The organism is Symbiobacterium terraclitae (assembly GCF_017874315.1).
Lineage (GTDB): Bacteria > Bacillota > Sulfobacillia > Symbiobacteriales > Symbiobacteriaceae > Symbiobacterium > Symbiobacterium terraclitae.
Genome location: NZ_JAGGLG010000031.1, coordinates 1 through 50,958, shown reverse-complemented (window position 1 = coordinate 50,958; position 50,958 = coordinate 1). Strand labels below are relative to the sequence as shown.

Genomic DNA, 50,958 nt, shown 5'->3' with positions numbered 1-50,958 from the left:
CCGGGCCTGGATCCCGTCGCAGAACCCGGGCCTGGATCCCGTCGCAGAACCCGGGCCTGGATCCCGTCGCAGAACCCGGGCCTGGATCCCGTCGCAGAACCCGGGCCTGGATCCCGTCGCGGAGCCGTGGCCTAGATGCACAGCCGCATCCCGTCGTAAGCCACCAGGAACCCCTCGGGTCCGAGCCGCGCCTCCAGGTCGGCGTGCAGCAGCCCCCCGTTGTGGGAGAAGTGGGTGGCCACGAACCGCGTCTCCGCGGTGGCCATGCCCTCGGCCAACATCCGCCGCCGGACATCCACCAGCTCGCCGATCCCCATGTGGCCGCCGCGGAAGGTGAGCGGCCCGTTGGTGGCGTCCAGCACCACGGCGTGGAGAGGAGGCTGGGCGCCCAGGTAGGCCCAGGTCTCCTCCGGGAACAGATCGGTATCATGCCCCCAGAGGAGGCGGCGGCCCTCCCGCTCGATCAGGTAGATGTAGCACGTCTCAAGCGGGTTGTGGTCGGCCAGGAGCGGCGTGACGCGGAACTCGCCCGCCGCGAAGGGCTCGAAGGGCCGCACCCGGCGCAGGTTCACGCCGGTGGTACGCCCCTCGGCCAGCACCCGCCTGGCCATGGCGAGGGCCCGGTCGCCGCCCCAGACGGTGAGGTCGTGCGCCAGGCCGTGGGCGTAGACGGCGCCGCGCAGGGCCAGGTCGTCGGGCGCGAAGTGGTCCTGGTGGGTGTGGGTGACGATCAGGTGCTCCAGCCGGCTCAGGTCGACGCCCTGCTGCAGCGCCTGCATGTACGTGTCGGGGCCGAAGTCGATCTTCAGGACCCCGTCCACCACGGCGCCGGCGCGGGTCCGGATGTCCTTGCCCCCGCGCCGGCGCGCCTCCTGGCAGTGGTCGCAGCGGCACCAGACGGCCGGCCACCCCTCGGCGGCCGCGGTGCCCATGATCAGCAGCTCCACGGGCTTCCCTCCCTAGAGCGTCGGGCGGGCCGCCGCGCGCATCGCCTGCACGTACCAGGCGGTCACCGTCTGCGGCCGCGTGATCGCGGTGCCCACCACCACGGCGTGGGCGCCGAGCTCCAGCGCCCGGGCGCAGTCCCGCGGGTCCCAGAAGCGGCCCTCCGCCACCACGGGCACGGAGACCGACCGGGCCAGCTCGCCGATCAGCTGCAGGTCGGGCCCGTCCATCTGCCGGCTGTAGGGGGTGTACCCGCTCAGGGTCGTGGAGACCAGGTCCACGCCCAGTGCGGCGGCCGCCTGCCCCTCGGCGAGGGTGGAGATGTCCGCCATCACCCGCAGCCCGGGGCAGGCGCGGCGGATCTGGGCGATGAACTCGGCGTTGGAGAGGCCGTCGGGCCGCGGCTGGTCGGTGAGCTCCACCGCCACGATGTCGGCGCCGGCCTCGGCGATGGCGCACACCTCCGCCATGGTGGGCGTGATGTAGACGGGCGAGTTTGGATAGTGTTTCTTGTAGATTCCGATCACAGGCAGCGGAACCGCCTGCCTGATGGCGCTCACGTGTTGGGGGTAGTTGGTCCGAATGGCCACGGCCCCGCCCACCGCTGCTGCCCGGGCGAGCGCGACCATGTGATCGACACCCCAGAGTGGGTCGCCCGGCTCCGCCTGGCAGGAGACGATCAGCCCTCCCCTGAGTGTCGCGATGACATCATGCATTCGATCCACTCTTTTCCAATGAGTATAGCTGCGAATGGTATCCGTTACACAAGCCTGTCGACAACGGCACTCGCCGTCTTCTCCGTCAACCGCAGGGAGCGCTCGCGATCGCGCTGGACCAGCGAGACGAAGAGCACGTCGAGGGCGTGTATCTGCGCGATCTTGGCCGCGAAGGAGCTGCCCTCCAGGGGCGCCTCCCGCGGCGCCGTGAGCAGGACGATGTCCGCCTCCGCCGTGATCGGCGAGCGGGCGTGCGCCGTGAGGCAAATGGTCGTCGCACCCGCCTGCCGGGCCCCCCTCAGGGCCGCGAGCGTGTCCTTGGTGGAGCCGGAGTGGCTGACGCCGATGGCGACGTCCTCCGGTCCGAGTAGGGCCGCGGACATCGCGGCGTAGTGCGGGTCGGGGATGGCGGTGATGTTAAAGCCGATGCGCCGGAAGCGGTACATCGCGTCCAGGGCGGTGATCCCCGAGGTCCCGACGCCATACACCTCCACCCGCCGGGCCCGCAGGAGCGCCTCGACGGCCCTGTCCACGGCCGCAGGGCTGAGCAGCGCGCCCGTCTGGGAGACCGCCTGCATGTTGTGCTGCGTGACCTTGGTGAGGATGGCGCCGGGGTCGTCCGACTCCTCCAGGTCCTCGCCCAGGCCGCGGGCGCCCAGCGACTCGTCGCGGGCGAGCATCAGCTTGAACTCCTGGTAGCCCCGGCAGCCAAGGGTCCTGCAGAAGCGCAGGACCGTGGTCTCGCCCACCCCGGCCTTCTCGGCCAGGTCCGTCACCGAGTCGAAGATGGCCGCCTTGGGGTCGCTCAGCACCGCGTCGGCCACGCGCCGCTCAGCGCGGGTCAGCGATGCGAGGATCGACTGGATGCGCAGGAGGAGACCCGTTTGCGGTTCTGCATTTCCCATCGTCATACGACCTCCAATCGGCTGGCGAGGCGCACCTAGCCCTTCACGGCACCGGCGACGCCGTTGATGAAGTACTTCTGCAGCAGCAGGAAGAGGATGATCATCGGCGTGATGGAGATGACCGTTCCGGCCGCCAGGTAGAGGAAGTTGTAGGAGAACTGCCCCTGCAGGTAGAGCAGCCCGGCTGCCAGCGGATAGTTGTCGGGACTCTTCATCACGACCACGGGCCAGATGAAGGAGTTCCAGTGCGCCATGAAGTCGAAAATGACCACGGTGAGGAGCGTCGGTCGGATCAATGGTACCATAATTCGCCACCAGATGAAGAGATCACCCGCTCCGTCAATTCGGGCGGCCTCCTCCAGCTCCTTGGGGATGGTGGTGTAGGCCTGCCGCAGGAGGAAGATGGAGAAGATGGTGGCGGCGCTGGGCAGGACGACGCCCAGGAAGGTGTCGGTGAGGCGCAGGGTGCGCAGGGTCATGTAGTTGACGATCATGCCCGCGCCGTTGGGGATGATCATGGTGCTGAGCAGGGCGCCGAATATGATGTCCCGACCGGGGAAGCGCATCCGGGCCAGGGGGTATGCGGCCAGGGTGCTGAAGAGCACGTTCAGCCCCACGCCCAGGGCGGTGATGATCGCCGTGTTCTTCAGGTACCGCCAGATGGGCACCATCTTGGTCACGCCGACGTAATTGTCCAGCGTTGCCGGGTTGGGGATCATCTGCGGCGGGAAGGCGTACACGTTGGAGGCCGTCTTGAACGAGGTCGAGAGCAGCCAGAGGAACGGGAAGACCATCAGCAGCGCGATGGCGGTCATCACGAGGTACAGGAGCGTGTTCTTCACCAGGGTGCGGACCTTGCCGGCCCGCTTCACGGCGTGGGCGGTCATTCTGGCTTGAACCCTCCCTTGTTGAGCCGGAAGGTGACCAGCGAGAAGGCGAAGATGATGAGGGCCATCACCCAGCCCAGGGCGGCACCGTAGCCGAACTCAAAGTGCTGGAAGGCGGTCTGGTAGCTGTAGAGCGCCACGACGTTGGTGTCGGCCCCGCCGCCGGTCATGGCCAGCACCTCCTCCATCACCCGGAGGGCGCCCATCACGGACATCAGCGTGGCGATCAGGGCGAAGGGCCTGAGCAGCGGGATCGTGACGTGCCGCAGCACGCCGAGCCTGCCTGCGCCGTCGATCTGGGCGGCCTCCTCCAGCTCCTTGGGGATGGACTGCAGGCCGGCCAGGTAGATGACCATGTAGTAGCCGAACCCCTTCCAGGCCGTCATAGCCATGACCGCCCAGAGCGCGATCCGGTTGTCGCTCAGGAAGTAGATCGGCTTGTCGATGATGCCCCACTCGAGCAGCGGGGCGTTGATGATCCCCTTGTAATCGTAGAGCCACTTCCAGGCGATGCCCGCCGCGATGGACGAGGTGACGACGGGGAGGTAGTAGGCGGTGCGGAAGATTCCCACGCCCTTGAGCGGGCGGTTCACCAGGACGGCCAGGATGATGGAGCCGATCTGGATCACCGGCACCACCGCCACGTACAGCACGCTGTTCTTCAGCGCATCCCAGAAGTAGGGGTCGTGCATCAACCTGCGGAAGTTGGCGAGGCCCACCCAGCGGGTCTCCCCCACCACGGAGTAGTTGGTGAAGGCGAGGGGCAGACCGTAGATGATGGGCCAGAAGACGAACAGCGCGATGATGACCAGGGCCGGCAGCATAAACAGGTAGGCCACGGCGGTGGTGCGCCAGTTGATTCCCGACCACCACTTGCGCAGGCGGCCGGCAGGTCTGGCGGGAGCCTGTGTGCGCATATCGACCCTCCTTGCAGGAAGGCCGGCGGCTGCTCAGAAGCCGCCGGCCTCTATGCGTGCAGTGAGCCTTAGTCGGGCTGGGCCAGAATGGCGTTCACCTGCTCCTCCAGCCAGTCCACGCCCTCCTGGGCCGTGATCTCGCCGAGCATGACCCGCTCGAGGGCCTTCAGGTAGGCCTCGTGGACCTTGCCCTGCTTGCCGCCGATGCCCAGGGTGAAGTCGTAGGAGATGGCCATCTGGTCGACGGTGATCTTCTTGGCCTTGTCCTCCAGCGGGTTGCCGGTGTCCTGGCTGAAGAACGGATCCTTCGCCGCCTCCTTGGTGGAGGGCAGGATGTTGACGATCTTGGCGAACTCCAGCTGGCTCTCGTCGTTGGTGATGAAGTTGGCGAACTTGATGGCCGCCTCGCGGTTCTCCGCCTTGGAGGCCGCCGGGACGACGACGTTCATCAGCGAGGTCTGCAGCTTCTTGCCCTTGTCGAGGATGTACGGGGCGACGTCGGTCACCGCGTAGATCTCAGGGGCGTTGTCGCGGACCCGGGTGAGGAACTGCGGGCCGGTCAGCAGGAAGGCCAGTTCGCCGGCCATGTAGCGGTTCAGGGCTTCGTTGTAGTTCTTGGTGATGGAGTCGTGCGGGATCAGGTCCTGCTCGATCCAGTCACGCATCCGCTGGTAGACGGCGACGGCCTCGGGGGTGTTCAGCGTGGCCTGGGTCTTGTCCTCGTTCAGCCACTGCACGCCCGCCATGTTGAACTGGACCATGTTCCGGTCCGGCATGAAGGCGTACTTGCCGGTCTTCTCCTTAATGGTCCGGGCCCACTCGGTCATCTCTTCCCAGGTCTTGGGGGCGTTGGCCGGGTCGAGGCCCGCCGCCTTGATGATGTCGGTGTTCATGATCAGCAGGGCGGACGTGGCGTACCAGGGGTAGGCGTAAATGCCGCCCTTATAGGAGGCGCCCTGCAGCAGGCTCTCCTGGTAGATCGCCAGCGTCTCGGGGGCCTCGGCCTTCAGGTCGACCAGGGCGCCCTTCTGGGCCATGGTCAGGGCCATGCCGGTGTTCAGGTTCACCACGTCAGGCGCCTCGCCGGAGCCGATGGCGGTCAGCAGCTTCTGCTCGATGGCGTCGTACGGCAGGTCGGTCCACTCGACGGTGACGCCCTCGTTCTCGCTCTCGAACTTGGCGATGCGGCCGTTGATGTAGTCATCGAAGGTCGGCTTCAGGGAGATGGTCCAGAACTGGATCTTGACCGGCTTCTTCGGCGTCTGCTCGCCCGAGCTCTGCTGGCCCGACGTCTGCCCGCCGGTGGACGGCGCGGGATCCTGCGCCTTGCTGCCGCCACAGCCTGCGAGCACGCCCATGGCCACCACCGTGGCGATGGAGAGTGCGATGCCTTTGCGAACCTTTGGCAACATGAATGGGCACCTCCTCGAGATGTCTGGAACGCTTCGCCTGGCGGCCAAGGTGCGCCGGGCCGATCACGGCACTCCTCCTCCAGGTCTGCTAGAAGGATTCTCCGCCAATCGGCGGATTCCTCCTTCTTAAGGACGAATCTTGGAGGAATCCTCCTCTTTATTTTCGCGGCGATCTTCCGGGCGAATCGCCGGCCTCATTCCTACCCGAGTTGGCGGGCTCCCGTGCGGCTCGCCCCCGTGGACGTGCCCCGCTGGCGGTGCACCCGCTCGCCAGGACCCGTGCTCCCCTACCGCAGGGCGGCCCGTGTGGCCTCCCACCAGTCGTAGCCGTCCACGTAGCAGAGGTCGAACAGCATTACCCCGGCCGTGCGGGTCCGGCAGGCTGCGACCGCCTTCTGGTACTGCGCCACGTCGCCCTCGTACTGCTGCAGGAAGAGCGAGCCGATCAGCGGCGTGTCGCCCATCACCGCCCCGACCGCCAGGTCGGCGGCGCCCTCCACGCTGTACCAGTCCGCCGGCGCCCCCTTCGCCCGGGCCTCCGCCACGGTGACCTCGGGGTAGTAGCAGCCGCTGCAGAGGTAGTCCAGCTGCTCGGCGTACCCGGTCTCCTGGTAGGTCGGCGGCAGGAAGGGCAGGCCCGGGTCGTACCGCCGGCTGGCCCAGTTCACGCCCACCTGGTAGTAGAGCGGGTACCAGGAGCCGGTGTAGTCGCCGAACAGCACGTCGGGACGGACGGCCTTCACCCGTTGCCGGGCCGCCACGAAGAACGAGCGGACCGCAGCTGCCCGGTACTCCAGCCAGGCCCCGAAGAGCGGCCCCGGCGCGCACCGGGTCCCGGGTATCACGGTCCCGCCCTCCGCTGCGGCGTAGCCGGTCACGCCGCCGTGGCGGTCCGGCGCGGGTGCCGCCGCGGGGCCTTCCTCCTCCCCCGGGCGGAGGATGCGGTAGACCCGCTCTGGCCAGTCGTCCCCCGCCAGCGGCTCGCCCGTCCGCTCGGCCAGCGCCCGGCGGGTGTGCTCGCTGAAGTCCACGTGCAGGCCGTCGTACCGGCCCCGGTCCAGGCAGAAGCCGTCGACGGGGTACTCCCGGGCCAGCTCCTCCAGCACGGCCAGCAGGTGCTCCTGCACCTCGGGGTGGCCGGGGTTGAGGAAGCCCACGCCCTCGTTGTTGATGGGCACTGCCGTCACCAGCCCCTTGGGCACCTTCGTGTAGGGAAAGCAGGCAGGCCGGAGGCTGGCGGGGTCGAGGCCGTAGACCACCGACTGCCAGTCGGGGTGCCGGCTGGCGGCATAGGCCGGGTGGTGATACGACCAGCGGCCTCCGCTGAAGACGTCGGGGGCGGCGTGGACGCGCAGGCCGCGCCGGTGCCCCTCCTCCAGGACCAGGGCCAGCAGGTCGTAGTCCGCCGGGTAATCGGCGTGGACCAGCGAGCGGTGGGGCACCAGCCGGCTGCGGTACAGGGCCAGGCCGTCCGGGCTGCGCACGTTCACCAGCAGGTCGGTGATGCCCGCCTCGGCGCACCGCTCCACCATGCGGGCCACCCCCTCCGGGGTGCTCAGCCGCCCGGCGTTCGCCGACTGATCGAACCAGATCATCTTCGGCTCAGGATGCATGGTCCGGATCTCGGCCATCGCGCTTCGTCCTCCTCAAGGTCATCTTCCGGCGCTGCTCCACCAGCAGCCGCCCCCAGGTCCGCGCCTCCCGGGCGAACCCGTCCCACAGTCGGTCCAGCGGGTGGGTGGAGTGGGAGCAGGGGTACGAGAGCAGCCTTTTGGCCGGGCTGCCGAGGGCGTGGTAGATCGCGGCTACCGTCTCGCCGGGCACCACGTCGTCAAGCACACCCAGCCCGATCAGGGCGGGCACCCGGATCAGCGGGGCGATGTTGACCACGTCGTAGTAGCGCAGGTTCTCCACCAGGGCGCTCCGCTCGGCGGGCGGGGCCTCCGCCAGGCGCCGGTTCACCTCGGCGCCCGACCCCCGCTTCACCAGGCGCTCCCGCAGGCGGTAGGCGCCGAAGGTGGGAACGGAGGCCACCACACCCAGCAGGTTGTCCACCCATGGTGCAGCCAGCAGGGCCAGCCCGCCGGCCATGGAACCGCCGGTCAGCAGCGTCAGGTCCGAGTCGGCGCCGGGGAGCGCCCGGGCCACCTCGACGCAGCGGATCCAGTCGGCCACCGCGCCCCGCAGGATGTACCCCCGCCGGTCGGCGATGCCGTGCACCGCCCAGCCCGGGATGCCCGGGTCGCCCTCTGTCCGGCTCCGCCCATAGCCGCGCACGTCCACCGTGACGGCGATCCACTCCGGGTCGCCCTCCACCGCGAAGGGATCGCTCCCCTGCGGGAACCCGTACCCGTGGCCCCGGATCCACTGCGGCCGGGCGCGCCAGGGCCCGGGCGGGGCCGTGAAGGTCCCGCCGATCCGCCGGCCGCCCAGGGAGGTGGCGTACCACTCCCCCCGGCCCGCGTCGGGGTCCAGCACCCGCAGCTCCAGGTCCGGCGGCGTCGCGGCCAGTTCGGCCAGCACCTCGCCCCAGAAGGCTGCGAGGTCGGCGGGCGGGTCGGGCTTCACGCGCACGGCCCGCACCCGCTCGTGGTCCTGGGGCAGCACCTCGTGCGGGCTCTGCGGGGCCGTCCTCATGGCGCGCCCACCCCCGTCAGCGCCCGGGCCAGGGCCTCGCACGACGGCCGGAAGCGCCCGTGGCTGCAGACGGCGACCGGGTATCCGGCCACGGGGTAGGGGCTGCCCAGCGAGACCAGGATGCGGCCGGGGTGGCCGGCGAGCCGGTCGGCCAGCATCCGGATGCCGCCGGGCAGCTCCGCCTTCTCCGTGCAGCAGACCAGCACGGCGTCGTAGGCCGCCGCTCCCCTGACCAGTGCGGCCGCCCGCTGCGGGTCGGGGTCCATCCCGGTATCCCGCCCGTCGGCCCGCACGCCGCAGCTGCGCAGGGCCTCCACCAGGTCGGCCAGTGGGGCCGAGAAGTCCAGCGACATCGGCCGCTCCACCCGCTCGGGGGCCAGCACCAGCACCCGCTCGCCGGGCTTCAGCCGGGGCAGCTCCCCGCACACCGGCCGCACGGCCGCCAGGCAGAGGTCTGCCACCACCGCCCGGTGCTCTGGTGAGTCGCAGACCGCCACGTCGCCGGGTTGAACCCAGCCCGCCGCATTCCGGTGCGGCTCCGCCCCGGCGCCCGGCTGAGCAGCGTCACCGGCCGGCGGCCTCGGGCGCAGGAACCGGTCCTTGGCCGCCAGCACCCGCCTGACCGACGCCTCTGCCCGCTCCCGGGGGATGGTACCGTGGGCAATGGCCGCGGCCAAGGCCTCCAGCGTGGTCGCCGCCCGGTCCAGGTCGCCCAGGGCCATCACCATGTCGGCGCCGGCCAGGACGGCCCGCACCGCCGCCTCGGCGGTGCCGTAGTGCTCCTTGATCGCGTTCATCACCATCGAGTCCGTGATCAGGAGCCCATCGTAGCCCATCTCGTCCCGCAGCAGGTCGGTCAGCACCCGGCGGCTCAGGGTGGCGGGCACGCCCTCCGGCTCGATGGCCGGGAAGACCACGTGGGCGGTCATCAGCGAGCCCAGGCCGGCCTCGATGGCCATGCGGAACGGCTTCAGTTCCACGGCCTCCAGCCGCTCCCGCCCGTGGGGCAGGCTGGGGAGGTCGAGGTGCGAGTCCAGGCTGGTGTCGCCGTGGCCCGGGAAGTGCTTGCCGCAGGCCAGGACGCCCTCCGCCTGCACCGCCCGGACAAAGGCAGCGCCCATGCGACCCACCAGGTCGGGGTCGCTGCCGAAGGAGCGCGGGCCGATCACCGGGTTGGCCGGGTTGCAGTTCACGTCCAGCACCGGGGCGAAGAGCCAATGGAAGCCCATCGCCCGCACCTCGCGGGCCAGCACCCGGCCGGCGGCGGCGGCGCTCCGGGCATCGCCGGTCGCCCCTATGCCCATGAGGAACGGCGGGTGCGAGACGCCCTGCTGCACCACCGAGGCGGCGCCGCCCTCCTGGTCGATGGCCAGCAGCAGCGGCGGCAGGCCCGCCGCGGCGGCGGCCTCCTGCAGCCCGCGGGTGAAGGCGGCGGCCTGCGCCGGCGTGGCCACGTTGCCGCTGAACAGGATCACGGAGCCCACCCGGTACCGGGCCAGGAACGCGGCGGTCTCCGGCGTGCAGGCCCGGCCGGGAACCTGAATCTGCACCATCTGCCCCGCCAGCTGCTCCGGGGTCATCTCTGCGGGATCGGGAACCCGCCATTCTCGGGCGAAGCCGGCAGGGTGAGCCGTGGTTTGCATTGCAAGTGACCTCCAGTTGTCATCGCTCCTGCGGGACCGACCAGCAGGGCGCGCCTCGGAAGGGTTCGGGTGGTGACGCCGCCGGAGGCCCCTAGCGGGGGATGACCTCCAGGTCGAGCCCCACCTCGAAGGAGCGCTTCCACGGCAGGTAGATCTGCTTCAGCTTCAGCTCGCCGGCCCGGGCGAAGTGCCGGGCGTGGAAGGCCCGCAGACCGGGCTCCAGCCGCCGGGCCGTCTCGGCCAGCAGCTCGTCGGGCGGCAGGCGGTCGACGCCGTGAGCTTCCCGGACCTCGGTGCGCACCTGGAACTGGTAGAGGTAGTCGTCGGCGAACCGCTTGAGGAGGAAGGAGAGGTGCGCCCCCTGGTTCAGGCGACCGGTGCGGCGGCCCAGGTGGCGCATGGCGGCGTGGGCCGCGACGGTGCCCATGGAGTTGCCCGCCGTGTTCCAGCCGGCGTAGGCCTCCAGGTCGGGCAGGGCGACGGTCTCCCCCAGCAGGGAGATGAGGGCGTCGTCGGCGCCGTTGGCGTAGGCCAGGTCGGCCACGGCCACGGGGCGCCCCTCCCGGATGTAGTGCGCGATGCGGGCGACGAACTCGGGCAGGTTGCGGCCGGCCGTGTCCACCAGCCGCCGGTGCGCCTGCTCCGGCGCCTCGCCCTGCTCGTCGCCGGGGGTGTTGACGGCCAGGAGGATGTCCGCCTCCGCCGGGGAGTCGACCAGCAGGCCGCCGCAGGCGAAGATCTGGCCCTTGACCGTCTCGCCCAGGGGCCTGTCCTCGTAGCGGGCGTGGATCAGCGGGCCCTTTGTGGAGGAATAGAAGGGATAGAACTTCGGGGTGACGCCCGCCGCGCGGTTCACCGCCCGGGCCACCAGCGCGAGGCCGACCTCGTCGGCGCCGGGGTAGATCAGGGCCTTCATGCCCAGCCCCCGCCGGTTGATCTCGGCCCGGAGCTGCCGCTGCTCGGCGATGTTCCAGCCGAACTCGCTGGTGTCGTCCTGCGGGAAGACGATCAGGTCCAGCAGCCCCTGCTCCGCCATGTCGAGCGCGTGCAGGTTCACGGCGAAGTTGCGGGCGCGCCGGGCCCGGAACTCGGCCACCAGCTCAGCCGGAACCCGGGCCGCGGCGGCCTCCGCCTCCGCCCGGGCCGCCTCGTCGCCGGTGACCTGGTACTTGTCGTCGCAGTAGGAGAGCCGCCACAGGTCGTAGCCGTAGGTCGCCCAGTACTCGGGCTCTTCGGCGTCGCTATTGTAGGCGGGGATCCGCATGGTTGCGCTGAAGGCGTAGACCGGCAGATCGGGCCGCTCCGCCTTCAGCCGGAAGACGGGCGCCAGCCGCTCCTTCACCTGTGCGGCGGTGACGCCGCCGAACCGGGAGGGGCAGAGGCCGCCGTAGCCGAGCAGGTCCAGGCTGACGACCACGGCGTCGGCCAGGGGCAGGTGCTCCGCCATCCAGGCCCCTATGGCGGCCAGGTCGGCGGGTTCTTTCAGGAAGCCGAGGATCTCCTTGGGCGGGACCATCACCTCGATGCCGGCCACGGCGGCGACCTCGACGGCGATGTCGCGGGTGACCGGACGGGCGTCGACCGGAATCAGGAGAATGCGCATCTGTCTCTGCTCCTTCCTACAGGCTCGCCCCGTGCGCCCGCAGCACCCGGCGCAGCTCGGCGCCGTCCAGCTGCCGCGGGGTGATGCCCCGGGCGAGCGACAGCGCCGCCGCCACGCCGGCGGCCTCGCCCATCGCCTGGCAGTTGGGCTGGATCCGCACCGAGGACTGGGCCACGAACGTGGCCGAGAGGCAGCGCCCGGCAGCCAGGAGGTTGTCCACCTTCAGCGGGACCAGGCAGCGGTAGGGGATCTCGTGGTACTCGCCCGGCGGCAGGTAGACGAGGTTCCGCTTCTCCTCGTTGATCGACTTCCGGGCGCCGTGCACGTCAACGGGGTACCGGTTCCGGGCGATCCCGTCGGGGAACTTGCGGCACTCGAGGATGTCATCCAAGTCCAGCACGTACTCCCCGGTGATCCGCCGGCTCTCCCGCACCCCCACCTGCGAGGCGACCGAGGCCACGTACGCCTCCTCGAAGCCGGGCAGGTACCGGTGGAAGAAGCGCATGAGCCGCCGGATGCGCCGCCGCCCCTCGGTGAAGGCCCAGGTCAGGTCGTCGGCGTCGGTGCCGTTCGCCCGCAGGGGGATCTCCGGGCAGTTGAAGGCCAGGGCGCGGGGGCGGCCCGGGATGGCGAAGCACTGAAAGTAGTTTCCGTCGGTCTCGTCCAGCACGCCCTCCTCCACCGCCCTGCGGAAGACGGGCTCCAGGGGCCAGCCCTTGCCCCAGACCATCGCGGTGTGGACCATCGGCGGCCGGGGCTGCTGGTCCTCCCGCCCGCCGAGGGTCAGGTGGAACTGATAGAAGCGCTCCAGATCGATGCCGTCGGCGGTGAAGCGGAGCGACATGGCCTGGTGCGCCCCGTCCGACTCCTGCCCCTCCATCATCGGCACGCCGGCGAGCGCCGCCACGTCCGCGTCGCCGGTGCAGTCGATCACCCGCCGGGCGAGGATGGCCTGGCGGCCTGACTTGTTCTCGACGATCACGCCCCGGATCGCCCCGTCCTCCACGATGGCGCCCACCGTCAGCGTCTGCAGGAGCACCTCCGCCCCCGCCTCCAGCACCATCTCGTCCAGCACGGCCTTGAGCATTTCCGGGTCGAACCACGGCTGGCCGGTGTGGGTCCAGCCGCAGCCCTCCGCCTCGGCCCGGCGCATGATCTCCAGGCCGATGCCGCCGTTGAGCGGCTCCCCGTCCACGTGGTTGGGCATCGTGGGGCAGACCTGAGCGCCGGTCTGGCTCCCCCCGAGGAAGCCGGCCGCCTCCACCAGCAGCGTCCTCGCCCCCTGCCGGGCCGCGGCGATGGCGGCGCAGACGCCGGCGGTGCCGCCGCCCACGACCAGCACGTCGACATCCCGGGCGACGGGAAGGTCACGGGCGGGCTCGCGATAAGTCCTTGGCATGATCAGTCCTCCCGATTGTGGTAGAGAAACACCTGAGCCGCGGCGCCGATCACGCCGGCGGCGGGACCCAGGGCGGCGGGGCGCACCGCGCAGCGGCCCCGCACGAAGGGGTTGGCCTCCAGGTGGCGCCGCAGCGGGGCGAAGAGCAGGTCCCCGGCCTGGGAGACCCCGCCGCCGATCAGCACCGCCTGGGGGTCGAAGGCCGCCACCATGGCCACGATGCCCTGCGCAAGGTACCGGGCCGCCCGCTCGGTGACGGCCAGCGCGGCCGCGTCGCCCCCGGCCGCCAGGGCGTAGACCTCCCGGGCAGATCCGGCCTCGACGCCGGACTCCCTGGCCATGCGCAGGATGCCGGTGGCGGAGGCGTAGGCCTCCAGGCAGCCGCTGGAGCCACAGGCGCAGGGGGCCCCGCCGGGCTCGACGGGGATATGGCCAAGCTCGCCGCCGGCGCCGTGCGCCCCCCGGACCAGCCTGCCGCCGGCGATGGCGCCGCCGCCGATGCCGGTGCCCAGGGTGAGGCAGATGAGGTCGCTGAGCCCCCGGCCCGCGCCGTACCGGTGCTCGGCCAGGGCGGCGGCGTTGGCATCGTTCTCCACCCAGACCGGCAGGCCGAAGGCCGCCCGGAAGCGGTCGGCAATCGGCATGCCCGTCCAGCCCGGCAGGGCCTCGGTGGCGTACCGGCAGGTGCCCGTGGCGAAGTCGATTTGCCCCGCCGAGCCGATGCCGATGCCCAGCATGCCGGCGCCTTCCGCCAGGACCCGCCCGGCGGCCTCGATCAGTCGGGCGATGAGCGCCTCGCCGCCCTCGTGCGCGCGGGTCGGAATGTCAAACGTTTTTCGAAGCCGTCCGGCTTCGTCCATGAGCGCAAGGCTGCACGACGTGCCGCCGATGTCGATGCCGAGCGCCAGACGATCGGTCACGGGAACCCCTCCACCCGTATCAAGGTTCGTAGGTTCGTGCCTCCAACATTCTCGTTCGATGTGGAATTCTCCTCCTTTCTGTTAACGGAATGCGGAGATTCCCTCCATACCCGGCCAGATGAAGGGCTGTCCCAACGCGCGTTTCACACCGCTGGGACAGCCCGCTGCCTGTCCGCGGGGCCCCGCTGGCTTGATGCGACCGACCAGACCCGCTCACGGACCCCCAGCAAGCTGGATTCCGTAGACCACCCGCACGCTGCGGGAGACCGTCACCTGCCCCGGAAGCACCGGCACCGCCTCCGCGAACGTGCGTGCGAGGAAGGGCTCCGGCACCGCGCCGGGGAGGCTTTCCACCTGCAGGACCGGCCCCAGGACCACCCCCAGGGACTGCGCCAGCACCACGGCCTGCCGCTGCGCGTCCTGCACCGCCTGCGCCAGGGCCGCGCCCTCGGCCGGCTGCCGGTTGCGGAGCGTGAACTGCACGCCCAGTACCCGGTTGGCCCCGGCCGATACGGCCAGGTCGATCATGGCCCCCACCCGGGCCAGGTCGCGCAGGGTGACGGCCAGGGTGGCAGAGGCCTCGTATCCCGACAGCTCGCCTGCGCCCCCGTCCTCGGGCGGGCGGTAGACCGGGTTCAGGGCGACCTCCTGCGTCTGCATCATCTCCGTGGGGACGCCGGCCTGGACCAGGGCCCGCACCACCTGGTTCAGCGCCGCGGCCGCCTGCTCGTAGGCTGCCGCCGCCTGCGGCGCCCGCGCGGAGAAGCCCAGCGAGATCCGGGCCGTGTCGGGGGCCACCGGCACCTCCCCCGTCCCGGTCACCTGAAGCGACGGGGGCTCCGCGGCCGCCGGCGGCGCGAAGCCCGCCGCATAACCCGCCAGCGTGCTCAATGCGCGTTCCTCCTTTCGTTGTGCGGAGATCGGGCAGATCATCTTCAATAGTCTATCGACTCACCCGCTCGGGTAGGTCGGCGCCTTGTTTCGCCGGCCGCAAAATCCGCCCGATAGGGTGATACCGTCACCTGCGCTCCCTCCGTTATTGTGAAACTAGCCGCAAGGGGGGAGATCACGGATGGTCGAACTCGACCGGCTGGCCGATGCCCTGGCGGAGATCCGGACGGTGCAGATCGACCGTCAGCGCTGCCTGCGATGCCGCTCGCCCCGTTCCATCTGCTCCGCCTGCGCAGTGGTCTGCCCCGAGGGCGCCATCTCCCCGGAGCGGCTGCCGGAGGCGGCCGAGTGCTCCGGCTGCGGCCTCTGCGCCGCTGCATGCCCGGCCGACGCCATCGTGCTGGACAACCCGTCGGACCAGGAGCTGCTGCGCCGCTTCGCCCGGGCCGCCCGCGGGAGGCAGACGCTCACCGTCGCGTGCGCCCGAGCGACGCCGCCGGCCGGGTCCGACCCCGTGACCGTGCGCTGCCTCGGCCGGCTGGGCCCCGAGCTGCTGCTGGCGGCTGCCGCATGCGGCGCCGGGCGGATCCGGCTGTGGGTTCCGGACGGGGGCTGCGGCCCGTGCCCCAGCAAGGCGGGCGCCGCCATGCTGCAGTCCGCTGCGGCCGAGGCCCGGCGGGTGCTCGCCGGCCTGCTCCACCCCTGCGAAATCGAGGTGGCTGACGCTTCCGCAGTCGCCGAACACACGGTATCCGGCCCAAACTTCGGCCTGCACCGGCATCCAAATTCTGGCCCGGACCAGCGCCCGGAACGGCCGCGGGTGGACCTGCCCCCGAACAGCGAGCGCCGCGCCTTCCTCCGCTCCGCCCTGGGGCTTCTGCGGCAGGCGCTGCCTGCACCCGCGGCTGCCCAGGCGCCCGAACCCTTCACGCCCAGCGCCTCCCGCCGGCGGGAACTCCTCCTCTGGGCCCTGGAGCGCCTTGAAGGCGAGGCGGGTGCGCCGCCGGACGGCCTCGCCTGGGGCCCGGCCGCCGTCTACCTGACGGGCACGTGCCACCGCTGCGACGTCTGCGTCCGGCTCTGCCCGAACGGCGCCATGCGGCTGGACGAGGGCGGCCTGGCGCTCTTCCACCGGCGCTGCCACGCCTGCGGCCTCTGCACCCAGGTCTGCCCCACCGGGGCGCTCTCGCTGGGCGCGCCCAGGCCCCTCTCCTTCCTGCGCAGCGCCGCCCCCGACCCGCTGGGCGCGCCACAGGTGCTCCGCTGCACCGCCTGCGGCCGGGAGGAGCAGGTGGTGGTCGCCTCAGCCACCGCCAAGGCCGCCGGCCGCCGCTGCCTCGCCTGCACCCTGCGCCGCCCCCAACCTGCGAACCCGGAGGTGACCGGACCGTGAGCCAGGCGCACATCACCCTCGCCGAGGTCCGCCTCGCCCTCTTCCAGCTCCTGCAGGCCGCCTATGCGGTCCCGGCCACCCCCGAGCTGGCCGGGGCGCTGGCCGAGGTGGCCGCCGCCTACGGCGAGGCGCTCGGCTGCGCACTCCCGCAGCTGGCGCCCCTGGAGCCGGGCCCCGACCTGGCTGAGTTCCACCGCCTCTTCGTCGGCCCGGAGCGGCTGGTCGCCCCGCCTTACGAGTCGGTCTACGTGAGTCCCGAGCCCGCGCTGATGCAGGAGGCGACCTTCGCCGTCCGGTCCTTCTACCGGAGACACGGGCTCACCCTCGGGCCGGAGCGGAACGAGCCCGACGACCACATCGCCTTCGAGCTGGAGTTCTACGCCCGCCTGCAGGCCGGAGCGCTTGCGGGCGCCGGCGAGGATCTGATCGAGCCCCAGCGCCGGTTCCTGACGGAGCATCTGGCCCGGTGGGTTCCCGCGTTCTGCGGCCGCATCGCGGAGGGCTCCCGGTCCCCCTTCTACCGGTCGCTGGCTGCCCTCACCCGAGCCGTCATCCAGCTGGATGCCGAGCATCTCAACCCCGCCGCCCACGCAAAGGAGGAGAGCACCGCATGAAGGTATCCCGCCGCACCCTGATCAAGGCGGGGGCCCTGGCCGGAGCCGCCGCCGCCCTGAGCGGCTGCACGGCGCAGCCCATGAGCTCCACCACCGCCGGCCAGGCGCCGGACACCAGGACCTTCCGCACCGCCTGCCCCCGCAACTGCTTCGACACCTGCGGCCAGATCGCCACCGTGCAGAACGGCGTGCTCCGCAAGGTGGATGGCGACCCGCTGCACGGCTACACCCAGGGGCGGCTCTGTCTGAAGGGCTACACCTACGTGCACCGCAACTACTCGCCCGACCGCATCAAGTACCCGATGATCCAGGAGCCCCGGGGCTCGGGCAACTGGCGCCGCATTTCCTGGGACGAGGCGCTGACCATCATCGCCAGCAAGATCCTGGAGCTGAAGCAGCGTTACGGCTCCACGCTGCCGGTGGCGCTCAACAAGTACTCGGGCAACTTCGGCATCCTCCACTACGCCGTGGAGGGGATGTTCCAGTCGATCGGTTACCACACTTACGCCCTGGGCACCCCCTGCTGGCCGGCCGGCATCGACGCGACCAACTACGACTTCGGCGCCTTCGTGATGGACGACCCCGAGACCATGGCGCAGTCCCGGTACATCATCATCTGGGGCGCCAACCCGGCCTGGAACGGCGTCCACCAGATGGACTTCATCCGGCAGGCCAAGGAGAGCGGCGCCAAGGTCGTCGTGATCGACCCGATCAACACCGCCACCGCCTCCCAGGCCGACCTCTTCATCCAGATCAAGCCTGCCACCGACGGCGCCCTGGCCCTGGGCATGGCCCGGTGGATCATCGACAACAACCTGCACGACAAGGCGTACCTGAACAGCTACGTCAAGGGCTGGCCCGAGTTCGAGGCCTACCTGAAGAAGGAGGTCACCCTCGAGTGGGCGTCCGAGGTGACCGGCGTCCCGGTGGAGGCCATCGTGGAGCTGGCCAGCGGTTACGCCACCATCCGCCCCTCCATGATCTGGATCGGCTACGGCATGCAGCGGCACACCAACGGCGGCCAGAACGTGCGGGCGATCGACGCCCTGGGGGCGATCACCGGCCAGATCGGCACGGTGGGCGGCGGCGTGCTCTACGGCCACCTGGCCACCTGGGGCTTCAACTACCACGTGCAGTCCTACGGGCCGCCCGCGGGCTCGGTGGGCCTGCCTGACGGCAAGGGCGGCTACACCAACCGCACGGTCAACATGAACAACTTCGCGGCCGAGATCCAGGCCCTCACGGACCCGCCGGTCAAGATGCTCTGGATCGCCTGCCGCAACCCGGGCTCCCAGGACCCCGACGCGGGCGACATCCGCCGGGCGTTCGCCGGCATGGAGCTCGTCGTCGTGGCCGACCAGTTCATGAACCACTCGGCGCAGATGGCCGACATCGTGCTGCCGGTCACCACCCACTTCGAGAACTGGGACGTGAACGTCTCGTACTGGCACCGCTGGGTCTCCATCAACGAGAAGGCCGTCGAGCCGCTCTTCGAGGCCAGGAGCGACCTGCAGATCGCCTGGGCCCTCTCCAGGAAGCTGAACGAGCTCTCCCCCGGCTCCTGCACCTTCCCCACCGAGGGCGACGAGGAGGAGTGGGTCGGCAAGGAGTTCAACGACGGGATTTACCAGCTCTTCGGCATCCGCGACTGGCGCGAGCTGAAGGAGCGGCCCGCCAAGGCGCTCATGCCCGCCGCCATCTGGGAGGAGAAGAAGTTCAGCACGCCTTCGGGCAAGTTCGAGATCTGGTCCGACCTGGCGGCCGGCAACGGCCTGCCCCCCATGCCCACCTACGTGCCCGAGATGCAGCCGCCGGCAGGCTACCCGATCCGGTTCCTGACGCCCCACGCCCAGCACTCGCTGCACTCGCAGTTCCAGAACCTCGACTACATGATGCAGACCAACCCCGAGCCCCTGCTGGAGATCCACCCCCGGCTGGCCGAGCAGCGGGGCATCAAGGACGGCGACATGGTCCGGGTCTACAACGACCTGGGCGAGGTGCGGCTGAAGGCCCGGCTCACCCGCACGGTACCGGTCGACACGGTGGTGGCCTACGAGGCCTGGTTCAAGGACTCGGACTTCAACGTGAACAACACCGTCCACCCGATCCCGGCCGACATGGGCAAGGTGATGACGGGCAACGACGGCATCGCCTTCCACGACAACTTCGTCGAGATCGAGCGGGTGTAAAGGAGGGAGCAGCCCGTGCCCAAGAGACAGCTGGGTTTCCACCACAACATGGACCTCTGCATCGGCTGCAAGGCCTGCCAGATGGCGTGCAAGAACGAGTACGGCCTGGAGGCGGAGGTCAACTGGCGCCGGGTCTACCCCTTCCGTGAGGACCCCGCCCAGCCCGAGCGCAACTTCATCTCGGTGGCATGCAACCACTGCGAGGACCCCGAGTGTGCGCGGGTCTGCCCCGTGGGCGCCTACACCAAGCGGGAGGACGGCATCGTGGTCCAGGACCACGACAAGTGCATCGGCTGCCGCCTCTGCACGATGGCCTGCCCCTACGGCGCCGCCCGCTACTCGCCCACCGAGCGGAAGGCCTCCAAGTGCCAGCTCTGCAAGGACCGGCTCGATGCGGCGCAGCAGCCCGCCTGCGTGGCCGCCTGCCCGATGTCGGCGCTGAAGCTGATCGACCTCAGCACCTTCGACGAGCCCCGGGCGGTCCGCTCGGTGCCGGGGTTCCCCAACAGCGACATCACCAACCCCTCGATCCGCTTCACCCCGCCGGTGGCCAGCCGGCAGTACAGGAGGGAGAGCTAAGCCATGGAGATGGAGTGGACCTCGCTCACCCTGTTCACGGTTCTCTCGGAGACGGCGGTCGGGCTGGCAGTGCTCTACACGCTCTTCGGGTTCACGCCCTCCGCTCGCCAGAAGCCCGATGCCTACAATCGGCTCGCCCGGCCGGCCATGCTCACCGCCTGGCTCGCCACCGGCGCCGCCATGCTCCTCTCGCTCACGCACCTCGGCCATCCCCAGTTCGCCTTCCGGGCCCTGGGCGGCCTTCCCTCCTCGTGGCTGAGCTGGGAGGTGCTGCTGACCAGCCTCTTCGCCCTGGGCGCGCTGCTGCTCTGGTGGCAGTCCCGCACCGGGCAGGCGCCCCGCTGGGCGCCGGTCCTCGTGAGCGCCGTCGGGCTGGCGTCGGTCATCGCCTCGGGCATGATCTACGTCCTGCCCTCCCTGCCGGCCAATGCGGGCGGCTTCCCGGTCCTCCTCTTCCTGGCCACCACGCTCACCACCGGCGGCGCCGCCCTGCTGGCCCTGCTCTCCGTCACCGAGGCGGGCCGCGCCTTCGCCCCCGAGTGGCTGGTTGAGCTGGCCCTCTTCACCGCAGGGGCGGTCCTGCTCACCGGGCTCCTCACCTTCGCCCACACCGGCGCCGCGGCCACGGGACTTCCCGAGGCCCGCGCCCAGGCCGGGGCCATGACGGGCTCCGCCTGGTACCTCGTCCGCCTGCTGGTGGGCCTGGCCATGCCGGCCATCCTGCTCCTCTGGCAGGCCTGGCGCCCACGGCTGAGCCGGGCGGCGCTGCTCCTGCCCGTCGCCCTGCTGGTGGCCGGCGAGCTCACCGGGCGGCTGCTCTTCTTCGCCAGCTCGACGTTCACCGGCATCAACACCGGGCTCTAGGGCAAATCAACCGGGGAGGGGGCACGGCCCCCTCCCCGTCGCTTGCTGAGTTCAGTCCGCGCGCCGGGCGCTCGCCGCGAACCCGTCTGCATCCGCTGGCTCATCACCCTCGCCGTCCCTTTGGGCTACGCATTAGTTAGAGGTTACAACTGATTGTACGTTTATGCGGCTTTGTGTCATGGTAACAGAAACTCGGGTTCGCGGGCCGGGAGGTGAGCGGATGGAGATGCGCCGCATGCGGCCGGCGGTGACCGCCATCTCCGCGGGCGCCGTGTTGATCGTCGAGGTGCTGCGCCGGTCCGGGCATCTGCAGGAGAGCTGGATCTGGACGGCCGTCCTGGTCGCCGGCGTCGTGCTCTTCACGCACATGGTCTTCAACCGGCTGGAGGCCCTCGGCCGCACCCTGGACCTGCAGCAGCAGCGCATGGAGCGGCTCTTCTCTTCCACGGCGGTTGGCATCGTGCTGGTGGGGCAGGGCTGCCGGATCCTGCGCGCCAATCCGGCGGCCTGCCGGCTCACCGAATACGCTGCGGCCGATCTCGAGGGGAAGAAGGTCTGCTCCGACCTGTTCACCCGCGACAGCGCCGGCCAGCCGATCTGCTTCTCCCAGTGCCTCGGCATGGTGGCCCGGGGCGACACCAGCCAGATGCGCAACATGAGCCTGCGCACCCGCAGCGGCCGCGAGGTGGCCGTTGCGGTCTCGGTGACGGCGCTCTCGGCCGACGAGTTCTACCTGCTGTTCTGGGACGTCAGCGAGCGCACCCGCCTGGAGCGGGAGCTGGCCCTCCGGCGGCGCCAGGTGGAGTCGCTCTACCAGGTGGGCCGGGAGCTGGCCGCGGTGGGCGACCTGGACCGGAACCTGGAGCGCCTGCTGGAGAAGGCCCGGGGCGTCATGGAGGCCGATGTGGCCGGCTGGGGCACCCTGCACGAGGGGACGCTGGAGCTCACCTGGCAGGTGGTCGTCGGGCCGGATGCCGCCGGCGCCCTCCCGCCGCTGCCGCTGGCGGGCAGCGTAGTCGGGCGGCTCCTGGTCGCCGGGCGTCCCTACGTCACCCAGGACATCCGGGCCGACGTGGCGGCCAACGGGGAGGCAGCGGCCGCGGTGGGGCGGCTGGGGCTCAAGGCGGCCCTGGCGGTGCCGATGCGGGTGCACGACCGGCAGTACGGCGTGCTCTTCGTGGGCCACCGGCGCCGGGTGCGGATGAATGACGAGGACCTGATGCTGCTCTCCAACCTGGCCAGCCACCTCTCCATCGCGGTGGAGAACGTAGACCTGCTGGCCCGCATGCGGCACCTGGCCGCGCTGGAGGAGCGGCAGCGGCTGGCCCGGGAGATGCACGACTCCTTCGGCCAGACCCTCACCCTCTTCGGCGTGCGCCTCCACCTGATGGAGGGCATGGCCAGGGTGGGCCAGACCGAGGAGCTGCTCAGCGAGATCGTCGACCTGCGGGCGGTGCTGAAGGAGTCGCACCAGGACGTGCGGCGGTCGATCTTCCAGCTCAAGGAGAGCGGCCCGCCGCTCGCCCCGCTCTGGGAGCGCTGGGCCGAGCATCTGCGCCTCTTCCAGGAGCAGACCGGCATCCGGGTGGAGATGACGGGCCGGGATGCGGTGCCCGCCCACCTGCCTGACCGCGTGGAGTCGCAGCTGACCCGGGTGGTGCAGGAGGCCCTGAACAACGTGCGGAACCACTCCGGCGCCCGTACGGTCTCGTTCAACGCCTGGCGCGACGGCCACTCCCTGGTGCTGGCCATCCGGGACGACGGCTGCGGGTTCGAGCTGGAGAAGACCCCGGGGCCGGCGCAGTTCCACTTCGGGCTGGGCATCATGCGGGAACGGATGGAGTCGGTGCAGGGGCGGCTCGAGATCACGTCGGAGCTCGGCAGGGGGACGACGGTGAAGTTCGCCGTGCCGGTGGCGGAAGGAGGGAGCAACCATGTCGCAGATCAAGGTGCTGTTGGCCGATGACCACACCCTGGTCCGGAAGGGTATCGCCCGGCTCCTGGCCACACAGCCGGACATCGCCGTGGTCGGTGAGGCGGCCGACGGCCTCGAGGCCGAGGCGCTGGCGGGGGAGCTCAGGCCGGACGTGATCCTGCTGGACCTGGAGATGCCCCGCTGCTCCGGCCTGGAGGCGATCCCGCGCATCCACCAGCGGATGCCGGATGCGGCGATCGTCGTGCTCACCTACTCCGACGACGGTGACGACCTGCTGGAGGCGCTGAAGCGCGGCGCCCAGGGCTACCTGCTGAAGGACCTGGAGCCCGAGGCGCTCTTCGGAGCCGTGCGGGGCGCCGCCCGGGGCGAGGCCCCCATCGCCGGCGCCATGGCGACCAAGGTCCTGCAGGAGCTCCGCCCGCGTCCGGAGGAGGATCCCTCCCCCTCCGCAGCCGACGAGGGCCCGAAGCTCTCGGCCCGGGAGCTGGAGGTGCTGGAGCGCTGTGCCGCCGGCGCGACCAACCGGGAGATCGCCGAGGCGCTGTTCATCTCCGAGAACACGGTGAAGCACCATCTGAAATCGATCCTGGCGAAGCTGCAGATGCAGAACCGGGCGCAGGCGGTGGCCTGGGCCGTGCGGGAGGGGCTCATCCGCCCCTGACAGCGGCCTTCACACTTTCTCCACACTCTCCGGTGAGAATGGAGAGCGACAGATCAGCGAAACGGGGGATGCAGATGGCCACGGAGCAGCGGAAGTTGCGACGGAAGTGGAAGGGGTGGCACCTGGCGGCGCTGCTCCTGATGCTGGTGGCGCTTGCGGGCCTGGCCGCCGGCTGCGGCGGCGGCGGATCCGGCAAGGGTTCGACCACCCAGGTGGCCGACAAGCTGCCGGAGGACTTCCCGGCGGAGCCGGCGTGGTTCAAGGGGATGCCGAAGCAGTACAGGGAGGCCTACATCTGGGCCGCGTACCACCACGAGGAGCTGCAGTACATCCCCTGCTACTGCGGCTGCGGCGAGATGCACGGCGGCAACTCGGCCTGCTACTACCAGCGGGACGCCCAGGGCAAGGTCATCGCCTTCGACCGCCACGCGTCTGCCTGACAGATCTGCGTTGACATCACGCGTGACGTGATGGCGGGGCTCGAGGACGGCAAGTCGCTGTACGAGATTCGGCTGGAGATCGACAGGAAGTACCAGGCACAGGGGTTGGAGCCCACGCCCACCCCCATGCCGCCCAAGGATCGGTAGCAGAACAGCGCACCCTCGCCGGGTGCGCTGTTTCGTCTGTCCGCGGTGTTTGCGCGTCTCACCGGGTACGCCCCCTCACACCGCTCGTTGCGCGTGCTCGTGGCGGCCGGGGCGCTGGCTCCGACCGCGTCGCGCGCTCCGGCCGTGACGCTCGCCCGCTGCCGCCGCCTATCCCGTCCGCAGGTACTGCCACAGCTGCTTCAGGGTGGGCCGGGTGCCGAAGGTGAGCAGGGCGGCCCGGTAGATCCTGCCGCTGGCCCAGGCCAGCAGGCCGGTGGTGGCAACGAGCACCGCCAGGGAGATCACGACCTGCACGGCGGGCACCTCGGCCAGCATCACCCGGAGCAGCATGACGGTCGGCGTCCAGATCGGGACGAGGGAGAGCACCGTGGCCAGGGTGCCGTTGGGCGCGCTCATCACCGGGGTGATGAAGAACATCGGCAGCATCATCAGGAGCAGCACCGGGGAGACCACGGTCTGGCTGTCCTCCATGCGGCTGACGGTGGCGCCCAGGGCCGCCAGCACCGAGGAGCTCATGGCGTAGCTCAGCACGATGAAGGCCATGATCAGCAATGCCACCTGAGGCGTGATGGACCCCACCGGCACATCCATGGCCCTGGCGCTCAGGATGTTGCCGGCCAGCCAGGCGGCCATCATGCCCGCGTACTGGACGACGCCCAGCAGGCCGAGGCCGAGGATCTTGCCCACCATCATCTCGGTGGGCCGCACCGCCGCGGCCATCACCTCCACCACCCGGGAGACCTTCTCCTCCAGCACCCCCTGGAAGACGAACTGGCTGTTGATGACGGTGATCAGGTAGACCGACATGACGGCGCCCATGGCCAGGAAGATGCTGCCCATGAACTCGTTGGCGGTGCGCTCCTCCCGCGCCGTGAGCTGGCGCGTCTCGATTGTCAGCGGCTGCAGCACCTCCACGGCCACCTCGGGAGGCAGTCCCCGCTCGTTCAGGCGGGCCGCCCGGACATGCTGCTGCAGCAGTTCGAGGACCAGGTGGGCGTCGCTCAGGTCGCCCATGCTGGTGTAGAGGTACCGCGCGTGCAGGCCGCCGGGATAGGTGCCCTCGATGATCAGCACGGCCGCGTTCTGGGCGCGTGCCTCCGCCATGATGCGCTCCTCGTCCCCTTCGCCCGGCATGAGCGATACGTTCCGGCTGCCGCCCCGCAGCCGGGCCACCGCGTCTTCGAGGGGCGGGTACACCTTGCCCGTGCGGTCCAGCACGATGACCGTCAGGGGCTCGGAGGAGCCCTGCATCAGGACCGGGATCAGGGTCGCGCCCAGAAGGGCGACCATCATGATGAGGGTGGAGAAGATGAAGGCCCCGGACCTGATCCGGCTCAGGAACTCCCGCCGGGTGACGAGCCAGAGGTTACGCATCCGCCCCACCTACCTTTTCAATGTAGATCTCCCGCAGCGACGGCTCGCCCAGCGACCACTCGGTCACCGTGCCGGCCGCCATCGCCCGGGCCAGCAGGCGGTTGGGGTCAAGCCCGTCGGGGATGGAGATCTCGATCGCCCCGGCGGCGGCCGACTGGGTGCGCAATCCGGGGAACTCCCGCAGGAAGCCGTAGTCCCCCGACTCGAGCCGGAGCCGGACCGTCTGCCGCCGGGCGGCCCGCTTCACGTCGCGCAGGGAGCCGGACAGCACCACCCGCGAGCGGTGCATGAGCACCACGTCGTCGCACAGGGCCTCCACCTGGTCCATGTTGTGGGACGAGAAGAGGATGGTCGTGCCCTCGCCGGCCAGGGTCCGGAAGGCCTGCTCCATGACCATGGTGTTCACGGGGTCGAGGCCGGTGAAGGGCTCGTCGAGGATGCACAGCTCAGGGCCGCTGGCTGCGGCCGCCGCAAACTGGACCTTCTGCTGATTGCCCTTGGAGAGCTGCTCCACCTTCCGCAGGGCGTACTCGCCCAGATCCAGCCTGTCTATCCACAGGTCCGCCCGCCGGGCGGCCTCGGACCGGGTGAGCCCCTTCAGCTGCGTGAGGTAGATGAGCTGCTCCCGCACCTGCATCTTGGGGTAGAGCCCCCGCTCCTCCGGCAGGTAGCCGAAGCCGGCCCGCACCGCGTCCGTGACGGGCCTGCCCTGCCACCGGATCTCTCCCTGGTCGGGCAGGAAGATGCGCATGATCATCCGCATCGTGGTCGTCTTGCCGGCGCCGTTGGAGCCCAGCAGCCCACAGACCCGCCCCGCCGGAACCGTGAAGGAGACGTCCTGCACCGCCTTCACCGGACCGAACGCCTTGGATACGCGCTGTACCGCGAGCGTCACGGTATCCCCCCAATGACTTGAAGTTGAATCCCAATAGAAGACGGAACAGCGGGCCGAGTATGTTCACGCCTTTCTGGGCGACCTGTACACCGATTTGAGCGCCGATCTCGACGCCAATCTGGGCGCCGATCCATAGAACCGCCACGCGCAGATCCCCTTCACGAGGGGTGCCCTCGGAACCGAGGTACCCGACAATCTCTCACTTGACTCTTCATACAACCAATGCTACATTTGACTTGCACGGAGACGCAATTATCGAGGTGAGCCCCATGACCGATCGCGACCGGCTCAGGCAGCTGATCCAGTTCCGCTACTCGCCCCTGCTGGACCTGGCGCTCTCGCTGCTGGTCATCCAGAACCCCGAGCGGTTCGGCCCCCCGGCCCCGTGGGAGAAACGGGTGCTGGACCGGCTGCCCGAGGGGCTGCTGGACCGGCTGCACGCCCACGGCCAGCGCACCGACCTCTTCGCCCTCGCGCTGGAGCTGGAGGACACGACATCGCTCCCCACGCCGGACGCCCTGCGGCGCCTGGGCGACCGGGATCCCGAGCTGGCGGCGGACCTGCTCGCCTTCTGGGAAGCGGTCTCGCCGGAGATCGGGGCCCGGGTCGGGGTGCTCACCGAATCGCTGCAGCGGGAGGCCGGGCTGCTGGCGCAGACGGATCCCGTCTCGTTCATCACCCGCTTCTCCGACCGCGTCAGCGTCGCGGGCGACGGCGACGCCTTGATCCTCCACTGGGGCAAGGGGATGCGGGTCCCCCTGGAGGACCTCAGCCGGATCCTCTTCGTCCCGTCCGCTTTCAGCCCCCGGCGACTGATGTTCTACCGGCTCGACCGCACGCAGATCTTCTTCTACGACCCGATGCACCGGGCGGCCGGCGAGCCCGAGGAGGCCCCCGAGAGCCTGCTCCTGGGCTTCTCCGCCCTGGCCGACGCCACCCGCTTCAAGCTCCTCCGGCTGATCGCCCGGGAGCGGCTCCCGGCGCAGGAGATGGCGCGGCGCCTGGGGCTCAACGAATCCACCGTCTCCCGCCACCTCCGCCTCCTGGTGGAGGCCGGGCTGGTGGGGCGGGCCGGCCAGGAGGGCAAGTTCATCCTCTACGAACTGGCACCGGAGCGCATCGACCAACTGGCCGCCCAGGCCAGAGCCTACCTGGGGAGGGACCGCGAATGACGGCGTCGACGGTGATCTGGCGTTCACCAACCGCTACCGAACCGTGGAACCAGGAACGGAAGCTCGCTGATCTGGCCGCCCGGGCGCTGGGCCACGGTGGGCGCACCGCGCTCAGCGCGTGGCTTGACGACGGGGACGGCCTGTGGCTCACGGCCCCCGGCGCCGTCGCGTACGTGCACGGCGAGCGGCACGACCTCTGGTGGGAGTTCACCCTCGAGGCGTCCTTCCGCTGGCAGGCCCACCTCTGCCGGATGCGTCCTGAGGTCTACCAGCAGCGGCTGCGCCACCTCACCCGGGCGCTGGGCCTCGAGGGCGTGCTTGGCCGGGAGGTCACCGGCCTCACCCACGGCACCCGTGCGCTGGCGGACCTCGCGGTCGCGCTGCTCCCCTACCCGCGGCTGCTGCTCTGGGAGGAGCCCTTCTACCTGATGAGCCAGGCTGAGGCCGATCGGGCCGTCCGGCTCGTGGAGGCGGAACACGCGGGCGGCATGACGCTCGTGGCGGTGGCCCGGGAGAAGCCCGGCCTGGACGACCTTCCGGCAACCCCGCGCTGGCCGCATGGCCGCAGGCTCCACGCCGCACAGTAAGGAGGCGACCCCGCCATGGACAACACGGGCCGCATGGCCCCCGCCGCAGTGGGACTCGCCCTGCTGCTGGGGATCCTGGGCAACCTTCTCATCATCCACTCCGACGGCATGGGCCTGGGCCCCGCCCTCTGGGTGGCGGCCCTGGTGGCCGGCACGATGGGACTCGCCCGCTGGACCCTCGGCAGGGACGGCCTGCAGGGGGAAGGCCGCTGGCTGCTCATCGGAGCGGTGATCTTCGCCGCCGGCCTCGTCTGGCGGGCCTCGGTCTTCCTGCACTTTCTGGACATCCTGGCCATCGGCCTCTGCCTGGGCCTGGCCGCCCTCACCCTGCGGGGCGGCAGCCTCAGTCGGGCGGGCGTGCTCAGCTACCCCCTCGGGCTCGCCCTTTCCGCCGTCCTCCACGCGATCGGCCCCTTCCTCCTGCTGTTCAACGACGTCCAGTGGAGGGAGCTGCCCAGGAGCGGATGGTCGCGCCATGCCGGCGCCGTGCTGCGGGGCCTGCTGATCGCCGTGCCCCTGCTCGTGGTCTTCGGCGGACTGTTTGCAGCAGCCGACGCCGTCTTTGCGGAGCTCGTGGGGCGCGTGTTCACCTTCGACGGGGAGGCCCTGTTCGAGCACATCTTCGGGACGGCCTTCTTCAGCGCCCTGGCCGCGGGCTTTCTGCGCACCGGCCTGATCCGCGATCCCGAGGAGCTGCCCCGCATGGGGAGCCGGGGCGGAATCAGCCTGGGTGCGGTGGAGACCGGGGTGGTGCTCGGGCTCCTCAACCTGCTCTTCCTCGCCTTCGTGCTGGTGCAGGTGCGCTACCTGTTCGGCGGCGCCGAGCTGGTGCTGGCCTCCGCCCACCTCACCTACGCCGAGTACGCCCGCAGCGGCTTCTTCGAGCTGGTGCAGGTGACCGTGCTGGTGCTGCCCGTACTGCTCGCCCTGCACTGGGCCCTGCCCGTGGAGAACGAGGCGGCGCACCGGCTCTACCGGTGGCTGGGCGTCCCGCTGGTGGGCCTCCTGTTCGTCATCATGGCCTCGGCCATGCAGCGCATGCGGCTCTACGTGGTGGAGTACGGCCTCACCGAGCTCAGGCTCTACACCACCGCCTTCATGCTCTGGATGGCGCTCCTCTTCATCTGGTTCCTGGCGACGGTCATGCGCGGGCAGCGGGACCGCTTCGCCGTAGGCGCGCTGACGGGCGGGCTGGCGGTGCTCCTGGTGCTGCACGCCGTCAACCCCGGCGCCCTGATCGCCCGCACCAACGTGGCGCTGGCGCAGCGGACCGGACGGTTCGACGCCGCCTACGCCGCCTCGCTGGGCCCCGACGCGGTGCCGGTGCTGGTGGGGGCGCTGGACACCCTGCCAGAGGCCGCCCGGCAGGAGTTGGTCAGGGAGCTCGCTCTCCGGTATGACCAGCCCAGCTCGGACTGGCGCGCCTGGAACTGGGGCCGCGCCCGGGCGTACCGGCTGCTCTCCAGTCTGGAGGCGGAGTAGGGGCAGCCGTACCGGGGCCACGGCGACGGGGCCGCGGCGAGAGGCGCGATCGCGAGCGCGGATCCGCGGCTGCGCGGCGGCCAGACCGCCAGGCTCGGCGGATGATGCGGCATGGCGGCCGGATTCGGCGACATGGGTCAACATGACGGCCAGAACCGGCGACGTGGGTCAACCGGCCCGACGGCATCGGCGAGTGGGGGACAAGCGACGGAACGGCGGCGGGGAAGCTACTGCCAGACCTAGTCGAATCCCCGGTGGGGAAGCTACAGAGGAAGCTACACAGGTACCGGCGGAGAGACGGCGACGCCCGGCGAACTTATGGCGCGGGCCGCCGTATCTACCAAGTGAAAGGTACGCGTACCCCCGATTCTCCCGGCAGCACCGCATCCACAGCCGGTCGCGCCAGAAGGAGGCCCTGCGTTGTCACCCACGGATTGGCACACCCTCTCCCCGTCTGAAGCGGCATCCCGGCTTCAGGTCGACCCCGCCCGCGGGCTGACGGCGTCCGAAGCCGCGGAGCGCCTCGGCAAGTACGGCCCCAACCAGCTCGCCGAGGAGAAAAAGCGCGGGCTGGTGGCCGCATTCATCGACCAGTTCCGCGATCCGATGGTCCTCATTCTCCTGGGCGCCAGCCTCCTCGCCCTCATCCTGCGGGAGTACCTGGACGGCGGGGCCATCCTGGCCATCGTCGTCCTCAACGCGGTGCTGGGCCTGGTGCAGGAGTTCAAGGCCGATCAGGCGCTGGAGGCGCTGAAGGAGCTGACGGCCCCGCACTGCAAGGTCCGGCGCGACGGGCGGGTGGTCGAGATCGACACCCGCGAGCTGGTCCCCGGCGACGTGGTGCTCCTGGAGGCCGGCGACCCCGTCCCCGCCGACCTGCGGCTCACCCGGTCGGTGATGCTGCAGATCGACGAGTCGCTGCTGACCGGCGAGTCGGTACCGGTGCACAAGGAGGCCGGCCGCACGCTTGAGGCCGGCGCGCCGCTGGCGGAGCGGGTGAACATGGCCTTCATGTCGACCGCGGTCACCTACGGCCACGCCGAGGGCGTGGTCGTCGGCACCGGCATGGAGACCGAGGTGGGCCGCATCGCCGGCAAGCTCCAGGAGGAGCCGCAGGAGGCGACCCCGCTGCAGAAGCGGCTCTCGCAGTTCAGCCGGCAGCTGGGCGGGGCGATGCTCGTCATCGTCGTGCTGCTGGGCGCCCTCGGCCTCTGGCGGGGCATGCCCTGGCTGGAGGTGCTCATGGTGGCCGTGTCGCTGGCCGTGGCCACCATCCCCGAGGGGCTGCCCGCCGTCACCACCATCGTGCTGGCCCTGGGGATGCAGCGGATGGCCAGGCGGAACGCGGTGATCCGGCGGCTCTCCGCCGTGGAGACGCTGGGATCCGCCACCTACATCTGCTCCGACAAGACCGGCACCCTCACCCAGAACCGGATGACCGTCACCCGCCTCTGGCTCCCCGAGGGGTGGGCCGAACCTGACAAGACCTACACCCTGCGGAGCAGGCCCGGCCAGCTGCTGGCGGCCGGGGCCCTCTGCAGCGACGCGACCCTCGCGGAGGAGGGCGGCGAATTCCGCTCCATCGGCGACCCCACGGAGACGGCGCTGGTGATCGGCGCGGCGAAGGCCGGCCTCGACAAGCGGCAGCTGGAACGGGACTTCCCCCGCGTCGCCGAGGTCCCCTTCTCCTCCGACCGGAAGCGGATGACCACCTTCCACGCCCTGGACGCGGCGGGCGAGGGCTACACCGGCATCGTGAAGGGCGGGCCCGACGTGGTCCTGGCCCGGTGCACCCGCATCCGGCTGGAGAGCGGCACGGCCGAGCTGACCCCCGAACTCCGCGGGGCGGTGGAGGAGGCCAACCGGGAGATGGCCGAGGAGGGAATCCGCGTGCTGGCGGTGGCCTTCACCCCGCCCGCCGTCGACCTGCCCGGGGACCTCGCCTCGCTGGAGCGGGACCTGGAGCTGATCGGCCTCATCGGCATGACCGACCCGGCGCGGCCCGAGAGCGCCGACGCGGTGCGCAGGGCGCACGAGGCCGGCATCCGCACGATGATGATCACCGGCGACCACTCGACCACCGCCCTCGCCATCGCGAAGCAGGTGGGCATCGCGGACGAGGACAGCCGGGTGCTGAGCGGCCCCGAGCTGGAAGAGATGGACGACGCGGAGCTGGACCGGGCCGTGCGGACGGTGCCGGTCTACGCCCGGGTCTCGCCGGAGCACAAGCTGCGCATCGTGGAGTCTCTGCGCCGGCAGGGGCAGGTGGTCGCCATGACCGGCGACGGCGTGAACGACGCTCCGGCGCTGAAGCGGGCAGACATCGGCGTGGCGATGGGCGTGGTGGGCACCGGTGTCGCCCGGGGCGCCGCAGACATGGTGCTGATGGACGACAACTTCGCCACCATCGTCGCCGCCATCGAAGAGGGGCGCACGATCTACGCCAACATCCAGAAGGCCACCTTCTTCCTCCTCTCCGCCAACGTGGGCGAGCTGCTGATCATGACCGTGGCGATGCTGGCCGGCTGGCCGGTGCCGCTGCAGCCGATCCACCTGCTCTGGATCAACCTGATCACGGACTCTCTGCCGGCCATCGCGCTGGGCGTCGAGCCGGCGGAGCAGGGGACCATGCGGCGGAGGCCCCGGGACCCGAAGGAGCCCGTGCTCACCCGCCACCTGCTGACGCTGATGGGCACTCAGGCGGTCTTCCTGACCGCGGTGGTGCTGCTGGCGCTCTTCGCCGGCATGCGGGCCGCCCCCGCCGCTGGGGTCCCGGCCGCTGCCCTGGGCTCCACCTACGCCTTCGCCACCCTCTCCCTCGCCCAGCTCTGGTGGGCGCACGGCTGCCGCAGCACCATCCGGCCCTCGTGGCGGCTCGGCTTCTTCCGCAACCGGGTGGCCTGGGTGGCCACGATCGTCGGCCTCGTGCTGCTGGTCGCCGTGATGACCGTCCCCGGCCTGCAGCCGTTCTTCAAGGTGCAGCCGCTCAGCCTGCAGGGGTGGCTCACCGTCCTGGGCCTGTCGCTGATCCCCGCCCTGCTGATGGAGCCGCTGAAGGCGCTCATGGGGCGGGGGCGGGAGTAATTCTGGGGACTGGACCTGGGGCTCGTCACATGTCGGGGCGGTGCATAGCCTGAGGATCCGTGGGGAAATCCTTTCCACAGGTGGTACCGCCCCGCAAGATTGCTGCTATGTGAGTGGAACGGCTTGCGGCGTAGCGGTTCAAGTAGGAACTGCAAGAGTGCTGCGATCACTTCGGCGGAGATGGTGATGACGATCTGCATGATGTTGCCTCACCTCCTGGGCGGGGCGGGCCACCAACGGATTTGCGCGCAGATCCCCCGAGGCCTTGAAAGAAGGTCTCGGGGGTTTCGTGTGAGAAACCCCCTGTAACTGGCGTAGTACCGGTTGGAGGACGACGGTGGCCGTCTCGGCTGCGAACCCCCCCGCAGCCAACCTGAGGAGGGTGCCTATGCCGGAGTGGGATGAGCAAACGGTATATCGGCAACTTCTCGCCCGTGATCCGGCGGGCCTCGACGCCCTGGTCGACCTGGTCGCGCACAAGGCCTACCGGCTGGCCCGGATGGCAATGGGCGGGCTGGGCAGCGAGCAGGACGTGGAGGAGGTCGTGAGCGACGCACTGGCCGCAGCCTGGGAACGGGTCGAGGAGTTCGATCCGGGGCGCTCCACGCTGACCAACTGGGTCCTGATGCTCACGAAGTACGCCGCGCTCGACCGCCGCCGGGCGCTCCGCCGCCACAACCTGGACGCGGAGGGCCAGGCCCGGGTGATCCCGCTCAGCGCGGCGCCCGAGCCGACGGCCCCGCCCAGCGAGGAGCTGGTGCTGGCCGGGGAGGAGCAGGCGACCCTCCACGCCGCCCTGCGCAGACTGCCGGAGGCCGAGCGCAACCTGTTGATCCGCCGCTACTTCTTGGGCGAGTCACTCGCCGAGATGGCCAGGGACCTGGGGCTCACCCGGGGGGCCCTGGACACCCGCCTGTGGCGGGCACGACAGAACCTGAAGCGGCTGCTGAACGAGGAAAGCGAGGTGCGCAGCCATGAGCGATAGGCAGAGAAGCCCCGAAGAGCAGGCCTTCCTGGCGGAGACCGGCCTGCATCCTGATGACCCCGCTCACCTGGTGGACGACGCCCCTCCGCTGCCCGCCGAGACCCTTGCCCGCATCCGCAACCGGGCCCGAGAGAAGGCGGGCCTCGCTGCCGCCCCTGCCCAGGCCCTGCCCTCACCACATTCGCCGGCGTCGCAAGCCCGATTCCTGCCCTCCCCGGACTCCCAGGCGTCGCCGGTGCCGTCCCCGCCCTCGGCGAAGTCGCCGGCACCGACCCGCCGGACCCGACGCTGGCTGGCTGCCGCCGCGGCCGCCCTGATTCTGGTAGGCGGTACGGTGTTCCTGAGCGACCCCGGTGGTGCGCTGGCCGCGATCCAGCGGCTGGTGCGGCTGGTGCCGGGCATCGGGCTGAGGGAGACCGACGGGGAGACCTGGGTCATCACCGAGCCCGTCTCGGTGCAGCTGGGTGACGTGCGGGTGACCGTGATTGGCTTCATCAGCTCCCCGGAGGAGACGTACTTGCGGCTCCGCACGGAATGGCCCCCCTCACCCGCCATGGTCAAAGCCAGGTCGCTGCCGGACAGCGCGTCGCCGGAACTGCGCCTTCCGGACGGGACCGTGATGCGGAGTCGCCAGGGCTTCACGTCCGGGGGATCGCGGGAGATGTCCGGCAAGTACGCGTACGGCCCGTTGCCGCCCGGAACCCGCGACGTCGTCGTGGTCATTCCGCACCTTTCCGGCGGGTCTGCTTCCGTTGAGATTCCGCTGACGCTGGTCAACGCTGCGGAGGCCGGGCTGGCCGAGGCCTATCCGGGAAGCTGGTCGGAGGAGCGGCACGGGGTACGGGTCGGGGTGCCCCACTGGACGGCGGCCGGGGATCGCATCGTCCTCGCGCTGGACGCACGTCTTCCCAAGGGAGTTGTGGTGCACGAGTACGGTGACGACTTCGGCTTAGATCACAAGGGGCAGCCGATGCTCACGGACGACCAGGGCCGCACCTACCCGCTGATCTCCGCGGAGTCCGACCTTATCGGAACCCCGGGACGAGCCGTCTTCCGGGGACCCCTTGCGCCGGACGCCCGACGGTTGACGCTCACGGTACCCTACCTGCGGCTGGTCGACGACTCCGCAAGGGCCCGCCTCACCGTGCCCCTGGAACAGCTGCCGGAGGGTCAGCCGCTCGTGTTGAACTTCCAGTTGGAGATCGGCGGCCACCGTTTCACCGTCAAGACCGTGACCCGGGTTGATCCGGACACCTTCGAGTTCACCCTGGACCTGGGGCCGGAGGAGGACGGCGTCCTCCTGCAGGATCTGGGGATCTACCGGCCGGTGTCCCTCTTCGGAGATGGCCCGGGAAGCGGGTACGGCGAGGGGGTCGACGGCCAGATGACGCTGATCGGGGTCGACTTCCGGAAACCGCCGCGCGGGAACCTGGAGATCACCTTCGCCGAGCCGACGTACCGTGTGAACGGCGGGTGGGAGGTGCACCTTCCGGTGCCGGCGAGTCCGAGTCCGCAGGGCAACCCGTAGCCTGAGCCCCCGGGGCACGCGCAAAGGGCCCCTCCAGGCTCGCATTCGCGGTACTGGAGGGGCCTGACCTGGCCAGTTGCTTACCCCGAGGGGATAGCCCGGGCCGCTGAACGGCGAGACTCTTGGCCACCCCCTCATGGACCCGTGGATCAACCGGTCACCGTTCACGTGTGAAACAGTTGCCTCCCCCACCCTTGCCCTGCGTGAGCAGCGCTTCGAAGGCCCCTCCAGCCGCGTCGTGGCGGTTCCGGAGGGGCCCTGAGCTGTCTGCTACTCCACGATCAGCCAGCCTTTCACGCCCAGCTTGTGCGGGTCCCCGATCTCGTACCGGCCCGGCGCCGTGGGGGTGAACTCCACGATGCCCGTGCGGCCGGGCGAGACGTGGAGCATCACGTCGGCGTGGCCCCCGTGCATCTCCAGCTGCGGGTCGAAGCGCACCATCTTCAGGAACCGGTGGGGCACCTCCTGGATGGTGAAGTTGTGGATCAGCTCGGGGTGCTCGTTGGTCAGCGAGACCCGCACCTGCTGGCCCACCTTCGCCCGCAGCTCGACCTCCAGGGTCGGCTGGGCGATCGTCAGGTCGTACCGGACCGTGTTGAAGGGCTGGGTGTAGAAGAACGCCAGCCAGATGGCGAAGGCCATCACCCCGGCGGCGACCACCTTCACCAGGGCGTCGCCCCGGAGGCCGCCCTTGCTGCGCGGGTCGTACCGCTTGAGCAGGAGGGAGTTGGAGACCACCGAGACCGACGAGAAGGCCATGGCGCCGCCGGCGATCATCGGGTTCAGCAGCCCGAAGGCCGCCATGGGGATGCCGATCACGTTGTAGATGAAGGCCCAGAACAGGTTCTCCTTGATGGTCCGCATCGTCTGCCGGCTCAGCCGGAAGGCCTGGGCGATGCCTTTCAGGTCGCCGTTCATCAGGGTGACCGAGGCGGTCTCGATGGCGACGTCGGTGCCGGTGCCGATGGCGATGCCCAGGTCGGCCGTCGCCAGCGCAGGGGCGTCGTTGATGCCGTCGCCCACCATGGCGACCACCCTGGCGCCGCCGTCCTTCAGCTGCTCCACGTGGGCCGCCTTGTCGCCGGGCAGGACCTCGGCCAGCACCCGGTCCACGCCCACCTGCCGGCCGATGGCCTCGGCCGTCCGCCGGTTGTCGCCGGTGATCATGACCACCTCGAGCCCCAGGTCGTGCAGTTCCCGGACGGCCTCCGCCGAGGTGGGCTTCACCGTGTCGGCGACGGCGATGATCCCCGCCAGGGCGCCGTCCACCGCCGCCAGCATGGCGGTCTTGCCCAGCCCCTCGAGTTCGGCCATCCGGTCCTCGGCCGGCGCCGTGTCGATCCCGCGCTCGGCCATCAGCCGCCGGGTGCCCACCAGCACGTGCCGTCCGCCCACCTGCGCCTCCAGCCCGGCACCCGGGATGGCGCCGAAGGACTCGACCGGCGGCAGGGCGATATCCCGCTCCTTGGCGCCGGAGACGATCGCCTGGCCCAGCGGGTGCTCCGACCGGGACTCGGCCGCCGCCACCAGGGCGAGGAGTTCCTCGGCCGCGCCAGCCGCCGCCAGGGGGATCACGTCGGTGAGCTGGGGCCGGCCCCAGGTGATGGTGCCGGTCTTGTCCAGGACCACCACGTCCACCTTATGGGCCCGCTCCAGGTGCTCGCCGCCCTTGAAGAGGATGCCCACCTCCGCCCCCTTGCCGGTGCCCACCATGACGGCGGTCGGCGTGGCCAGCCCCAGCGCGCAGGGGCAGGCGATGACCAGCACGGAGATGGCGGCGTGCAGCGCCGCGTTCCAGTCGCCGGCGATCAGGCCCCAGGCCACGAGGGTGACCGCGGCGATGGCGACCACCACCGGGACGAAGATGCCCGAGATCTGGTCGGCCAGCTTCTGGATCGGGGCCTTGGAGCCCTGGGCCTCCTCCACCATCCGGACGATCTGCGCCAGGGCGGTGTCCTTGCCGACCCGGGTCGCCCGGATGGTCAGGGAGCCGTTCTTGTTGAGTGTGGCCCCGGTCACGGCGTCGCCGGGGTTCTTGTCCACCGGGATGGACTCGCCGGTCAGCATGGACTCGTCCACGGCCGACACGCCCTCGAGAACCACACCGTCCACCGGGATCTTCTCGCCGGGACGGACGAGGATGATGTCGCCCACCACCACGTCCTCGACGGGCACGTCCCGCTCCACGCCCTCCCGCACCACCCGGGCGGTCTTGGCCTGGAGCGAGAGCAGCTTCTTGATGGCCTCCGAGGTGCGCCCCTTGGCGATAGCCTCGAAGGTCTTGCCCAGGAGGATCAGGGTGAGGATGGTCGCGCTGGCCTCGTAGTAATTCTCGCCGCCCAGGAAGAACGACAGGGCGACGGAGTAGATGTAGGCTGCCGTGGTGCCGAGCGCGACCAGCACGTCCATGTTGGCCGAGCCGTGGGTCAGGTTGAGCCAGGCGCCGCGGTAGAACCGCCAGCCCACCACCACCTGGATCACGGTGGCCAGGGCGAACTGGAACCAGCGGTTCATCAGCAGCGGGGCGTCGATCCGCAGCGGCATCAGGACCATGTTGGCGATGAAGAGCGGCAGGGTGAGCGCGGCGGAGAAGAGCAGCAGGGCGACCTGCCGCCGCATCTCCTGCCGGCGGCGCTCCCGGTCGGCGTCGGCCGCATCGGCCGCCAGCCGGGCGCCGTAGCCCAGGTCCCTGATGAGGCGGACCAGCTCGTCGGCCTTGATGCCGACGGCCTCCACCGTCGCCTTCTCGGTGGAGAGGTTGACGCTGGCGCTCAGGACCCCCGGCACCCGGGAGAGCTTCCGCTCGATCTTGGCGGAGCAGGCCGCGCAGGTCATGCCCGAGATCTCGAAGGTGAACTTCTCCTTGACGACCCCGTAGCCGAGGTCGGTGACCAGGTCGAAGAGCTTGTCAGGGCTGACGACGGCCGGGTCGTAGTAGACGGTGGCCTTCTCGGTGGTCAGGTTGACGCTGGCCTCATGCACGCCGGGGGCCTTCCCCAACCGCCGCTGGATGCGGGTCGAGCAGGCGGCGCAGGTCATGCCCGTCACGCCGAACTCCAGCTTGACGCCGGCCTTCGCCTCCCCGCCCAACAGGCCGTTCATGGCTTCACTCATGGTCGTGCCCTCCAAGTGCGTCGACTGTGTGGCTTCCCTTGGGGGTCCTCATCACAGAAGTGTACCCCTACGGGGTATGGGTGCCTCGCCTGTATCGTACTCCTGGCCGTGCAGCTTCGTCAAGACCCGATCCCCGCACGAGGACCGCCGCCGGCCGCTCCGCCCCGGTCCTGCGCGCCGCGCCGGACTCCTGCCGCCGCCTGTCCCCCATCGAATGTGCCTCCGCGATCCGCACACCCACGCGCTGCGGTGGTCAGCCGGGGCTCCGGCGTCCAACCATGCTCCGCAGTCCGGCTGCGACACCCACGCGCTGCGGTGGTCAGCCGGGGCTCCGGCATCCAACCGTGCTCCGCCGTCCGGTTGCGGCACCCACGCGCGGCGGTGGTCAACCGGGGCGCCGGCATCCAACCATGCTCCGCCGTCCCATAGGACTGTCCCACCGGGTTCCGTCAGGTCTATGGCGTATTTGATCCTCCCGCCAGGTCTGTGGCGTTGCTGGTTCTTGCGCCAGGTTTATGGCGTAGCTCGTTCTTCCGCCAGATCTGCAACGGTAATTCGCATCAGGTACTCAGGCGTAGATTCCCCCGGAACGACGGCGCGCTTCCAGAAGCGGAACCCGGCCTTGGCGTACGCCCGGATGGCCGCGTGGTTGTCCTCGGCCGGGCCGATCACGCACGAGCGGGCACCGAACGAGCCGAAGACCACCTCGCGCAGGAAGGCGCGGATCACCGCCGGCCCCAGCCCCTGGCCGACGAACTCGGGCTGGCCGATGAAGAGGTCCAGGCCCGCCGTGTCGTCGTCCACGCCGATGTGCCGGGCGTAGTCCGGCCAGTGGTTGATGCGGTAGGTCTGGATGTACCCGACGGGGGTATCCTCGCAGAGGAACAGATAGGGCTCCGTCGGCGCTGCGCCGGTTATGTAAGGAAGGTACTTCTCGGCCACCTCCGCCATGGTCTGACCGCCCGAGTTCCACCAGCGCATCACGTGGGGGGTGTTCAGCCAGCGGTGCATCAGGGGCAGGTCGCCCTCTGTCAGGCGGCGGAACGAGATGGGGCCCAACGGATGCTCCTCCTTTCGTGCGGTGTTGGGGGAATATCCCGGCAGCGGGAGGGAGATTCCCACCTTCATGAAGAACTATTTTGAAGAATAACTCCTCGCGGGGGAATGGTGCGGTGAAGTCACTCCGTCTGGTCTCTCTGACCAACACCGTGGTGATGTTCCTGGCGGTGATCTGGGGCGCCTGGGTAACCTCCAGCGACTCGGGCGACGGCTGCGGCGCCCACTGGCCGCTGTGCAAGGGCACCTTCATGCCGGACTGGGACTATGCGGCCATCGTCGAGTTCGGCCACCGGGTGATCTCGGGCCTGGCAGGCCTGCTCTCGCTCATCCTGCTGGTGTGGATCTTCCGGGCGCTGCCCGCCGACGGCCGGCTCAAGCGGTTGGCATTCGGCACGTTGTTCTTCGTCTCCTTCCAGGGCGCGCTCGGCGCGGCGGCGGTCCTCCGCCCGCAGCCCGACCTCGTGATGGCCCTCCACTTCGGCTTCTCGCTGCTCTGCTTCACCTTCGCCCTGCTGGTGACCGTGGCGCTCGGCGACCTCGCCCGCGGCGCAGCGCAGCTGGGGAGCGCCGCCACCGTCCCGCCGGAGGGGGCGGTGTCCCCCGAGTTCCGCTCCGCCGTCTGGGGCATGGCGGTCTACACGTACCTGGTCATCTACCTGGGCGCCTACGTGCGCCACATGGGCGCGTCCATGGCTTGCACCGGGTGGCCGCTCTGCAACGGGGAGCTCTGGCCCACCCTGTACGGTCCCGTGGGTGCCAACTTCGCCCACCGCCTCGGTGCGGCGCTGGCGGTGCTGCTGGTCATCCGCCTCTGGTTCATCGCGCGCAGAACCGCCCCGCGCATCGCCACCGCGGGCCATGCCCCGCCCCGGGCCGACCTGCGCCGGGCCGTCAACTGGGCGCTGGTGCTGATGCTCGCCCAGGTGGCCAGCGGGGCGCTGTTCCCCCTGGGCTACCTCAACCTGCTGACGCAGCTTCTCCACACCAGCCTGATCGCCGGCTTCTGGGGAGTGCTGAGCTACCTCTGCTACCTCACGCTGCCGGCCGGGCGCCCGGCCGTGGCGGTGAGCGCCTAGCCCATGCTGCATGATGTCTTCCTCGACCCGGAGCTCACCCTCGAGCAGAAGGGGCTGTTCACGCTCTTTTCTGTCCTCGCTGCGAGGGGTGAGCCCCTGAGCATCACAAACGTGGTCGCCCGCTCCGGCCTGAGTGCGAAAACGGTCCGCGGGCACCTCAAGGTGCTTGAGGCGAAGGGCTTCATCTCCGTGGTCACGTCAGCACAGGACCGCCGGGAGCGCGTGGTCCTGCCTGTCGGGAGCAACGAGGAGCGCTGCGAGGCCATGATCAAGGCCATCATCCGCCGCATCGCCCAGGCCCGGAGCCGGATCCGCGACGAGGGCAGCAAGGAGTCCATCGGCGAGACGCTCATGAAGGAGTGGCTCAACCTCCTCATCGCCCTCAACATCTACACCGACAACGCCCGGCCGGGGTTCCTCATCAACCCGCTGAGCGGCGACGTGCTGGAGTACGATCGATGGTACCCCACGGCCAGGCTGGCGTTCGAGTTCCAGGGTCCGCACCACTTCCGTACGACCACGCTCCAGGCCGATCCGGATGCCCTCGCGCGGCAGGTGACCAACGACCTGGTGAAGCTCGGCCTTTCGCAGCGAAACGGCATCACGCTGGTCGAGGTTCACCCCGCCGACCTGCGCCTGGACCGCGTGCTCAAGCTCATCCCACCCGGCACGCCCCTGCGGCCGCTGCACGGGCTGGAGAAGGTCATCAGGTTTCTCGAGGAGGAGTGCGCCAAGTACCGCCGGCAGTTCGGCGTGCGAGGCTGAGTTGGCCGGCCCCCGTCGCTCGGCATGCGCGACGGGGGCCTCCTTGTGGTTTCAGACCGGGCTGCGGTGCCGGATGGCAACTGCGGAGGTGTGTGCCCATCGCCGTCCCCGGGGTCTGAGGTAGGTGAAGTGCGGGGATCAGAAATAGGGGGAAACCGGAACGGTATTTTTCACAAAATGCAGGGAGCTGTTCCCCATATTTCCCTCTCACCCCGTCCCCAGGGCCCCTCGTACCTGGCTCGGTCTGTCGATCGCCGTCGAAACCGCCGACAAATGCGTCGAACCCTGTCAAGCAAGCCCGAGGGGCGGGCTCCCGGCCGAAATTATGGGGAATCTGGCACTGTAACTCGTGAAAAATAGGGGGAGATTTTCCCTGTATTTTTCTGGCCCCCCTGTGGGGGTGGCGACCGCCGTTCCGTCGCCCCAAGCAGCTTCTCTAACCTTGCCGCCGGGCCGCAGCAACGGTCCGGCCGGGCTCCGCCGGCGATTCCCCCGCACTCCGGTGGCGACTCCGCCGTACTCCGCTGGCGATTCCCCCGGACTCCGTCGGCGATTCCCCCGCACTCCGCCGGCAACTCCCCCGGGCTCCGCCGGCAATTCCCCCGGACTCCGTCGGCGATTCCCCCGCACTCCGCCGGCGACTCCCCCGGGCTCCGCCGGCCATTTTCCCGCACTCCGCCGGCGATTCCCCGGCCCCCACCTGCCTCTCTTCCGAGAACGATCCACCTCCGCCCGGGGGCCAGCCACCGCCTCCAACCACGGCCCGGCACCGTCGCCATGCTCACCCTTCGCGGCAGATCCGCGTCACGCTGCCCCCGACGGGCCCCTCAGCCCATCGCCCATTGCCCCGATCAAGGTTACCCCCGAGCTCGGCCCGCGTCCGCCCCCAGGTCCGGTCCACATCGTCCCCGAGTACGATGGGCCCACGCCACCAGGTCCGATCAACGTCGCTCCCGAGTACAACCCGCCAACACACTCACGAACGATCCTGCGCATGCCCCAACGACCCACCCAAAAACTTCCCCCCCAGCCGATGTGGGCGATCACCCCTTCCAGGTATGCTCAAGCCGTAGCACAACGAGCGACCCGGAAGGAGGAACCGGCTGTGGAACTCTTGATCTTCGTGGCTCTGCTGAGCATCGTCCTCTTCGCCCCGACCCCGGTGGAGGAGCGCAGGCGGGAGCTCCAGGAGGAGCTGGTGATGGGCAGCCGGACCTCCTGGACCGGCTGCTCCCAGCAGACACGCCCCGCCCCGGCCGGGGGCCCGGAGCGGGGCGGTTGAACACGATTAGATTTCGTCGGCCACGAGCGGCCGGGTCTCCACCCCTGCGGCCTCCAGCGCCTCCAGGGAGGCGCGCAGGAACCGCTCGGGATCGGAGACGGCCTCCCAGTGGACATACATGAGGCGCGGCTGCTCGAAGAGCCAGTGGTTGTGCAGGGCCGTCACCACGATCCCGTTCCGCCGCAGGACGGAGATGACCCTGTTGACCTCGCTCTGCCGCAGCACCGCCTCTCCGAGGTTGAGCGTCCGGCCCTCCTCGTCGGACCGCTCGATCGAGAAGAACACCGGCAGCACCAGGGGCGAGCGGGAGCGCTGCCCCAGGATGGTCGGGCTCAGATCGGACCGCAGGAGCTGGATCAGGCAAGCGCCGTCGATGCAGGCCGGGGTGCCGTCGACGATCCGGGCCAGGCGCGCGCAACGGTTGCAGACAGAACGCTTGCGGCTGGACATGCTGCGATCCCTCCGATGCCAATAATTGGGCCGGCCCTGACCACCCTATGATGTTATGTCAACTTGTGTGCACCTCCCGTGCAAAAACCGGATCGACAGCGGTCGTCAGCGAGAAACAGAAAAGCCGCCCCGGATCGGGGGCGGCCTCTTTCGCAGGTGCGGAGCGGTCAGGGCATCCCTCCGGCCTGCTGCGGCGGGAACTGCGTCGGGTACGGATAGGGGAACTGGGGCGGATACGTGAGCGGCGGGGGAACGGCCAGAGGGGCGTACTTGTCGAGAAAGGCCTGGTACGTTCCCGGGCTGCTGTTGATGTACGGGTGGGTGAACCACTCCTTGGGCAGCTCGATGGTCCCCTTGATCGACTCGAGGGCGCGGGCGAAGGATGCAGCGTGTGCTTCCTCTCGGTTCCCGAGGAAGATAAGGGTGTCGCGGCTGCCGGGGTCCTGCACGATGTTGGCCAGGTGCAGGTAGAGGTCCCGCGCTCGCAGCTCGGCGGCTATATCGCTGTAGAGGTCCGTGATGATGTTTCCATCCCGACACTCGGCCCCGGTCACCCTCACGGTGACCGGGGCGTCGCTCGTCCTCCCTGGCGTCCGCGGCGGCGACCGTCGCGCACCCTCTCCTCTCCCCTTGCCCTCTGCATCTCCTCAGATCAACCTTGCCCCAGAAGGTAACTACAGCTGCAGTGGTACGCGTAGCAAACTAGCAGATACTGTTACCGGGACGTTGGGAACGCACCGGCAGAGTCCCGGAACGCCGTCGCTGCTGCCGCTGAAACCTTGCGGCGGGACTCGTACCCTGGGCAGTGCGCGGTAGCGGGCCGAGGGTCCCTTTCTGCAGCGGGATGTGGTGTGATCGAATGAGAGGAGGCAGGATCGCTGCCTCCTCTCACACTGATCCTGTGACGTGATTGAAGGGGTACATCACCGTCAGTACAGGCTTGGCATATCTGAAGCCAGTTCATCCCACGCGCGCAGTGTTTCCGACAGGCGCCTGGAAGCCGTCATCTCCTCGCCCTGAAGGTCGAGAGCTGTGCGCCCCATTTCGCTGAGTAACGAGAGCCCGTTGGAGAGCGCAGTCCTCTCATCAGGCGTCAGTACATCACCGCCCTGGGATGTCCGCGCATGCACGGCAGTCACAGCCAAGTCCAGTTGCTCCAACATGTTGTTGAGCCAGAAGAGGCTTACAGAGATCTTCTCTTTCTCAAGTGCCTTGACCGCATCGTGAACTTGGCTTTGAAGTCCTGTGACCAGCCTCTTGGTTGACGAAGCTTCTGCGGTCGTGACTAAATCTGCTTGGAGCAAAACGGCGATGGACTCTGATAGGTCGTTGGTCGTCTGCACCAGTTCGTTTAGTTGTGTTGGATAGGCTTCGCCTCCGTAGTCACAGGCGGTCAGGAGCAAAGAGCCGACAATGAGCAGAGCCGCCAAAACCCGAACTGTGACCACCTCCTCCTAGTAGTTACTATAAACTACGGACCCGGTTACCGTCTCCGTGCTCGCCCAAGTGGTGTTACCCATGTTGATCAAAGTATACTTCCAACCGGCCATCAGTTGCTTCTGACCAGGTTGCGTGTAATGGCCAACAAGCACCTCTGCCCAAATGTTATGTCCATAGTCAGCGTCGTTCAGAATCGCCGTTGTTGGGTAAGCGATCCCGTGATTCCTTACGTACTCTCCGTTCGAGTTCGGGACCGTGTACCGCTTACTTCCCTCGGAAGCAACCTGTTCCGAAGACTTGTAACCGGTAGAGAACGATAGGCTGAGAGGAAGCAGCGGGAGCTTGAAACTGTAACCGAGACGTACGGAGAAGTTCACTGATCCCTTGTTTTTCCACGCTCCCCCCCAGTATGCGGACTGGATGTAGTCACCCGCGTCGGTCGCGAAGTTGATCTCGGCTTCTCGCATTTCCGTGAAGGTTGCAGGGCCACCGAAGTTTGGGTCGTTGGGAGACCACGATCGATCCTCCACGATTTCAAGGACTGCTCCGCACTCTTCTTGAATTGTGATGACGGTAGGGCACTGCAGGTAATGGCGAACCCTAAAATCCTCATAGACAGTCTTTCCGCTTATCTGATAGGTCACACGGTACAGGATTGTCCTATCGTAGGTCCTGAAGTTCGTCGCCTGCACCGGAGTAACGTCTATCTCTTCAACGGTAACCGGTTCATAGACCTTTGCGTGCCAGAGTTCTGCCTCAACAGTGTTGACTGGGGCGTCAGCTGAGAACCTCCATGCTTCCTTGATCGCTTTAGTGATCAATGGGCTGGACAACTCCTGCACGACAAATGTATCCGTACGCTTGTCACGCATATAGAGCCGGAGCATTGCCACAGTTTCGGGCGCACTATCGGTGAAGAATGGAGCAACAGCCTCACCCTGCTCCAGTGCCAGAAAAACAACCTCATAGTTGTCGAGTGTGTCAGTCGCCTCGACCACCAACCGGTCAGTGTTCACGGCACTGCGTGTGATGTTGCCCGTAATCCGATAGGGAACTTCGAGCCCATCAATAGTGATCGAGCCTTCCAACGCAATCCCGCCGGGATTAACCTGCACCAACGGGTCGCGTGCGGAGATAGCAGTGCCCGAACCGGAATGTAGGCGATCTTCGGTAGTGTACAAGCGTGCGCTGCTATCCTGCACTTCTGCGCCATAGGCCGGAACTACCAGAAGTTGAACCACCATCAGCACACCCAGCACAGCCGAAATGCCCCTAATCTTCATAGAATCATCTCCTTTCTGGGTCTAGGGAGTCCGGTGACGGACACACGCCCCCGACACATTCGGCCCAGAAGTACCACGTCCTGACAGTCCTGACGAACGGGTAAGTGCCAGATTCAGAGATTTCTTGACGGGTTGAAACGAGTTGCGCATTTTGACTGACTGCTTCGTACTTGTAGTACTCATATAGCGGGTGATGTGTGTCGCAGTTGTAAGCATCATAGCAGATATATGCTACTTCTCTGTAGATAACGACCTCCTTGGTACCAGACGCTAGTGCCATAAGGGGCATAGCGAGCACGACCAGAACCGCGATAAGGGAGATAAGGAGTCTTGATCCGCGCATCGTCATCCCTCCTTCGCCAAGTTGATGACCGGATCATCAAGCAACCTCTTGATCGGTTTTCGTTAACCCTTCGGCCGCAACACCCCCGCTGCAGTAGTGTGTCTAGTCCGTAGTATACGTACAGGAAACAGGTACCTCAATACATTGCACAAATATTCAGTATGCAAATTATTGCTGTGAAAATAGTTGCTATGCATGTTTCTTCCGGGGTTGCGGTGGCCATCGGGGACATGTCTCTGGCCTCCAGCCGTGAGGGAGGAGCTTTCGACTGTATGCACCGTGAGCTCCCCAGGTCTGGCAACGGCTGCCTGGTGGCACCGGGGTTGCACGGTTCCTTCCGCGACCTCTCTCTTCGCCCCCATAAGGTGTGCGCCTCGACAGTCGAGACCCTCGCCCCACCCGGCGAGCAGGGCCCATCTCCCGGATGAGCTCCGGCGGAATCGAACACAAGCTCGTGCCGCCCCTCGTGTTCTGACCCCTTCGCCAGCATACACATGTGCCAGGGGTGGTCGTGTGCGCCGTCCTTCAGTCGCGCGGGTGTTGGCCGTACTGCGTTGGCTGGAAGAGGTGACGCGAGATGGCGCTGACAACCACAGCTGTTCTGGTGCTGGTGGCGATCTACATCCGCGTGAGCACGGAGGATCAGGCGAGACGCGGGTACTCGATCCCGGAGCAGCGAGCTGCCTGCCTGGAGATGGCCCGACGGATCGCCGAGCAGGAGGAGCAGCGCCTGGGTCGCCCGGTGCAACTGCAGACCGTCGAGTTCGTCGATACCGTCTCCGGCGAACTCCTCGAACGCCCGGAGCTGGACCGTCTGCGTGAGTTCGTGCGGCAGCAACGGCCTCACGCCGTTGTGTGCCTCGACCCTGACCGGTTCTCCCGGGCCACTTACGCGGCGATCATCGTGGCGAACGAGATCGAGAACGCAGGCACAGCCCTGCGGTTTGTGCAGCACGACTACCAGAAAACGCCTGAGGGCCGGTTGTTCTTCACCTTGCGCCTGGCCATCGCGGAGTACGACAAAGCCAAGCTCCTGGAGCGCTCGACCCGGGGGAAACGCGGCAAGATCCAGGCCGGCGGACTGCCCACCGGGCTGAACATGTTCGGGTACCAGTACGATCGGCTGACGCAGGAGGTCCGGCCCCACCCGGTGGAGGCCCGTTGGGTTCAGCAGATCTTCCTCTGGGCGGCGGAAGGACTCGGCGTTCAGCAGATTGCGAACCGGCTGAACGAAGCCGGCGTCAGAACCAAACGTGGGGGCGCTCGTTGGTACCGGGGCACCGTGGCCAAGATCCTGCGCAACCGCGGGTATATCGGCGAACTGCAGGTGAACCGCTACGATGCCCGGGGCATCGGCGTGCAGAGGCAGTTGCCGAAGACTCGGCGGACACGGGTGCTGACGCAGGCAGAGAGGCCCAGAGAGGAATGGGTGACCATCAGGATCCCACCGCTCATCACCCGGGAGCTGTGGGACGAGGTACAGGCGGTCCGGCGCACGAACCCGCGCCGCCTCGCGCAGCAGCGAGATGGTCTGCTCTCGGGCCTCATGGCTTGCGGATACTGCGGCGGGCCTGTCCATTACCGGCCGCACAAGACCCTCGGTCACGCAATCTGCTGTGCCAACCGATACCCGTACCAGCGTGACCTGAAGCGACCTGAACCGCCCTGCAGAGAGCTGCCGCACCAACCTGTCAGACCGATCGAGGAGTATGTCTGGCGACAGATCGAACTGGTGCTGACGGATCCAGAGTACCTGGCGCAGTACATCGCGGACCGCCAGCGCCGGCGCCAGCAGAAGGTGCCCTCGTTGGCCACCGGCCTGCAGCGGGAACTGAGCCTCCTCGAGGACCAGCTCCAGGCGAAACTCCTGGAGCAGGGACGTATCCTGGCCGTTGTCGCCAGCGGCGCAGTCGATCCGCAGGTGGCCGAGGCTGCGCTCAAGCCGTATCTGGAGCAGATCGCTTCGCTGCGGGAACGCATCAGCGACCTGAAGCACCGCATCGCGCTTGTGGCCGATTCCGAGCAGCAGTACCAGCGCACCGTCGAACAGGCGACTGACCTGCGCACCGCTTTGGGCCAGGAAGTGGATGCCGTTCGCCGCAACCTCGCTCGACTCGGTCACCGCGGCAAGCAGCTACTCGTTCGTAAGCTGGTCGAAAGGGTGGTCGTGTTCAGGGAGCAGCGCGTCGAGGTGGACTTCCTTGCGTAAGCGTGTCGGGCAGGAAACAGGTCCGTGATGATGTTGCCGGTGACGTCGGTATACGTCGACGACCACGGGTTGCCCTGGGCGTCCCGCATCTTCACCACGACGCCGTGCTGCCGCGCCAGCTCGGCCACCATCTCCCAGTGGGAGATCTCCTCGGTGCCGATGTCCTCCAGCAGGTCGCGAATCTCCGGGATGTTGGTGTTGAACCGCTGCGTCAGGTAGGTGTTGAGGGCGGTGGCCTCCGAGTCGGCCCCTGCGTACTGCTCCAGGATGATCTGACCCCAGCGGGGGTCAGGCTCCAGCACCTTGACCGGCCGCAGCAGCTCCTTCTTGTGGATGAACAACGGAAAGGGTCACCTCCTCTACCCAGCCTATGGGCGGGAATGCGGAGGTGACCCTCGCTGATCGCGCCGACGTTCCTGTCTACAACACCGCCTTCAGGAACGCCACGGTCCGGGGGTGCTCGGGCTGGCTGAAGACCTTCTGCGGTTCGCCCTGCTCCACGATCTGACCGCCGTCCATGAAGAGGACCCGGTCGCAGACCTCCCGGGCGAAGCCCATCTCGTGGGTGACGACCATCATGGTCATGCCCTCGAGGGCCAGGGCCTTCATCACCTCCAGCACTTCCTTGACCATCTCGGGGTCGAGCGCGGAGGTGGGCTCGTCGAAGAGCATGACCTCCGGATTCATCGCCAGGGCCCGGGCGATGGCCACCCGCTGCTTCTGCCCGCCTGAAAGGCTGTTCGGGTAGGCCGACGCCTTCGCCTTGAGCCCGACCCGGTCCAGCAGCTCCAGCGCCCGCTCCTCGGCCTCCCTGGCCGGCAGGCGTCCGGTCAGGACCGGCGCGAGTGCCACGTTCTTCAGCACGGTCATGTGCGGGAAGAGGTTGAAGTGCTGAAAGACCATGCCCACCCGCTGCCGCAGCCGGTTTACGTCAAACCCCGGGGCGGTGATCTCCTGGCCGTCGACCACGATGGAGCCAGAGGTGGGCCGCTCCAGCAGGTTGACGCAGCGCAGCAGGGTCGACTTGCCAGAGCCGGACGGGCCGATGAGCGCGACCACCTCGCCCCGGGCGACGTCCAGGTCGATGCCCTGCAGCACGGCGAGCCTGCCGAAGGACTTGCGGAGGTTCCTAATGCGAATCACTCCGGCCCATCCTCCTCTCCAGCAGCCGGACCAGCTGCGAGGTAACGCCCGTCATGATCAGGTAGTAGACCGTGACCACCAGCATGGGCTCGAACGGGGCGAAGGTGGTGGTCCCCACCATGCGCCCCTTGAAGGTGGTCTCCTGGATGCCCAGGACGGAGACCACCGACGACTCCTTGATCAGGGTGACGAACTCGTTGGCCAGCGGCGGCAGCGCCCGGCGCAGGGCCTGGGGCAGGATGATGTGGCGCATCGTCTGGCCGTAGGTAAGGCCCAGCGACCGGCCGGCCTCCATCTGCCCCTTGTCGATGGACTGGATTGCGCCGCGGGCGATCTCGGCGACGTAGGCGCCGCTGTTGAGCGAGATCGCGATGACGCCGGCGGTCAGCTCCGGGATGTTGGTGCCCAGGAGCAGGTAGGGGCCGTAGTTGACCAGGTAGAGCTGCACCAGGAAGGGCGTGCCCCGGACCAGCTCCACGTATCCCCCGGCCAGCCAGAAGAGCAGCCGCAGGGGCAGGCTGTCGGGCCGGCGGCTGCGGATCAGCCCGACCAGAAAGCCGATGATGCTGCCGAACAGAATACCCAGCGCCGAGATCACGAGGGTCAGCTTCGCGCCCTCGAAGACCACGGGCCAGGCCATTTGAACGACGTCCCAGCGCCAGTTCATGCGGGATGTCTCCTCTCACAGGTGGCCCCCAGGGCGCCCTTCCCTGGCGACCTGGGGGCGAAGTCACAACCGGGGCGTTACTGGGCGGGCGCTGCCGCCTCGTACTTGGCGATCAGCTGGTCGATGGTGCCGTTCTCCAGGAGCTCCGCCAGGATCGCGTTGACGGCCTCCCGCAGCTCGTCGTCGCCCTTGCGGAAGACCACGCCGTAGTCCTCCTTGGAGAGCTCGAAGGCGACCACCAGGTCAGTGTAGCTCTTGGCGTAGTTCTGGGCCACGGCGTAGTCGGCCACGACGGCGTCGACCCGGTCGGAGATCAGGTCGAGCACGGCGGCCTCGAAGGCGTCGAACGACTTGATCGTGGCGCCCTCCACTTCCCTGGCGGCCTCCTCGCCGGTGGAGCCGAGCTGCACGCCGACGGTCTTGCCGTTCAGGCTTGCCGCGTCCTTCAGCTCGCCGGCGTTGGCCTTCTTGGCCAGCACGACCTGGCCGCCGTGGAAGTAGGGCTCCGAGAAGTCGGCCGACTGCTTGCGGTCCTCGTCGATGGACATGGCCGAGATCACGAAGTCGGTCTTCTCGGTGTTGAGGTCGGCGATCAGGGTCTCGAACTTGCCTTCCTTGATCTCGAGCGCGACGCCCAGCTTGTCGGCGATGGCCTGCGCCATCTCGATCTCCCAGCCCGTGATGGTATCCTTTCCATTCACGATCTCGTGGTACTCAAACGGGGGGTAATCGGCGCTGGTGCCGAGCACGATCTTGCCGGCCGCCTTGATCTGCTCCAGGTGGTTCGCCGGGGCCTCCGACTGCTTGTTCCCCTTCTGGCCGCTCTGCGCGCCGCCACAGGCTGTCAGCGCCAGGGACAGCGCCAGGCCCAGGGCCATGATGCGAATCTGCTTCATCCTCATCTACTCCTTACGGCTGTGTCCACAACAGTATGGAGTGAATATACACCCGGCCGCATATATATGCAAGGGTGGAAAAGAAACACCGGCATATCAAAATTGTCGCGGATCATCGACAACACAGCATGTAGAATACTCATGTGGAGTACTCACGTGGAATACTCATGGGGGATACTCATGCGGGATACTCATGCGGAGTACTGGAAAAGGCACCGCTCGCCCCAAGGAGGCCCAGGCGTGGCGCACTGTGTTTGATAACCTAAAAGGGAGCCATTCGGGGGCCATTTGATCACGCAAAAGTGAGCCGCCTCGAACTTCCAAACCTGTAAACTGGGATGTGCCGCATTTCCAGTTTGCAGGGGTGAAAGGATTGAAGATCGAGATGGCTCATGTAGAGCGTAT

General features: G+C 68.8%; 43 protein-coding genes. 18 read left to right on the top strand and 25 right to left on the bottom strand.

All coding sequences use genetic code 11. The features are described 5' to 3' along the window. Window positions 1-131 precede the first annotated feature (131 nt). From J2Z79_RS15075 to J2Z79_RS15015, 13 genes are all read right to left on the bottom strand, one after another. On the bottom strand, window positions 132-947 hold the full coding sequence (locus J2Z79_RS15075; protein WP_209467720.1) for an MBL fold metallo-hydrolase: 816 nt from the start codon (window positions 945-947) through the stop codon (window positions 132-134). A 12-nt stretch (window positions 948-959) separates the two neighbouring features. Then, window positions 960-1,661: an N-acetylmannosamine-6-phosphate 2-epimerase gene (locus J2Z79_RS15070; protein WP_209467719.1), complete on the bottom strand. Its 702-nt coding sequence runs from the start codon at window positions 1,659-1,661 to the stop codon at window positions 960-962. A gap of 44 nt (window positions 1,662-1,705) precedes the next feature. Beyond that, window positions 1,706-2,566: a MurR/RpiR family transcriptional regulator gene (locus tag J2Z79_RS15065; protein ID WP_209467718.1), complete on the bottom strand. Its 861-nt coding sequence runs from the start codon at window positions 2,564-2,566 to the stop codon at window positions 1,706-1,708. 35 nt (window positions 2,567-2,601) lie between these two features. Further along, window positions 2,602-3,453 (bottom strand): carbohydrate ABC transporter permease, encoded by an 852-nt coding sequence (locus J2Z79_RS15060; RefSeq protein ID WP_209467717.1) that lies wholly within the window; start codon window positions 3,451-3,453, stop codon window positions 2,602-2,604. After that, entirely contained in the window at window positions 3,450-4,370 is a 921-nt protein-coding gene (locus J2Z79_RS15055) for a carbohydrate ABC transporter permease (protein WP_209467716.1), read from the bottom strand. Before J2Z79_RS15055 ends, J2Z79_RS15060 begins: the two co-directional genes overlap by 4 nt. A gap of 68 nt (window positions 4,371-4,438) precedes the next feature. Next, window positions 4,439-5,782: an ABC transporter substrate-binding protein gene (locus J2Z79_RS15050; RefSeq protein ID WP_209467715.1), complete on the bottom strand. Its 1,344-nt coding sequence runs from the start codon at window positions 5,780-5,782 to the stop codon at window positions 4,439-4,441. A 287-nt stretch (window positions 5,783-6,069) separates the two neighbouring features. Further along, window positions 6,070-7,413, bottom strand: a complete 1,344-nt coding sequence (locus J2Z79_RS15045) for an alpha amylase family protein (protein WP_209467714.1) — start codon at window positions 7,411-7,413, stop codon at window positions 6,070-6,072. After that, window positions 7,385-8,419 carry an acetylxylan esterase gene (locus tag J2Z79_RS15040; protein ID WP_209467713.1) on the bottom strand — a complete coding sequence of 345 codons (1,035 nt, stop codon included), beginning with the start codon at window positions 8,417-8,419 and terminating at the stop codon, window positions 7,385-7,387. The genes J2Z79_RS15045 and J2Z79_RS15040 overlap by 29 nt, the downstream gene beginning before the upstream one ends. Continuing rightward, complete coding sequence (locus J2Z79_RS15035; protein WP_209467712.1) at window positions 8,416-10,062, bottom strand: glycoside hydrolase family 3 protein; 1,647 nt, start codon at window positions 10,060-10,062, stop codon at window positions 8,416-8,418. The genes J2Z79_RS15040 and J2Z79_RS15035 overlap by 4 nt, the downstream gene beginning before the upstream one ends. 91 nt (window positions 10,063-10,153) lie before the next feature. Further along, window positions 10,154-11,665: a DUF4127 family protein gene (locus tag J2Z79_RS15030; RefSeq protein ID WP_209467711.1), complete on the bottom strand. Its 1,512-nt coding sequence runs from the start codon at window positions 11,663-11,665 to the stop codon at window positions 10,154-10,156. A 16-nt stretch (window positions 11,666-11,681) separates the two neighbouring features. Beyond that, window positions 11,682-13,064 carry an FAD-dependent oxidoreductase gene (locus J2Z79_RS15025; RefSeq protein WP_209467710.1) on the bottom strand — a complete coding sequence of 461 codons (1,383 nt, stop codon included), beginning with the start codon at window positions 13,062-13,064 and terminating at the stop codon, window positions 11,682-11,684. 2 nt (window positions 13,065-13,066) lie between these two features. After that, on the bottom strand, window positions 13,067-13,984 hold the full coding sequence (locus tag J2Z79_RS15020; protein ID WP_209467709.1) for an ROK family protein: 918 nt from the start codon (window positions 13,982-13,984) through the stop codon (window positions 13,067-13,069). 213 nt (window positions 13,985-14,197) lie between these two features. Then, a complete protein-coding gene (locus J2Z79_RS15015) occupies window positions 14,198-14,875 on the bottom strand; it encodes an SIMPL domain-containing protein (RefSeq protein WP_209467708.1) in 678 nt (225 codons plus the stop codon). Between the two features lie 181 nt (window positions 14,876-15,056). On the opposite strand from J2Z79_RS15015, the gene J2Z79_RS15010 reads away from it, so the two are divergent. The 8 genes from J2Z79_RS15010 to J2Z79_RS18585 all read left to right on the top strand — a co-directional run bounded on the left by J2Z79_RS15010 (window position 15,057) and on the right by J2Z79_RS18585 (window position 23,698). Further along, a complete protein-coding gene (locus tag J2Z79_RS15010) occupies window positions 15,057-16,268 on the top strand; it encodes a 4Fe-4S binding protein (protein WP_209467707.1) in 1,212 nt (403 codons plus the stop codon). Beyond that, entirely contained in the window at window positions 16,265-16,882 is a 618-nt protein-coding gene (locus tag J2Z79_RS18590; protein ID WP_209467706.1) for a TorD/DmsD family molecular chaperone, read from the top strand. The genes J2Z79_RS15010 and J2Z79_RS18590 overlap by 4 nt, the downstream gene beginning before the upstream one ends. Next, entirely contained in the window at window positions 16,879-19,071 is a 2,193-nt protein-coding gene (locus J2Z79_RS15000; RefSeq protein ID WP_209467705.1) for a molybdopterin-dependent oxidoreductase, read from the top strand. Before J2Z79_RS18590 ends, J2Z79_RS15000 begins: the two co-directional genes overlap by 4 nt. A gap of 15 nt (window positions 19,072-19,086) precedes the next feature. Further along, window positions 19,087-19,650 carry a 4Fe-4S dicluster domain-containing protein gene (locus J2Z79_RS14995; RefSeq protein ID WP_342589508.1) on the top strand — a complete coding sequence of 188 codons (564 nt, stop codon included), beginning with the start codon at window positions 19,087-19,089 and terminating at the stop codon, window positions 19,648-19,650. Between the two features lie 3 nt (window positions 19,651-19,653). Next, window positions 19,654-20,514 carry a dimethyl sulfoxide reductase anchor subunit family protein gene (locus tag J2Z79_RS14990; RefSeq protein ID WP_209467704.1) on the top strand — a complete coding sequence of 287 codons (861 nt, stop codon included), beginning with the start codon at window positions 19,654-19,656 and terminating at the stop codon, window positions 20,512-20,514. Between the two features lie 220 nt (window positions 20,515-20,734). Beyond that, on the top strand, window positions 20,735-22,480 hold the full coding sequence (locus tag J2Z79_RS14985) for a PAS domain-containing sensor histidine kinase (protein ID WP_209467703.1): 1,746 nt from the start codon (window positions 20,735-20,737) through the stop codon (window positions 22,478-22,480). Beyond that, complete coding sequence (locus tag J2Z79_RS14980) at window positions 22,449-23,111, top strand: response regulator (protein WP_245302824.1); 663 nt, start codon at window positions 22,449-22,451, stop codon at window positions 23,109-23,111. Before J2Z79_RS14985 ends, J2Z79_RS14980 begins: the two co-directional genes overlap by 32 nt. Window positions 23,112-23,149: 38 nt before the next feature. Beyond that, window positions 23,150-23,698, top strand: a complete 549-nt coding sequence (locus tag J2Z79_RS18585; protein ID WP_342589507.1) for a PCYCGC motif-containing (lipo)protein — start codon at window positions 23,150-23,152, stop codon at window positions 23,696-23,698. A 168-nt stretch (window positions 23,699-23,866) separates the two neighbouring features. Here J2Z79_RS18585 and J2Z79_RS14965 read toward each other — a convergent pair whose 3' ends face one another. Both J2Z79_RS14965 and J2Z79_RS19205 read right to left on the bottom strand, forming a co-directional pair. Next, window positions 23,867-25,093 carry an ABC transporter permease gene (locus J2Z79_RS14965; RefSeq protein ID WP_209467700.1) on the bottom strand — a complete coding sequence of 409 codons (1,227 nt, stop codon included), beginning with the start codon at window positions 25,091-25,093 and terminating at the stop codon, window positions 23,867-23,869. Then, entirely contained in the window at window positions 25,086-25,988 is a 903-nt protein-coding gene (locus tag J2Z79_RS19205) for an ABC transporter ATP-binding protein (RefSeq protein ID WP_209467699.1), read from the bottom strand. The genes J2Z79_RS14965 and J2Z79_RS19205 overlap by 8 nt, the downstream gene beginning before the upstream one ends. 269 nt (window positions 25,989-26,257) lie before the next feature. Here J2Z79_RS19205 and J2Z79_RS14955 point away from each other — a divergent pair, with 269 nt between their 5' ends. The 6 genes from J2Z79_RS14955 (at window position 26,258) to J2Z79_RS14930 (ending at window position 34,826) form a co-directional block, all read left to right on the top strand. Then, window positions 26,258-27,160, top strand: a complete 903-nt coding sequence (locus J2Z79_RS14955; protein WP_209467698.1) for an ArsR/SmtB family transcription factor — start codon at window positions 26,258-26,260, stop codon at window positions 27,158-27,160. Next, complete coding sequence (locus J2Z79_RS14950) at window positions 27,157-27,747, top strand: P-loop NTPase family protein (protein WP_209467697.1); 591 nt, start codon at window positions 27,157-27,159, stop codon at window positions 27,745-27,747. The genes J2Z79_RS14955 and J2Z79_RS14950 overlap by 4 nt, the downstream gene beginning before the upstream one ends. A gap of 15 nt (window positions 27,748-27,762) precedes the next feature. Then, window positions 27,763-29,229 carry a DUF4153 domain-containing protein gene (locus J2Z79_RS14945; protein WP_209467696.1) on the top strand — a complete coding sequence of 489 codons (1,467 nt, stop codon included), beginning with the start codon at window positions 27,763-27,765 and terminating at the stop codon, window positions 29,227-29,229. A gap of 420 nt (window positions 29,230-29,649) precedes the next feature. Further along, window positions 29,650-32,313: a cation-translocating P-type ATPase gene (locus J2Z79_RS14940; protein WP_209467695.1), complete on the top strand. Its 2,664-nt coding sequence runs from the start codon at window positions 29,650-29,652 to the stop codon at window positions 32,311-32,313. Between the two features lie 388 nt (window positions 32,314-32,701). After that, the gene (locus tag J2Z79_RS14935) at window positions 32,702-33,298 is read left to right on the top strand and encodes an RNA polymerase sigma factor (RefSeq protein WP_209467694.1); all 597 of its coding nucleotides are present in this window, start codon (window positions 32,702-32,704) and stop codon (window positions 33,296-33,298) included. After that, window positions 33,288-34,826 (top strand): hypothetical protein, encoded by a 1,539-nt coding sequence (locus tag J2Z79_RS14930; protein ID WP_209467693.1) that lies wholly within the window; start codon window positions 33,288-33,290, stop codon window positions 34,824-34,826. The genes J2Z79_RS14935 and J2Z79_RS14930 overlap by 11 nt, the downstream gene beginning before the upstream one ends. Before the next feature lie 270 nt (window positions 34,827-35,096). Here J2Z79_RS14930 and J2Z79_RS14925 read toward each other — a convergent pair whose 3' ends face one another. After that, window positions 35,097-37,940 (bottom strand): heavy metal translocating P-type ATPase, encoded by a 2,844-nt coding sequence (locus J2Z79_RS14925; protein ID WP_209467692.1) that lies wholly within the window; start codon window positions 37,938-37,940, stop codon window positions 35,097-35,099. A 513-nt stretch (window positions 37,941-38,453) separates the two neighbouring features. Further along, entirely contained in the window at window positions 38,454-38,999 is a 546-nt protein-coding gene (locus J2Z79_RS14920; RefSeq protein WP_209467691.1) for a GNAT family N-acetyltransferase, read from the bottom strand. Between the two features lie 113 nt (window positions 39,000-39,112). Between J2Z79_RS14920 and J2Z79_RS14915 the strand changes: the two genes are divergently transcribed. The 3 genes from J2Z79_RS14915 (at window position 39,113) to J2Z79_RS14905 (ending at window position 42,122) form a co-directional block, all read left to right on the top strand. Continuing rightward, the gene (locus tag J2Z79_RS14915; RefSeq protein WP_209467690.1) at window positions 39,113-40,075 is read left to right on the top strand and encodes a COX15/CtaA family protein; all 963 of its coding nucleotides are present in this window, start codon (window positions 39,113-39,115) and stop codon (window positions 40,073-40,075) included. A 3-nt stretch (window positions 40,076-40,078) separates the two neighbouring features. After that, window positions 40,079-40,840 carry a helix-turn-helix domain-containing protein gene (locus tag J2Z79_RS14910; protein WP_209467689.1) on the top strand — a complete coding sequence of 254 codons (762 nt, stop codon included), beginning with the start codon at window positions 40,079-40,081 and terminating at the stop codon, window positions 40,838-40,840. A 1,105-nt stretch (window positions 40,841-41,945) separates the two neighbouring features. Beyond that, a complete protein-coding gene (locus J2Z79_RS14905) occupies window positions 41,946-42,122 on the top strand; it encodes a hypothetical protein (RefSeq protein WP_209467688.1) in 177 nt (58 codons plus the stop codon). A 6-nt stretch (window positions 42,123-42,128) separates the two neighbouring features. On the opposite strand, the gene J2Z79_RS14900 is transcribed toward J2Z79_RS14905, so the two are convergent. The 4 genes from J2Z79_RS14900 to J2Z79_RS14885 all read right to left on the bottom strand — a co-directional run bounded on the left by J2Z79_RS14900 (window position 42,129) and on the right by J2Z79_RS14885 (window position 45,295). After that, the gene (locus tag J2Z79_RS14900; RefSeq protein ID WP_209467687.1) at window positions 42,129-42,572 is read right to left on the bottom strand and encodes a DUF1259 domain-containing protein; all 444 of its coding nucleotides are present in this window, start codon (window positions 42,570-42,572) and stop codon (window positions 42,129-42,131) included. Between the two features lie 167 nt (window positions 42,573-42,739). Further along, entirely contained in the window at window positions 42,740-43,132 is a 393-nt protein-coding gene (locus tag J2Z79_RS14895) for a manganese catalase family protein (RefSeq protein WP_209467686.1), read from the bottom strand. A gap of 369 nt (window positions 43,133-43,501) precedes the next feature. Then, entirely contained in the window at window positions 43,502-44,020 is a 519-nt protein-coding gene (locus J2Z79_RS14890) for a hypothetical protein (protein WP_209467685.1), read from the bottom strand. A gap of 6 nt (window positions 44,021-44,026) precedes the next feature. Next, entirely contained in the window at window positions 44,027-45,295 is a 1,269-nt protein-coding gene (locus J2Z79_RS14885) for a hypothetical protein (protein ID WP_011196396.1), read from the bottom strand. 920 nt (window positions 45,296-46,215) lie between these two features. Between J2Z79_RS14885 and J2Z79_RS14880 the strand changes: the two genes are divergently transcribed. Then, window positions 46,216-47,847, top strand: coding sequence for a recombinase family protein (locus tag J2Z79_RS14880; RefSeq protein WP_209467684.1), 1,632 nt, complete (start codon window positions 46,216-46,218; stop codon window positions 47,845-47,847). Here the strand turns inward: J2Z79_RS14880 and J2Z79_RS14875 are convergent. From J2Z79_RS14875 to J2Z79_RS14860, 4 genes are all read right to left on the bottom strand, one after another. Next, window positions 47,757-48,188, bottom strand: coding sequence for a manganese catalase family protein (locus J2Z79_RS14875; protein ID WP_209467683.1), 432 nt, complete (start codon window positions 48,186-48,188; stop codon window positions 47,757-47,759). The two genes, J2Z79_RS14880 and J2Z79_RS14875, sit on opposite strands and share 91 nt — an antisense overlap. Before the next feature lie 79 nt (window positions 48,189-48,267). Continuing rightward, window positions 48,268-48,990, bottom strand: a complete 723-nt coding sequence (locus J2Z79_RS14870) for an amino acid ABC transporter ATP-binding protein (RefSeq protein WP_209467682.1) — start codon at window positions 48,988-48,990, stop codon at window positions 48,268-48,270. Continuing rightward, window positions 48,977-49,657, bottom strand: a complete 681-nt coding sequence (locus J2Z79_RS14865; RefSeq protein WP_245302823.1) for an amino acid ABC transporter permease — start codon at window positions 49,655-49,657, stop codon at window positions 48,977-48,979. Before J2Z79_RS14865 ends, J2Z79_RS14870 begins: the two co-directional genes overlap by 14 nt. Before the next feature lie 77 nt (window positions 49,658-49,734). Then, complete coding sequence (locus J2Z79_RS14860) at window positions 49,735-50,553, bottom strand: basic amino acid ABC transporter substrate-binding protein (RefSeq protein WP_209467681.1); 819 nt, start codon at window positions 50,551-50,553, stop codon at window positions 49,735-49,737. Between the last annotated feature and the right edge of the window lie 405 nt (window positions 50,554-50,958).

Excerpts from the sequence above, each read along its gene's own strand:
- J2Z79_RS15065 (WP_209467718.1), bottom strand. The coding sequence starts at position 2,566 with ATGGGAAATGCAGAACCGCAAACGGGTCTCCTCCTGCGCATCCAGTCG.
- J2Z79_RS15060 (WP_209467717.1), bottom strand. The coding sequence starts at position 3,453 with ATGACCGCCCACGCCGTGAAGCGGGCCGGCAAGGTCCGCACCCTGGTG.
- J2Z79_RS15030 (WP_209467711.1), bottom strand. The coding sequence starts at position 11,665 with ATGCGCATTCTCCTGATTCCGGTCGACGCCCGTCCGGTCACCCGCGAC.
- J2Z79_RS14990 (WP_209467704.1), top strand. The coding sequence starts at position 19,654 with ATGGAGATGGAGTGGACCTCGCTCACCCTGTTCACGGTTCTCTCGGAG.
- J2Z79_RS14860 (WP_209467681.1), bottom strand. The coding sequence starts at position 50,553 with ATGAAGCAGATTCGCATCATGGCCCTGGGCCTGGCGCTGTCCCTGGCG.
- J2Z79_RS14950 (WP_209467697.1), top strand. The coding sequence starts at position 27,157 with ATGACGGCGTCGACGGTGATCTGGCGTTCACCAACCGCTACCGAACCG.
- J2Z79_RS14930 (WP_209467693.1), top strand. The coding sequence starts at position 33,288 with ATGAGCGATAGGCAGAGAAGCCCCGAAGAGCAGGCCTTCCTGGCGGAG.
- J2Z79_RS15000 (WP_209467705.1), top strand. The coding sequence starts at position 16,879 with ATGAAGGTATCCCGCCGCACCCTGATCAAGGCGGGGGCCCTGGCCGGA.
- J2Z79_RS15025 (WP_209467710.1), bottom strand. The coding sequence starts at position 13,064 with ATGCCAAGGACTTATCGCGAGCCCGCCCGTGACCTTCCCGTCGCCCGG.
- J2Z79_RS15055 (WP_209467716.1), bottom strand. The coding sequence starts at position 4,370 with ATGCGCACACAGGCTCCCGCCAGACCTGCCGGCCGCCTGCGCAAGTGG.
- J2Z79_RS14900 (WP_209467687.1), bottom strand. The coding sequence starts at position 42,572 with ATGTCCAGCCGCAAGCGTTCTGTCTGCAACCGTTGCGCGCGCCTGGCC.
- J2Z79_RS15050 (WP_209467715.1), bottom strand. The coding sequence starts at position 5,782 with ATGTTGCCAAAGGTTCGCAAAGGCATCGCACTCTCCATCGCCACGGTG.
- J2Z79_RS14925 (WP_209467692.1), bottom strand. The coding sequence starts at position 37,940 with ATGAGTGAAGCCATGAACGGCCTGTTGGGCGGGGAGGCGAAGGCCGGC.
- J2Z79_RS15045 (WP_209467714.1), bottom strand. The coding sequence starts at position 7,413 with ATGGCCGAGATCCGGACCATGCATCCTGAGCCGAAGATGATCTGGTTC.
- J2Z79_RS14865 (WP_245302823.1), bottom strand. The coding sequence starts at position 49,657 with ATGAACTGGCGCTGGGACGTCGTTCAAATGGCCTGGCCCGTGGTCTTC.
- J2Z79_RS15040 (WP_209467713.1), bottom strand. The coding sequence starts at position 8,419 with ATGAGGACGGCCCCGCAGAGCCCGCACGAGGTGCTGCCCCAGGACCAC.
- J2Z79_RS15010 (WP_209467707.1), top strand. The coding sequence starts at position 15,057 with ATGGTCGAACTCGACCGGCTGGCCGATGCCCTGGCGGAGATCCGGACG.
- J2Z79_RS14880 (WP_209467684.1), top strand. The coding sequence starts at position 46,216 with ATGGCGCTGACAACCACAGCTGTTCTGGTGCTGGTGGCGATCTACATC.
- J2Z79_RS14980 (WP_245302824.1), top strand. The coding sequence starts at position 22,449 with ATGTCGCAGATCAAGGTGCTGTTGGCCGATGACCACACCCTGGTCCGG.
- J2Z79_RS15070 (WP_209467719.1), bottom strand. The coding sequence starts at position 1,661 with ATGCATGATGTCATCGCGACACTCAGGGGAGGGCTGATCGTCTCCTGC.
- J2Z79_RS14945 (WP_209467696.1), top strand. The coding sequence starts at position 27,763 with ATGGACAACACGGGCCGCATGGCCCCCGCCGCAGTGGGACTCGCCCTG.
- J2Z79_RS14965 (WP_209467700.1), bottom strand. The coding sequence starts at position 25,093 with ATGCGTAACCTCTGGCTCGTCACCCGGCGGGAGTTCCTGAGCCGGATC.
- J2Z79_RS14885 (WP_011196396.1), bottom strand. The coding sequence starts at position 45,295 with ATGAAGATTAGGGGCATTTCGGCTGTGCTGGGTGTGCTGATGGTGGTT.
- J2Z79_RS14955 (WP_209467698.1), top strand. The coding sequence starts at position 26,258 with ATGACCGATCGCGACCGGCTCAGGCAGCTGATCCAGTTCCGCTACTCG.
- J2Z79_RS14935 (WP_209467694.1), top strand. The coding sequence starts at position 32,702 with ATGCCGGAGTGGGATGAGCAAACGGTATATCGGCAACTTCTCGCCCGT.
- J2Z79_RS14910 (WP_209467689.1), top strand. The coding sequence starts at position 40,079 with ATGCTGCATGATGTCTTCCTCGACCCGGAGCTCACCCTCGAGCAGAAG.
- J2Z79_RS15035 (WP_209467712.1), bottom strand. The coding sequence starts at position 10,062 with ATGCAAACCACGGCTCACCCTGCCGGCTTCGCCCGAGAATGGCGGGTT.
- J2Z79_RS14985 (WP_209467703.1), top strand. The coding sequence starts at position 20,735 with ATGGAGATGCGCCGCATGCGGCCGGCGGTGACCGCCATCTCCGCGGGC.